This window comes from Micrococcus sp. CS26 (assembly GCF_055522295.1).
The window spans coordinates 56219-112097 of sequence record NZ_JBVFVY010000004.1 but is presented as its reverse complement, the minus strand read 5'-3'; the positions used below and the strand labels follow the sequence as shown (position 1 = coordinate 112097).

Annotated in this window: 54 protein-coding genes and 1 tRNA gene (2 of these 55 cut by a window edge); 11 read left to right on the top strand and 44 right to left on the bottom strand. The window is 72.8% G+C overall.

The features are described from left to right. The 9 genes from ACZ1IK_RS03160 to ACZ1IK_RS03120 all read right to left on the bottom strand — a co-directional run. A protein-coding gene (locus tag ACZ1IK_RS03160; RefSeq protein WP_095353592.1) for a spermidine synthase crosses the window boundary here: on the bottom strand, nucleotides 1–428 show its start. 502 nt of this gene lie to the left of the window's left edge; 428 of the gene's 930 nt are visible here — the first part of the coding sequence; its start codon is at nucleotides 426–428; its stop codon lies off the left edge, out of view. Continuing rightward, nucleotides 425–988 carry a GNAT family N-acetyltransferase gene (locus tag ACZ1IK_RS03155; RefSeq protein WP_095353593.1) on the bottom strand — a complete coding sequence of 188 codons (564 nt, stop codon included), beginning with the start codon at nucleotides 986–988 and terminating at the stop codon, nucleotides 425–427. Before ACZ1IK_RS03155 ends, ACZ1IK_RS03160 begins: the two co-directional genes overlap by 4 nt. Nucleotides 989–1097: 109 nt before the next feature. Then, nucleotides 1098–1475 (bottom strand): thiamine-binding protein, encoded by a 378-nt coding sequence (locus tag ACZ1IK_RS03150; RefSeq protein WP_036383533.1) that lies wholly within the window; start codon nucleotides 1473–1475, stop codon nucleotides 1098–1100. A gap of 31 nt (nucleotides 1476–1506) precedes the next feature. Next, nucleotides 1507–2847 (bottom strand): Nramp family divalent metal transporter, encoded by a 1341-nt coding sequence (locus ACZ1IK_RS03145; protein ID WP_095353594.1) that lies wholly within the window; start codon nucleotides 2845–2847, stop codon nucleotides 1507–1509. 83 nt (nucleotides 2848–2930) lie between these two features. Next, nucleotides 2931–4685 carry a dipeptide ABC transporter ATP-binding protein gene (locus ACZ1IK_RS03140; protein WP_465098316.1) on the bottom strand — a complete coding sequence of 585 codons (1755 nt, stop codon included), beginning with the start codon at nucleotides 4683–4685 and terminating at the stop codon, nucleotides 2931–2933. 2 nt (nucleotides 4686–4687) lie between these two features. Next, nucleotides 4688–5680, bottom strand: coding sequence for an ABC transporter permease (locus ACZ1IK_RS03135; protein ID WP_069941073.1), 993 nt, complete (start codon nucleotides 5678–5680; stop codon nucleotides 4688–4690). Further along, entirely contained in the window at nucleotides 5677–6681 is a 1005-nt protein-coding gene (locus ACZ1IK_RS03130) for an ABC transporter permease (RefSeq protein WP_069941074.1), read from the bottom strand. The genes ACZ1IK_RS03135 and ACZ1IK_RS03130 overlap by 4 nt, the downstream gene beginning before the upstream one ends. 136 nt (nucleotides 6682–6817) lie before the next feature. Further along, nucleotides 6818–8500 (bottom strand): ABC transporter substrate-binding protein, encoded by a 1683-nt coding sequence (locus tag ACZ1IK_RS03125; RefSeq protein ID WP_134377017.1) that lies wholly within the window; start codon nucleotides 8498–8500, stop codon nucleotides 6818–6820. Between the two features lie 154 nt (nucleotides 8501–8654). After that, nucleotides 8655–9578 (bottom strand): glycerophosphodiester phosphodiesterase, encoded by a 924-nt coding sequence (locus ACZ1IK_RS03120; protein WP_041103596.1) that lies wholly within the window; start codon nucleotides 9576–9578, stop codon nucleotides 8655–8657. 100 nt (nucleotides 9579–9678) lie between these two features. Here ACZ1IK_RS03120 and ACZ1IK_RS03115 point away from each other — a divergent pair, with 100 nt between their 5' ends. After that, a complete protein-coding gene (locus ACZ1IK_RS03115) occupies nucleotides 9679–10956 on the top strand; it encodes a DUF445 domain-containing protein (RefSeq protein WP_041103595.1) in 1278 nt (425 codons plus the stop codon). A gap of 128 nt (nucleotides 10957–11084) precedes the next feature. On the opposite strand, the gene ACZ1IK_RS03110 is transcribed toward ACZ1IK_RS03115, so the two are convergent. The 3 genes from ACZ1IK_RS03110 to ACZ1IK_RS03100 form a co-directional block, all read right to left on the bottom strand. Next, nucleotides 11085–11972: a hypothetical protein gene (locus ACZ1IK_RS03110; protein WP_041103594.1), complete on the bottom strand. Its 888-nt coding sequence runs from the start codon at nucleotides 11970–11972 to the stop codon at nucleotides 11085–11087. 33 nt (nucleotides 11973–12005) lie between these two features. Next, on the bottom strand, nucleotides 12006–12731 hold the full coding sequence (locus ACZ1IK_RS03105; protein WP_010079631.1) for an alpha/beta hydrolase: 726 nt from the start codon (nucleotides 12729–12731) through the stop codon (nucleotides 12006–12008). 62 nt (nucleotides 12732–12793) lie between these two features. Next, nucleotides 12794–12866 (bottom strand) — tRNA-Lys (locus ACZ1IK_RS03100). 158 nt (nucleotides 12867–13024) lie between these two features. Here ACZ1IK_RS03100 and ACZ1IK_RS03095 point away from each other — a divergent pair. The 3 genes from ACZ1IK_RS03095 to ACZ1IK_RS03085 all read left to right on the top strand — a co-directional run bounded on the left by ACZ1IK_RS03095 (nucleotide 13025) and on the right by ACZ1IK_RS03085 (nucleotide 15506). Further along, nucleotides 13025–13699, top strand: coding sequence for a hypothetical protein (locus ACZ1IK_RS03095; RefSeq protein ID WP_036339116.1), 675 nt, complete (start codon nucleotides 13025–13027; stop codon nucleotides 13697–13699). A 139-nt stretch (nucleotides 13700–13838) separates the two neighbouring features. Then, the gene (locus tag ACZ1IK_RS03090; RefSeq protein WP_036339118.1) at nucleotides 13839–14465 is read left to right on the top strand and encodes a hypothetical protein; all 627 of its coding nucleotides are present in this window, start codon (nucleotides 13839–13841) and stop codon (nucleotides 14463–14465) included. A gap of 15 nt (nucleotides 14466–14480) precedes the next feature. Further along, a complete protein-coding gene (locus ACZ1IK_RS03085; protein WP_002856097.1) occupies nucleotides 14481–15506 on the top strand; it encodes an inorganic phosphate transporter in 1026 nt (341 codons plus the stop codon). 93 nt (nucleotides 15507–15599) lie between these two features. Here the strand turns inward: ACZ1IK_RS03085 and pstB are convergent, their stop codons facing one another. The 4 genes from pstB to pstS all read right to left on the bottom strand — a co-directional run bounded on the left by pstB (nucleotide 15600) and on the right by pstS (nucleotide 19853). After that, on the bottom strand, nucleotides 15600–16379 hold the full coding sequence (gene pstB, locus ACZ1IK_RS03080; protein WP_036314853.1) for a phosphate ABC transporter ATP-binding protein PstB: 780 nt from the start codon (nucleotides 16377–16379) through the stop codon (nucleotides 15600–15602). Between the two features lie 87 nt (nucleotides 16380–16466). Next, on the bottom strand, nucleotides 16467–17648 hold the full coding sequence (gene pstA, locus ACZ1IK_RS03075) for a phosphate ABC transporter permease PstA (protein ID WP_036314852.1): 1182 nt from the start codon (nucleotides 17646–17648) through the stop codon (nucleotides 16467–16469). A gap of 1 nt (nucleotide 17649) precedes the next feature. After that, the gene (pstC, locus tag ACZ1IK_RS03070; protein ID WP_036314850.1) at nucleotides 17650–18606 is read right to left on the bottom strand and encodes a phosphate ABC transporter permease subunit PstC; all 957 of its coding nucleotides are present in this window, start codon (nucleotides 18604–18606) and stop codon (nucleotides 17650–17652) included. A gap of 134 nt (nucleotides 18607–18740) precedes the next feature. Then, complete coding sequence (gene pstS / locus ACZ1IK_RS03065; RefSeq protein WP_036314847.1) at nucleotides 18741–19853, bottom strand: phosphate ABC transporter substrate-binding protein PstS; 1113 nt, start codon at nucleotides 19851–19853, stop codon at nucleotides 18741–18743. 226 nt (nucleotides 19854–20079) lie between these two features. Here pstS and ACZ1IK_RS03060 point away from each other — a divergent pair, with 226 nt between their 5' ends. Together ACZ1IK_RS03060 and radA are read left to right on the top strand one after the other, a co-directional pair. Then, nucleotides 20080–21249 (top strand): FUSC family protein, encoded by a 1170-nt coding sequence (locus ACZ1IK_RS03060; protein ID WP_465098315.1) that lies wholly within the window; start codon nucleotides 20080–20082, stop codon nucleotides 21247–21249. Between the two features lie 89 nt (nucleotides 21250–21338). Then, nucleotides 21339–22775, top strand: a complete 1437-nt coding sequence (radA, locus tag ACZ1IK_RS03055; RefSeq protein WP_069941089.1) for a DNA repair protein RadA — start codon at nucleotides 21339–21341, stop codon at nucleotides 22773–22775. A gap of 13 nt (nucleotides 22776–22788) precedes the next feature. Here the strand turns inward: radA and ACZ1IK_RS03050 are convergent, their stop codons facing one another. Continuing rightward, a complete protein-coding gene (locus tag ACZ1IK_RS03050; protein WP_069941090.1) occupies nucleotides 22789–23610 on the bottom strand; it encodes a hypothetical protein in 822 nt (273 codons plus the stop codon). Between the two features lie 41 nt (nucleotides 23611–23651). Between ACZ1IK_RS03050 and ACZ1IK_RS03045 the strand changes: the two genes are divergently transcribed. Next, on the top strand, nucleotides 23652–24584 hold the full coding sequence (locus tag ACZ1IK_RS03045; protein ID WP_406017538.1) for an HhH-GPD family protein: 933 nt from the start codon (nucleotides 23652–23654) through the stop codon (nucleotides 24582–24584). A gap of 37 nt (nucleotides 24585–24621) precedes the next feature. On the opposite strand, the gene ACZ1IK_RS03040 is transcribed toward ACZ1IK_RS03045, so the two are convergent. The 7 genes from ACZ1IK_RS03040 to ACZ1IK_RS03010 all read right to left on the bottom strand — a co-directional run bounded on the left by ACZ1IK_RS03040 (nucleotide 24622) and on the right by ACZ1IK_RS03010 (nucleotide 31700). After that, nucleotides 24622–25137 (bottom strand): amino-acid N-acetyltransferase, encoded by a 516-nt coding sequence (locus tag ACZ1IK_RS03040; protein WP_002856080.1) that lies wholly within the window; start codon nucleotides 25135–25137, stop codon nucleotides 24622–24624. A 96-nt stretch (nucleotides 25138–25233) separates the two neighbouring features. Beyond that, nucleotides 25234–25416, bottom strand: a complete 183-nt coding sequence (locus ACZ1IK_RS03035) for an Rv0909 family putative TA system antitoxin (RefSeq protein ID WP_041104640.1) — start codon at nucleotides 25414–25416, stop codon at nucleotides 25234–25236. Nucleotides 25417–25743: 327 nt separating this feature from the next. Further along, a complete protein-coding gene (locus ACZ1IK_RS03030; protein ID WP_041104641.1) occupies nucleotides 25744–28299 on the bottom strand; it encodes an ATP-dependent Clp protease ATP-binding subunit in 2556 nt (851 codons plus the stop codon). Nucleotides 28300–28455: 156 nt separating this feature from the next. Further along, nucleotides 28456–28839 (bottom strand): histone-like nucleoid-structuring protein Lsr2, encoded by a 384-nt coding sequence (locus ACZ1IK_RS03025; protein WP_370446019.1) that lies wholly within the window; start codon nucleotides 28837–28839, stop codon nucleotides 28456–28458. A gap of 83 nt (nucleotides 28840–28922) precedes the next feature. Continuing rightward, the gene (locus tag ACZ1IK_RS03020; protein ID WP_041104642.1) at nucleotides 28923–29162 is read right to left on the bottom strand and encodes a hypothetical protein; all 240 of its coding nucleotides are present in this window, start codon (nucleotides 29160–29162) and stop codon (nucleotides 28923–28925) included. A 1-nt stretch (nucleotide 29163) separates the two neighbouring features. Further along, nucleotides 29164–30678, bottom strand: coding sequence for a lysine--tRNA ligase (gene lysS, locus ACZ1IK_RS03015; protein WP_036384191.1), 1515 nt, complete (start codon nucleotides 30676–30678; stop codon nucleotides 29164–29166). A gap of 32 nt (nucleotides 30679–30710) precedes the next feature. Next, nucleotides 30711–31700: a 2-hydroxyacid dehydrogenase gene (locus ACZ1IK_RS03010; RefSeq protein WP_069941093.1), complete on the bottom strand. Its 990-nt coding sequence runs from the start codon at nucleotides 31698–31700 to the stop codon at nucleotides 30711–30713. Between the two features lie 167 nt (nucleotides 31701–31867). Between ACZ1IK_RS03010 and ACZ1IK_RS03005 the strand changes: the two genes are divergently transcribed. Next, a complete protein-coding gene (locus ACZ1IK_RS03005; protein ID WP_465098314.1) occupies nucleotides 31868–33742 on the top strand; it encodes an MDR family MFS transporter in 1875 nt (624 codons plus the stop codon). Further along, entirely contained in the window at nucleotides 33735–34244 is a 510-nt protein-coding gene (locus ACZ1IK_RS03000) for a MarR family winged helix-turn-helix transcriptional regulator (protein WP_036314817.1), read from the top strand. Before ACZ1IK_RS03005 ends, ACZ1IK_RS03000 begins: the two co-directional genes overlap by 8 nt. Before the next feature lie 39 nt (nucleotides 34245–34283). On the opposite strand, the gene ACZ1IK_RS02995 is transcribed toward ACZ1IK_RS03000, so the two are convergent. The 11 genes from ACZ1IK_RS02995 to ACZ1IK_RS02945 form a co-directional block, all read right to left on the bottom strand. Then, on the bottom strand, nucleotides 34284–36347 hold the full coding sequence (locus ACZ1IK_RS02995; protein WP_095347114.1) for a M13 family metallopeptidase: 2064 nt from the start codon (nucleotides 36345–36347) through the stop codon (nucleotides 34284–34286). Nucleotides 36348–36496: 149 nt separating this feature from the next. Then, on the bottom strand, nucleotides 36497–36979 hold the full coding sequence (locus ACZ1IK_RS02990) for an SRPBCC family protein (RefSeq protein WP_036380856.1): 483 nt from the start codon (nucleotides 36977–36979) through the stop codon (nucleotides 36497–36499). A 47-nt stretch (nucleotides 36980–37026) separates the two neighbouring features. Then, a complete protein-coding gene (locus tag ACZ1IK_RS02985; protein ID WP_217565071.1) occupies nucleotides 37027–37725 on the bottom strand; it encodes a DNA-3-methyladenine glycosylase in 699 nt (232 codons plus the stop codon). Then, nucleotides 37722–38753, bottom strand: coding sequence for a pantoate--beta-alanine ligase (gene panC / locus ACZ1IK_RS02980; protein WP_217565069.1), 1032 nt, complete (start codon nucleotides 38751–38753; stop codon nucleotides 37722–37724). Before panC ends, ACZ1IK_RS02985 begins: the two co-directional genes overlap by 4 nt. Nucleotides 38754–38907: 154 nt before the next feature. Beyond that, a complete protein-coding gene (locus ACZ1IK_RS02975) occupies nucleotides 38908–39606 on the bottom strand; it encodes a DUF3618 domain-containing protein (protein WP_069941095.1) in 699 nt (232 codons plus the stop codon). Beyond that, a complete protein-coding gene (locus ACZ1IK_RS02970; protein ID WP_036314802.1) occupies nucleotides 39603–40070 on the bottom strand; it encodes a phage holin family protein in 468 nt (155 codons plus the stop codon). The genes ACZ1IK_RS02975 and ACZ1IK_RS02970 overlap by 4 nt, the downstream gene beginning before the upstream one ends. Beyond that, complete coding sequence (locus ACZ1IK_RS02965; protein ID WP_217565059.1) at nucleotides 40067–40882, bottom strand: ATP synthase subunit B family protein; 816 nt, start codon at nucleotides 40880–40882, stop codon at nucleotides 40067–40069. Before ACZ1IK_RS02965 ends, ACZ1IK_RS02970 begins: the two co-directional genes overlap by 4 nt. 157 nt (nucleotides 40883–41039) lie before the next feature. Next, complete coding sequence (locus tag ACZ1IK_RS02960) at nucleotides 41040–42266, bottom strand: glycerophosphodiester phosphodiesterase (RefSeq protein ID WP_465098313.1); 1227 nt, start codon at nucleotides 42264–42266, stop codon at nucleotides 41040–41042. A gap of 174 nt (nucleotides 42267–42440) precedes the next feature. Continuing rightward, nucleotides 42441–43838, bottom strand: coding sequence for a GntP family permease (locus ACZ1IK_RS02955; protein WP_256748685.1), 1398 nt, complete (start codon nucleotides 43836–43838; stop codon nucleotides 42441–42443). A gap of 111 nt (nucleotides 43839–43949) precedes the next feature. Further along, nucleotides 43950–45452 (bottom strand): CoA-acylating methylmalonate-semialdehyde dehydrogenase, encoded by a 1503-nt coding sequence (locus ACZ1IK_RS02950; protein ID WP_101965650.1) that lies wholly within the window; start codon nucleotides 45450–45452, stop codon nucleotides 43950–43952. Between the two features lie 31 nt (nucleotides 45453–45483). Then, nucleotides 45484–46389 carry an NAD(P)-dependent oxidoreductase gene (locus ACZ1IK_RS02945; protein ID WP_101965651.1) on the bottom strand — a complete coding sequence of 302 codons (906 nt, stop codon included), beginning with the start codon at nucleotides 46387–46389 and terminating at the stop codon, nucleotides 45484–45486. Between the two features lie 126 nt (nucleotides 46390–46515). Between ACZ1IK_RS02945 and ACZ1IK_RS02940 the strand changes: the two genes are divergently transcribed. Further along, nucleotides 46516–47391 (top strand): LysR family transcriptional regulator, encoded by an 876-nt coding sequence (locus ACZ1IK_RS02940; protein WP_254629237.1) that lies wholly within the window; start codon nucleotides 46516–46518, stop codon nucleotides 47389–47391. Nucleotides 47392–47426: 35 nt separating this feature from the next. On the opposite strand, the gene ACZ1IK_RS02935 is transcribed toward ACZ1IK_RS02940, so the two are convergent. Continuing rightward, nucleotides 47427–49589: an alpha/beta fold hydrolase gene (locus ACZ1IK_RS02935; protein ID WP_101965653.1), complete on the bottom strand. Its 2163-nt coding sequence runs from the start codon at nucleotides 49587–49589 to the stop codon at nucleotides 47427–47429. Nucleotides 49590–49684: 95 nt separating this feature from the next. Then, a complete protein-coding gene (locus tag ACZ1IK_RS02930; RefSeq protein ID WP_101965654.1) occupies nucleotides 49685–50134 on the bottom strand; it encodes a DUF3806 domain-containing protein in 450 nt (149 codons plus the stop codon). Between the two features lie 262 nt (nucleotides 50135–50396). Here ACZ1IK_RS02930 and ACZ1IK_RS02925 point away from each other — a divergent pair, with 262 nt between their 5' ends. Then, on the top strand, nucleotides 50397–50873 hold the full coding sequence (locus ACZ1IK_RS02925) for a low molecular weight protein-tyrosine-phosphatase (RefSeq protein WP_020625299.1): 477 nt from the start codon (nucleotides 50397–50399) through the stop codon (nucleotides 50871–50873). Between the two features lie 158 nt (nucleotides 50874–51031). Here the strand turns inward: ACZ1IK_RS02925 and ACZ1IK_RS02920 are convergent, their stop codons facing one another. The 7 genes in view from ACZ1IK_RS02920 to folP are tightly spaced (each overlapping or abutting the next) and all read right to left on the bottom strand, a layout consistent with a single transcriptional unit that may run on beyond the window. Further along, the gene (locus tag ACZ1IK_RS02920) at nucleotides 51032–51982 is read right to left on the bottom strand and encodes a Rossmann-like and DUF2520 domain-containing protein (protein WP_020625298.1); all 951 of its coding nucleotides are present in this window, start codon (nucleotides 51980–51982) and stop codon (nucleotides 51032–51034) included. Continuing rightward, nucleotides 51979–53658 carry a PH domain-containing protein gene (locus tag ACZ1IK_RS02915; RefSeq protein WP_041104653.1) on the bottom strand — a complete coding sequence of 560 codons (1680 nt, stop codon included), beginning with the start codon at nucleotides 53656–53658 and terminating at the stop codon, nucleotides 51979–51981. Before ACZ1IK_RS02915 ends, ACZ1IK_RS02920 begins: the two co-directional genes overlap by 4 nt. Next, entirely contained in the window at nucleotides 53655–54167 is a 513-nt protein-coding gene (locus ACZ1IK_RS02910; protein ID WP_020625296.1) for a PH domain-containing protein, read from the bottom strand. Before ACZ1IK_RS02910 ends, ACZ1IK_RS02915 begins: the two co-directional genes overlap by 4 nt. Continuing rightward, a complete protein-coding gene (locus ACZ1IK_RS02905) occupies nucleotides 54148–54675 on the bottom strand; it encodes a DUF3180 domain-containing protein (RefSeq protein ID WP_020625295.1) in 528 nt (175 codons plus the stop codon). Before ACZ1IK_RS02905 ends, ACZ1IK_RS02910 begins: the two co-directional genes overlap by 20 nt. After that, nucleotides 54672–55316 (bottom strand): 2-amino-4-hydroxy-6-hydroxymethyldihydropteridine diphosphokinase, encoded by a 645-nt coding sequence (folK, locus tag ACZ1IK_RS02900; RefSeq protein WP_020625294.1) that lies wholly within the window; start codon nucleotides 55314–55316, stop codon nucleotides 54672–54674. The genes ACZ1IK_RS02905 and folK overlap by 4 nt, the downstream gene beginning before the upstream one ends. Further along, on the bottom strand, nucleotides 55313–55693 hold the full coding sequence (folB, locus tag ACZ1IK_RS02895) for a dihydroneopterin aldolase (RefSeq protein ID WP_041104654.1): 381 nt from the start codon (nucleotides 55691–55693) through the stop codon (nucleotides 55313–55315). The genes folK and folB overlap by 4 nt, the downstream gene beginning before the upstream one ends. Then, nucleotides 55690–55879 carry the final stretch of a dihydropteroate synthase gene (gene folP, locus ACZ1IK_RS02890; RefSeq protein ID WP_041104655.1) on the bottom strand. Its footprint extends 725 nt past the window's final position, so 190 of the gene's 915 nt are visible here — the last part of the coding sequence; its start codon lies off the right edge, out of view; its stop codon occupies nucleotides 55690–55692. The genes folB and folP overlap by 4 nt, the downstream gene beginning before the upstream one ends.

The following is a 55879-nucleotide window of genomic DNA, read 5'->3' as shown; positions in this document are numbered from 1 at the left end:
GCCACGCGGATGCGCAGGGCCGGGGCGCGGGGCAGGCCGAAGCGCTCACGCGCGAGGGCGGCCAGGCCGGCGTCGATCTCCACCGCGGTCTGGTGGGAGCCCGGGTACGCGTGGTCCACCCAGCGGGCGAGCGCGCAGCCCGCGCCGCCCAGGTGCAGGGCCCGCAGGGGCGTGGGCTCCGGCCAGTGCGCCCGGACGGCCGCGGCGGCCCAGCGCATGTACTCGAAGGCCATGCGCTCGGGGCGCTCGGGGTCCAGCGGCGAGGACTCGACGCCGTTGACGTAGAGGATGAACGCGCCCGGCTCGAAGGCGTTCTCGCGGATCTCGGCGGTGCCGTGGGTGATCGCGTGGACGCCCGGCTCGATCCCGGCGGGGCCGGCGGCTCCGCCCGCGGCCCGGCCCCGGCGCGCCGACGACCGGCGGCTCACGCCGCACCGCCGTCGTGCGGGAGACGGCGCACCATCAGCTGCTCGTGCAGGCCGGCCCACGGGCCGGTCATCGGCTCCGGCGCCCCCACGGACGCGAAGCCGTGCTTGGCGTAGAACGCGACGGCCCGCGGATTCTCGGCGAGGACGCGCAGCACGGCGGGACGGTCGCCGACGACGGCGTCCAGCAGGCGCGCTCCCAGACCGGTGCCGTACGCCTCGGCCAGGACGTAGAGCACCATGAGCTCCACATCGGGCAGGTCGGCGGGCGATGCGGCCGCGTCGTCCGCGCCCGTCCGGCCCGTCTCCGCCGCCGAGCGACGCGGGCCCGCGAGCGCCACGCCGAGCAGCCGGCCGCCGTCGTCGGCGACCCAGAGGTCTCGGTCCGATCCGATCAGCGCGGTCCACACGGGCACGTCCTCTGGGATCCGGTCCTCGATCGCGTCCAGGTACGCGGACGGCAGGAGCGCGCCGTAGGCCTCCCGCCACGACCGCGCCTTGACGCGCAGCAGCGCCTCGACGTCCCCGGGGGCGGCGGGGCGCACGGTCACAGACTCAGGCACGGGCTGCTCCTCTGGGCCGCCGGCGCGGCGGCCATTTCTCGAACGAAAGCGCCTCGACACGCCGCCGTTTCTCGAACGAAAGCGTCCGGGGGGGCAGCGGGGAGGGGGGTCACCCGGCGTCGCCGTCGCGCGGGGCTGGGGCGGCGCGCCGCCCCTCGTCCTCGGCGAGGGCCGACTCGAGGCGCTCGAGCTTGCCGTCCAGCTCGCCGGTGCGGCCGGGGCGGATGTCCGCCTTCAGCACGAGCGAGACGCGTGTGCCGTACGGGGACACGGCGTCCACGGCGGCGCGCACGACCTCCATCACCTCGTCCCACTCCCCCTCGATCTCGGTGAACATCGAGGAGGTGCGGTGCGGCAGGCCGGAGGCGCGCACCACGGCGACGGCGGCCGCCACCGCCCGGTGCACGGACGCGGTGTCCGCGTCGCCGGGCAGGTGCTCGGCGTCGGCGGGTTGGCCGGAGGGGGCGACGGAGAAGGCGACGATCATGGCACCAGTGTGCCCCGCCCCCGCCGCCGGCTCACCCCCCGAGCACCGGCTGCAGGGCCTTGATCAGCTCGTTCACGCCGATCGCCACGAACACGGCCGCGGTCAGGCCCAACAGGGTGTTGCGGACCCAGCCGTTGCGGAACTGCCGCGGCACGTCCTTCGTGTTGTTGAGGAACAGCAGGGTCACGGCCAGGAACGGCATGAACAGGGCGCCGAGCGTGCCGTAGAGCAGGATCAGGAAGATCGGCCGGTCCAGGAACAGCAGCGCCATGGGCGGCAGGGTCAGCCACAGCAGGAAGAAGCGGCCGGGCTTCGAGGACAGCGACGGCGCGTCGTCCTGGTCCAGCTCCTCGGCGGGCCGGCGGAAGTTCGTCCAGAAGTCCGCGAACATCAGCGAGACGCCGTGCCACACGCCCAGCAGGGAGGAGAAGGACGCGGCGAAGAATCCGATGAGGAACACCGTGGACCACGCCGAGCCGTAGCGCTCGGCCAGCACGTCGCCGACGTCGAGCAGGCCCTTGTCGCCCGAGGAGATCGCCAGCCCCGCCGAGTGCAGCAGCTCCACGCCCATGACCATGGTGGCGATCACGAAGATGCCCGTGAGGATGTACGAGGTCGCATTGTCGAACCGCATGACCTTCAGGTACTTCGGGACGTTCCAGCCCTTCTCGCGCAGCCAGTAGCCGTAGGCCGCGAGCGTGATGGTGCCGCCGACGCCGCCGGCGAGGCCGAGCACGTAGAACATGGCCTGGGGATCGCCGGAGGGCAGGCGCGGCACGAGACCGGCCAGGATCGCGCCCAGGTTCGGAACGGTCAGTGCCGCCGAGAGCAGCACGGTCACGAACATGACGCCGATCAGCACCGTCATGAGCCACTCGATGAGCCGGTACCTGTCCAGCCAGACCAGCCCCAGGCCGATCAGGCCCGAGGCGATCGCGAACACCTTGCTGTCCACCCCGGGGAACAGCGCCGCGAGCGGCAGGGCGGTGGAGGACATCGCCGTCGCCCCGTACACGATGCCCCAGATGAGGATGTACGGGCCGAAGTACCAGGACGTCCAGGCCCCGAGGGTGCGCCAACCCTGGAAGATCGTCTTGCCGGTGGAGAGGTAGTAGCGGCCCACGCCCTCCACGAGCACGATCTTGAAGATCACGCCCAGCACCACGGCCCACAGCAGCATGTAGCCGTAGCGGGAGCCGGCGGTCAGGGTGGCCACCAGGTCCGCCGCGCCCACGCCCGTGGCCGCGGCGACGATGCCCGGGCCGAGGGAGTTCCAGCGCGGGCGGATCGGCGTCTCGTTCAGTTCGGCGTCGGTGAACCCGACGATGTCCGGGTTGTGCACGGGGCGCCCGGGGTCGACGGCGTGGGCCATGGGATGCTCCTGCGATCGGGGATGCGAGTGATGCAGCAAGTATCACGCACGGGGCGACGCCGCTCACATCACTCCGCGGTGCTTCACACGTGCGTCCCGTCCGCCTCCACCGCGATGCCCAGCTCGTTGCCCGGGATCGAGGCGAGCAGGCGGCGGGTGTACGGGTGCCGGGGGTTGGTGAAGACCTCCTCCGAGCTGGCCGCCTCCACCACCTCGCCGTCCTTCATGACGCACACGTAGTCGGAGATGAGCCGCACCACCGCCAGGTCGTGCGAGATGAACAGGTAGCTCAGCCCCAGCTCGTCCTGCAGGCGGCGCAGCAGCGTGAGGATCTGGTCCTGCACGAGCACGTCCAGCGCGGAGACCGGCTCGTCGCACACGATCAGCTCGGGGTTCAGCGCGAGCGCCCGGGCGATCGCCACGCGCTGGCGCTGTCCACCCGAGAGCTCGGCCGGGTACCGGCGGTGGAAGTGGGAGGGCAGGGCCACCTGGTCCATGAGCTCGAGCACGCGCGCCCGCCGCTGCGTGGCGTTGCCCCGCCGGTACGTCTGCAGCGGCTCCTCGATGATCCGGCCCACCGTGAACGAGGGGTTGAGCGAGGAGAAGGGGTCCTGGAACACGGCCTGCACGCGCTGCCGGAAGTCCTTGAGCCCCTCCCCCTTCAGCGCCAGCACATCCCTGCCCTCGAAGGTGATCTCGCCCGAGGTCGGCTCGATCAGCTTGAGCAGCATGCGCGCCGTCGTCGTCTTGCCGGAGCCGGACTCGCCGACGATCGAGACGGTCTTGCCGCGCGGGATCTTCAGGGAGACGTCCTTCACGGCGATGAAGTCCTCGTGCCCGCGCACGGGATAGACCTTGGTGAGGTCGCGGATCTCCACCAGCGGGGTGAGGTCCTGCTTCGCCAGGGCCACCGTGGTCAGGGCCGCCGTGTCGTCCTCGGCCAGTGCGACGGGCGCGGGATCGAAGGCCTCGGGCAGCAGGCGGGCCGCCGCCACCGACGGCGCGGCCGCCACGAGCGAGCGGGTGTAGGCGTGCTGCGGGTCCTCGAGGATGGCCCGCGCGTCGCCCGACTCCACCACGCGTCCGCGGTGCATCACCACGAGCTGCTGCGCGCGCTCGGCGGCGAGGCCGAGGTCATGGGTGATCAGCAGCACGGAGCTGCCGAGCTCGCGGGTCATCTCCTCGATCTGGTCCAGGATCACCTGCTGCACCGTCACGTCCAGGGCGGAGGTCGGCTCGTCCGCGATCAGCAGCTGCGGCCGGCACGCCAGGCCGATGGCGATCAGCACGCGCTGGCGCAGGCCGCCCGAGAGCTCGTGCGGGTACTGCTTGGCCCGCCGCGCCGGCTCGGGGATGCCGGCGCGCTCCATCACCTCGACGACGGCGGCCCCCACGTCCTTCTTCGTCGCCATGCCGTGGGTCAGCAGGGTCTCCCCGATCTGCTGACCCACCCGGGTCACGGGGTTGAGGTTGGACATCGGGTCCTGCGGCACCAGCCCGATCCGGCGGCCACGGATGCGGCGCATCCGCGACTCGGGCAGGCCCACGAGCTCCTCGCCCGCGAAGCGGACGGAGCCCGCCGTGACCCGGCCGTTGCCGGGCAGCAGGCCGATCGCGGCCATCGCGGTGGTGGACTTGCCCGAGCCGGACTCGCCCACGATCGCCAGCGTGCCGCCGGCCGGGAGCGTGAGGGACGCGCCCTCCACGGCCTGCACGGTGCCCTGCTGGGTGGTGAACTCCACATCCAGGTCGCGGATCTCCAGCAGCGGGGCGCCGGCCGCGGGGACCGCGGGTGTCGTGCCGGGGCCGGGCGCGCCGTCGTCGTGCTTGGGGTCCATGGTCAGCGCCTCCGGGAGGTCGGGTCGAGGGCCTCGCGCAGGGACTCGCCCAGCAGGGTGAAGCCGAGCGCGGTGATGGCGATGCACAGGCCGGGCAGGAACGCGAGCCACGGGTTGATGCCCAGCTCGGCCTGCGCGTAGGTGAGCATGCGGCCCCACTCGGCGGTCTCGGGGCGGCCGCCGCCGAGGCCCAGGAAGGACAGGGCGGCCGCGTCGATCACGGCCGTGGCCAGGGTGAGCGTGGCCTGCACGATCACGGGGCCCAGCGAGTTCGGCAGCACGTGGGACATCGTGATCCGTCCGCGCGAGAGGCCGAGGGTCTGCGCCGCGAGCACGTAGTCCGACCCCTTCTGCGTGAGCATCGAGGACCGCAGCAGTCGCGCGAACACGGGCACCTGCGCCACCCCGATCGCGATCATCACCGCGAACGGGGTCTGCCCGAGGATCGCCGCGATGGACACCGCCAGCAGCAGGTTCGGCACCGAGAGCAGGATGTCCACGACGCGCATCACCACGGAGTCCACCCAGCCGCCGAACGTGCCGGCCAGCAGGCCGAGCAGCATGCCGCCGGCCAGGCCGAACGCCGTCGAGATGACGCCGATGAGCAGCGAGGCCTGCGCGCCCCAGATCAGCTTGGAGAGCACGTCCCCGCCGAAGCGGTCCAGGCCCAGCGGGTAGCCGGCCACCTCGCCGGGGCCGGGCACGTGGGTGGGGCGGATCTCGCGCATGCCGGGTGTGGCCGTGCCCGCGTACGGGGCCAGCACCGGGGCGAGGACGGCCACGAGCACGAAGAGCAGCACGATCACGGCGCCGGCGATCGCCGCCGGGTTGCGGCGCAGCCGCTGGAACGCGGCGCCCCACACGGAGGTGCCGCGGGTGTCCGCGGCGGCCTCGGTGGTCGCCTGGGTGGCCCCGGCCTCGACGGGCGCCAGCGCGTGCTCGACGGCGTGCTCGGTGGGTCCGCCGCCGGGGCTGGGGGGCAGGTTCACGCTCATGAGACACGCACCCTCGGGTCGATGAGGCCGTAGGAGACGTCCACGACCAGGTTGATCAGCGAGTAGAGCAGGGCGATGAAGATGATGAAGCCCTGCAGCACCGGGAAGTCGAGCTGGAAGATCGCCTGCGCGAGGAACCGGCCGATCCCGTTGAACGCGAACACCGTCTCGGTGAGCACCGCCCCGGAGATCAGCAGGCCCAGCTGCAGGCCGAGCGTGGTGCTCACCGGCAGCAGGGCGTTGCGCATGATGAACCGGTTTCGGATCAGGCGCGGGGCCAGGCCCTTGGCGCGGGCCGTGCGCACGAAGTCCGCGTCCTGCACGTCCAGCACGGAGGCACGGGTGATGCGCGCGATGATCGCCAGCGGGATGGTGCCCAGCGCGATGCCGGGCAGCACCAGGTGGGTCAGCGCGTTCAGGGCCGCGTCCCACTCCGCGGTGATGATGCCGTCCCACACGTAGAAGTTCGTGTAGTGGGTGGCGTCGATCCGCGGGTCCTGCCGGCCGTCCGTGGGCAGCCAGCCCAGCTTCACCGCGAACACCCACTTGAGGATGAACGCCAGGAAGAACACGGGCACCACCACGCCGACCAGGGACAGCACGACGGCGACGTCGTCCTGCCACCGGCCCACATGGCGGGCCGCCCAGTAGCCGAGCGGGATGCCGATGGCCACCGCGAACACGATCGCGAAGACCGAGAGCTCCAGCGTGGCCGGGAAGCGGTCCGCGAACTCCTCGACCACGGACCGGTTCGTCATGGTCGAGGTGCCGAAGTCGCCGCGCAGCAGCCGCCCCATGTAGGTGAGGTACTGCTCGAGCAGGGGCTTGTCGAAGCCGTACGCCGCGTTCACGCGGGCCACGGCCTCGGGGGTGGCGCGGTCGCCGAGCAGGGCGGTGGCGGGGCCGCCGGGCAGGCTGCGGACCCACACGAACAGCAGGACGGACAGTCCGAACAGGGTGGGGATCAGCAGCAGCAGGCGCTTGCCGATGAGTCTGAGCACGAGGGGCCTCCATGCCGGCGCGGGGGCCGGGCCGGTCGGTGCGAGGGACGGGCGGTGGCGGGCGGGCCGGCGACGACGGCGCCGGGGCGCGGCGCCGTCGTCGCCGGTGGGGCGGGTCGTCCCCGGCCCGCCGGGCTCACTCGGTCAGGTCGATCTCGTTGAAGACCTCGTCGTTGACCGGGCTCGCCGGGTAGGAGGCCACGCGCTTGTCGAAGGCCAGCGACGGGGCCGGGTGGGCGAGCGGGACCGCCGGGACGATCTCGGAGATCTGCTCGTTGATCTCCTGGTACTTCGGCGTCTGCTCCTCGAGCGTCGGGATCTGGCGGGCCTCCTCGAGGGCGGAGAACAGCTCCTCGTCGGTGAAGCCGAACTCGGGCTTCTCCTGGCCGAAGAACACGCCCACGAAGTTGTCCGTGTCGTTGTAGTCACCGGTCCAGCCGAGCAGGTGGATGCCGTGGTCCGAGGTGCCCTGCACCTGGTCGAGGTAGTCCGGGCTCCACTTGGCCGGCTTCGCGTTCACCGTGATGCCCACCTCGGCCAGCTGGCTCGAGAGGTTGGAGAACGCCTGCTCGGGGGTCGGCATGTACGGGCGCGAGACGCCGGTGGGGTAGTTGAAGTCGATCGTGAAGCCGTCCGGGTAGCCGGCCTCGGCGAGCAGCGCCTTGGCCTTGGCGGGGTCGTGCTCGTACGTGGTGACGTCCTCGCTGTACCCGTTCACGGACTTCGGGATGAACTGGGTGGCGGGCTCCGTGCCCTCGGGGAGGGTCTGCGCGATGAGGGCGTCCTTGTCGATCGCGTGGGCGATCGCCTGGCGCACCCTGACGTCCTGGAGCTCCTCCTTCTCCTGGTTCAGGCCCAGGTAGAGGATGGTGAACGGGTCGCGGGCCACCACGTTGAAGCCGGCCTCGGACAGCGCCGCGGTGTCCGCGGGGGCCACGAGGTCGTAGCCGTCGATGTCCCCGGCCTCGAGCGCCTGACGGCGGGCCACCGGGTCGTCGATCACGCGGAAGGTGATGTCCGTGACCTCGCCGCCCTCGCCCCAGTAGTCCTCGTTGGCGGTGAGCTTGACGTCCTCGCCCACGCTCCAGGACTCGAACTTGTAGGGGCCGGTGCCGGTGGGGTGTGCCCGGGCGTACTCGGACATCTGGGGCGACTCGGCGGTGCCGCCGACCTCGTCCGCCTTGTACTCCTCGAGCGCCTTCGGCGACTGCATGGCGAAGGCCGGCAGGGACAGGGAGGAGATGAAGCCCGCGAACGGCTGCGCCAGCGTGATCTTCACCTCGTGCTCGCCGGTGGCCTCGCACTCCTTGTAGACGGCGTCCTCGGGCTTGTCCGCGAAGCCGCGGAACAGCTTGCCGTAGTAGTACGAGAGGGTCTCCGACTGCTGGATGCCCGTGAAGTTGTACCAGCGGTCGAAGTTGGCGCACACGGCCTCCCCGTTGAACGGCTCGCCGTCGTGGAAGGTCACGCCCTCCTTCAGCTGGAACGTGTGGGTCAGGCCGTCCTCCGAGGACTCCCAGGACTCGGCCAGCAGCGGCGCGGGGTCCGCGGTGCCCGGCTTCGTGCCCACGAGGCCCTCGAAGATCTGACGGGAGACCCGGAACGTCTCGCCATCGCTCGCGAACGCCGGATCGAGGCTCTTGGGGTCGGAGGAGGCGGCGAAGATGAACGAGCCGTCCACTTGGGCGGCGTCGCCCCCGCCCGAGCCGCCGGAGCCGCCGCCGTCGCGCTGGCTCTGGGCGCAGCCGGTGACGAGCAGGGCGCCGGCCGCGGTGAGCGCGGCGGCGGACAGGAGTCGGTGACGCAGACGGGTGGCCATGGGGGCTCCTCCGGGAGAGGTCTCAGCCGAGACGCGGGTGCGAGGGGACCGCGCCGTCGGGTGTGACCTCGGGCACGCTCCTGGACGTGACTATAGCCACAAGCGCGGGCGGGGACGCAACGCAGGCCGCGTCTGCGCGTGCGGCACGGCGCCCTCAGGCCCCGGTGGGCACCCGCTCCCGACGCGCGGCGGCCCGCTCGCGGACCCAGCGCAGCACGTCCTCCGGACGGTTGGTGGTGAGCTCCTGCACTCCCTGGGCGAGGAGGAACTCGGCGTCCTCGCGCTCGTCGACGGTCCACACCCGCAGGCGTCGCCCCGCCGCCAGCCACGCCTTCACGTCCGCCAGGTGCTCCCGCACGTAGGCCACGGAGGGCCCCGCCAGCCCGGCTCGGCCGCGCCAGACGAGCGCCTCGGACCCCGCCAGCGACTGACGCGCCGCCGCACGCACCGCCGCCCGGCTCAGCGGCCCCCGCGCGAGCCGGGTCGGCAGCTCCGTCGGCATGAGGTCCATCAGGGGGCAGAGGGGGTCCGTGCCGGCCAGCGGAGCCACGTGGCGCAGCGCGTCCGGATGGAAGCTCATGAGGGACACCTGCACCTGACCCACCCGGCCGGTCTCCGGGTCCCAGCCGGCCCGCAGCAGCTCCCGCAGCACCCGCTCCTCGAGCTCATGCCCGAACGGGGAGGGATGCTTGAGCTCCACGGCCAGACGCAGCGGCCGGTCCGCGGCCGTCGCGATCGCCAGGAGGTCGGCCAGGGTGAGCACCTGCTCCCCCGCGCCGCCGTACGCGGCGGGCGGCGCCGTCGTCGTGGCGGGCTCGGCCCCCGGACGCCGGGCGTGCCACGAGACGACGTCGAGACCGCGCAGACGATCCAGCGTGTGGTCCGCGACGGCGCCGCGCCCGTCCGAGGTGCGGTCCACGGTGGGGTCGTGCCAGCAGACGACCTCGCGGTCCCGCGTGAGCTGGACATCGCATTCGAGACCGTCCGCGCCCACGGCGAGGGCGTGGAGCATGGCGGCGCGGGTGTGCTCGGGGAAGGCGGCGGAGGCGCCGCGGTGGGCGATCACGAGGGCGGGCACGCCGCCAGGCTAGGGAGCGCGTGTGCCGGCCACGTCACCGCAGGGTGCCCGGCTGGTTAACTGGTGGGGACCATTCGGTGCGCGCGATCAGGAGCCTTCCGTGTCCCTCTCCCCCGACCCCGCCCAGCAGCTGCTCAGCGCCGGCGCCCTCGAACGCGCGGCGGGCCTGCGGCGCATGAAGGCCGTCGCCCTGGGGCTGCTCATCCTGCTGGCCGTGGTGTTCGTGGTCGCGTTCCCGTTGCAGGACACCCACCCGGTGTGGGGCTACGTGCGCGCCGCCGCGGAGGGCGGCATGGTCGGCGCGCTGGCGGACTGGTTCGCGGTCACGGCGCTGTTCCGCCACCCGATGGGGGTGCCCGTGCCGCATACCGCCCTGATCCCGCGGAAGAAGGACCAGCTCGGCGCCGCGCTGACCGAGTTCGTGCAGGAGAACTTCCTGGACTCGGAGGTCGCCCACGAGAAGGTCGACGGATTGAAGGTGGCCGAGGCCGCCGGCGGCTGGCTGCGCCGTGAGGAGAACGCGGCCCGCACCGCCCGGGAGATCGCGACGGCGGCCCGGGGCGCCATGGCCGCGGCTGACGACGACGCCGTCCAGGAGCTGCTGCGCCAGCTGATGGAACGCCACATGGTGGCCCCGGACTGGTCCCCCACGCTCGCGGGCGTGCTGGAGGACGTGGTGGCCGGCCGGCACCACGAGCGCGTGGTGGACCTCGTGGTCGCCCACACCGGGGACTGGGTGGCCGCCCACCCCGAGCTGTTCGTCGAGACGGTGCGCCGCCGCTCCCCCGAGTGGAGCCCGGACCTCGTGGACCGCCTCCTCGCCGAGCGACTGCACGCCGAGACCCTCAAATACCTCGCCGGCATCCGCCGCGACCGGCAGCACGAGGCCCGCCGCGCCGTCGACGACTGGCTCGACCGCCTCGCCGACGAGATGCGGAACGAGCCGGCCACCCGCGCCTCGGTGGAACGGTTCAAGCGGAACCTGTTCGCGGACGAACGGCTGCGCGCGTGGGCCGGGCGGGCCTGGGTCTCCCTGCGGGACTCGCTCCTGGATGCGCTCGAGGACCCGTCCTCCGACCTGCATCGCGCGCTCGTGGCCGCCCTGCGCGACCTCGGCGCCCGCCTGCAGGAGGACCCCGAGCTGCGCGACCGCGTGGACGGCCACGCCCGCCGCGCCGCGGCGTATGCGCTGAGCTCCTACGGCCCGGCGCTCACCGGGGTGATCGAGGAGACGGTCGCCCGCTGGGACGGCGAGCAGACCGCGCGCACCCTCGAGCTGTTCGTGGGCAAGGACCTGCAGTTCATCCGCATCAACGGCTCGATCGTCGGCGCGCTCGCGGGCCTGGCGATCCACGGGGTGGCCACGCTGTTCCTCTGAGCCGCCGCCCCTACCCCGCACTTTCGAACGTGAAATGGGGCGAATGGGCGCTTTCGAGCGTGAGATAGGCCCTCTCTCACGTTCGAAAGCGCGGGGGCGGGGGCGACGGACGCGCGGGGGCGGGGCCGTCAGGCGGCGGGCTTGCCCTTCTTCTGCCTGTCGTCCTTCTCGTCCTTGCCGCCGGGCAGGGCGCGACGGATCGCACCGAAGACGCCGCCGTCGTCCTTGGTGCCATCGGCGCGCCCCTGTGCGGCGCCCTCGCGGATCTCGCCGGGGATCACCATCGGCAGGGGGCCGAAGAGCTCCGCGGCGTTCTCCATCACGGCCTTGCCCATGGCGCGGTTGCCCACGCCGCCGATCACGGCGCCCACGCCGAACGGCACGGCGCGGCCCACGAAGCCGGCACCCTGCCGCAGGCGCATCTTGCGCATGAACGTCCTCTTGAGGCGATCCACCACGAACGCGCTGATGCCGGTGCCCGATGCGGTGCCCGCGAGCGCGTTGAGGCTGGACTGCGGGTCGTAGGGACGGCCGGCCTTGGCGGCGGCCTCGCGGAGCAGCTCCTTGGCGTCGTCGCCGAGCATGAGGCCCATGACGAGGGCCTGGGCGCGCTGCGGGTCCTGCGTGGTGATGCCGTGCAGCTCGGCGAGGGACTGCGCGTAGAGGGCGGTGGCCTCCATGAAGCCGGCGACCGCGGCACCGGACAGGCCGAGCGCGGCCACGGTGCCGATGCCCGGGACGATCGCGGTGCCGCCCACGGCGGCACCGGCCCCCGTGACGGTGGTCAGGTACTGCTGCCCGAGCCGCTCGGCGAGACGCTCCGGGCTCTCCCCCGGGTGCTTCGCCGCCATGCGCTGGATGTTCTTCAGGACCAGGGGGCGCTGGACCGCCAACACCGTGGAGAGGGCCTTCTCGAAGCCCTCCGTGGGCTCGCCGTTCTCATCGAGTGCCGACTTCAGCCCGAAGTCCTTCACCTTCCCGGACGCGTACCGGCCGATCGTCGAGTTCTTTGCCATGCGCGCCACAGTATCGGCGCGCGACCCCCGCGGTCAGGACCCGGGCGTCGCCGCGCGCAGGGAGTGCTCGAGGAAGATGCGCACGTCACGGACCTCGTCGGGGCCGGTCCCGTGCAGGATCCCGGGGTAGGTGCGCACGGTCAGGCGGGTGTGCTCCTCGGCCCACGCGCGGGTGTGGGCGACGGCGTCCGGATGGATCACGGGATCCTCGGCGTCCCGGCCCCAGAAGAACGGGCGCGGGCCCGGTCCCTCGGCCGGGGAGTCGAGCATGGCCAGCAGCTCGTTGTCGACGGCGAAGCCGCTCAGGCCCACACCGCAGGTGAACGCCTCGGGGCGCAGACGCAGGACCGTCGTCGCCATGGCCATGCCCTGGGAGAAGCCGAGCACCGAGACCGTGCGGAAGCCGGCCGCCACGACCTCCTCGGCGGAGAGCACGTCGAACACGCGGTGGGCGGCGGCGAGCACCTGGGCGAAGTCGGACTGCAGCAGCAGGTCGAGCAGGAACCAGCCGTGCGCGCCGGGGTCGCCCGGGCCCTCGGAGGCCGTCTCGTCGATCTCGAAGCCGCCGCGCACCGCCAGGCCGGTGCACCGCTCCGGGAGCATCGGGAAGTGGCGGCGCGCCGCGCGGACCTCGTTGGAGCCGTAGCCGTGGAACACGAGCACCAGGTCCGTGCCCGCGCGCTCCGCCGGCGGGCGCGACCACACCACGCTGTGGCCGGAACTGATCGTCTCGGTGACTGGTGTGGGCGTGGGGCTCATGGCTCCATCCTAGGGAGAGGCCCCTGACCGGGCGTCATGCCTGGTCAGGGGCCGCTTTCCGGTGGGCCCTGCGGGGATCGAACCCGCGACCGGCGGATTAAAAGTCCGATGCTCTGCCAGCTGAGCTAAAGGCCCCCACCCGCGGCCGACGACGACGGCGTGCGGCCGACGACGGCGACCCTCGCGGGTGCCCTCCGATGGTAGCCCAGGCGTCCGGGGCACTACCGTGGACGGGGCCGCCGCCGCCGGCGACCACGTCCCCACCCCGATGCGCCCTCGAAGGGAGCCCGCCCATGGCACGTCACCGCCTGCCCGCCGGCCGCGGCGCGAGCTCGAGCGCCTCGGGCGTGCTGCGCCCGCACCGGCCCCGCCTCTCGGAGCCGCAGGAGCTCACGCACTTCGCCGGCGGCGAAGACCCGCAGGAAGTGGCCGCGGCGGCCTCGCGCCTGGCCCACGCCCTCGTGGCCGGCGGCCGCGCGGAGGAGGACCCGGCCGTCGTCGAGCGGCTGGTCGGGCTGGTCCACGAGCTCGGCGTCGAGACGCTCGCGGAGCTGTGGGCGGACGCCCCGCCCGTCTCGCTCGCCGGCGCCCTGTGGCGCCTGTACGTGCTCCAGGAGGCGACGGCCCGCGACGGCGAACGCTGGGCCGCCTGGTACCGCGCCGGGCACGCCGCCTACGCCTCGCGCGTCGTGGCGGGCGCCGTCGAGCCGCCGGGGCCGGCCGAGCTGCGCCGCCTCACGGACACGATCCTCACGGGCGCCTACCGCTCCGAGATCGACGTCGCGTTCGAGCGCGCCGCGGCCTACGCCCGCGTCGTGGCCCTGGGCCAGGTCGAGCACGCCGAGGGCTCCGAGGCCGCCGCCCCGGACCGCGCCGCCGCCCTCACCCGCCGGGCCGCGCGCCTGGTCAGCACCGCCGACGCCCTGGAGGCGGCGGGTCGAGCGTTTCGGGACGGATCGCTAGACTGAAGGGGACGGCGCCGGGCCGCTGGTAACCCCGGGCTCCAACACACAGCCGCTGCGAGCGGCCTTCCGCCGAGAGGCGTTCCCGGTCCGGCGTCGTCGTCGACCCCTTCGCCACCCGTCGACGAGAGAGCGACCGCTGCCCATGTCCCCCCGCATGCCCTGGCTCGTCACGCGCGACACCCCGGCGCTGCGCCACATGGCAGACCTCGCCGAGGCCCTGCACCGGGCGGTGCACCTGGTGGCCCAGGTCGCAGGGACCCGCGGACCCGAGGCGGACCGTGCCGCCCGTGAGCTCGAGGAGCTCGACTCGTCCTCGAGCGCCACCCTCATGGCCTTCCTCACCGCGCTGCGCAGCGCCTACGTGACTCCGCTGCCTCGTCAGGACCTCTACCGGCTGGCCAGCGGCGTGCACGCGACCACCCGGCGCGTCGTGTCGGCGGGCGTGCTGATCCAACGGGCCGACCTGGAGGAGCTGCCGACGCACGCCCTCGACATCCTGGAGACCGTGGGCCGGCAGGCCGAGCTGCTCGCCCGCGGCGCCGCCGAGGTGCGCGACCTCGACGCCCTGGAGGCCACGTGGATGCAGCTGCTGCGCGCCTCCCGCCGCGCGGAGCGGGTCATGGTCGAGTGGCTCGCCGACCTCGGCATGGACCTGCTGCAGCGCGACTACAACCGCCAGCGCGAGGTCGCCTGGGCGCTGCACGCGGCGCTCGAGGCCCTCTCCCGCGTGAACATGGACCTGGGCATGGTGCTCGTCCGTGAGTCCTGAGCCGGTGGAGGCGCCGTGACCGCGGGGCTCGCCGTCGTCCTCGTGCTGCTGTGCGCCGTCGGCGCGCTGATGGGGTTCCGCGACGCCCCCAACGCCGCGGCGCTGCCTGTCCGGTACCGGGCGCTGACACCGCGCGGGGCCCTCCTCCTGACCGGAGCGGTCAACACCGTGGGCGCGCTGCTGGGCATCGGGCTCATCACGCTGAGCGTGCACTACTTCACCTCGCCCGCGGTGCGCAGCGAGATCGGCCCCCTGGCCGTGGGCGTGTCCTGCGTGGTGACCCTCGTGTGGGGTCTGCTGCTGTGGTGGCGGCGCCTGCCCGGCTCCAGCACGCACGCGCTGATCTCCGCGCTGGCGGGCAGCCACCTCGCCGTGCGCCTGAGTCTGGACATCGACGTCGCCCTCACCATCTTCGACCTCGTCCGCGCCGAGGTGCTGCTCAGCCTGCTGCTCTCGCCCCTGATCGCGTGGGCGCTCGCCCGCCTGCTCACCGCCCCCGCCATGCGGCTCGCCACCCGGGGCACCACGGTCAACGTCCAGCACCGGGCCCGCGTCGCGTTGGGCATCTCCGCCAGCGCCATGGCCATGGGCCACGGCCTGCAGGCCGGTCAGCGCATGGGGGTGCTGTGGGCCGCCGTGCTGGTGGGGTCCGGGTCCGTCCTGGCGCCGGACGCCCTGACGGCCGAGTTCGTGGGGGGCGCGTTCCTGTTCGCCCTCGCGGTCGGGCTCGGCACGCTGGGCGGCGCCTGGCGGATCGCCTGGACCCTCACCGAGCGTCTCGTGCGCCTCGACCCCCTGCGGGCGTCCGTGGCCGCCGTCATCCCCGCGGGCCTGCTGTTCGTCGGATCCCTGGTGTTCCACCTGCCCCTGTCCTCCACCCACACGGCGACGGCGGCCATCGTGGGCGCCGGCCAGACGCAGACCTACGCGTCCGTGCGCTGGCCCACCGTGCTGCGCGTGGTCGGCTGGTGGGTGCTCACGCCGGTGGCCTGCGCCCTTCTCGGCCTCCTCGGCACGCTGGCCCTCGTCCCGCTGGCCTGAGGCCGCGCCCGACGACGGCGGCCCGGCCCCGCAGACGCCGCGACCCCGCCCGGCGTGCGGCCGGACGGGGTCGGGGACGGAGCGCGGGGCGGCTCAGCCGAAGCGGCCGGAGACGTAGTCCTCGGTCTGCTGGCTCGAGGGGTTGTTGAAGATGACGTTGGTGTCGTCGTACTCGATCAGCTTGCCGGGCTTGCCGACGCCCTGGATGTTGAAGAACGCGGTCTTGTCCGCCACGCGCGCGGCCTGCTGCATGTTGTGCGTGACGATGATGACCGTGTACTCCTCCTTGAGCTCGTTGATCAGGTCCTCGACGGCGAGGGTGGAGATCGGGTCGAGCGCGGAGCAGGGCTCGTCCATGAGGATCACGTCGGGCTGCACCGCGATGGAGCGGGCGATGCACAGACGCTGCTGCTGACCGCCGGAGAGGCCGGAGCCGGGCTTGTCGAGGCGGTCCTTGACCTCGTTCCACAGGTTGGCGCCGCGCAGGGACTTCTCCACGAGCTCGTCCGCACGGGACTTGTTCAGGCGGGTGCCGTTGAGCTTGTAGCCGGCCAGCACGTTGTCCCGGATGGACATCGTGGGGAACGGGTTCGGGCGCTGGAAGACCATGCCGATCTGGGAACGGACGCGGACCGGGTCCACACCGGGCCCGTAGATGTCCTCGCCGTCGAGCAGGAGCTGGCCGTCCACGGTGGCGCCGGGGAGCACCTCGTGCATGCGGTTGATGGTGCGCAGGAAGGTGGTCTTGCCGCAGCCGGAGGGGCCGATGAAGGCGGTGACGGAGCGGGGGGCGATGTCGATGTTGACGCCCTCGACGGCCTTGAACTTGCCGTAGAAGACATCGACGTCGATGGCCTGGATGCGCTTGGACATGAGTGGTTCTGTTCCTTCGTGGAAGTCTCTGGGGGGGGTGCGACGGGGTCGGGGCCGGCCGCCCGGGGGATTCCGGGCGGCCGGGCCTCACCGGCCCTGCTTGGGGGCGAACGCCTTGGCGATGAACCGTGCCGCCAGGTTGAGCAGCATGACGATGGTCACGAGCAGCAGGGCGGCTGCCCAGGCGCGGGCGGTCGAGGGGTCCGCCGCCGTGGGTGAGGTCGGGGCGACCAGCTGGCGGTAGATGTACACCGGCAGCGCGGTCATCCAGTTGTCGAACGGGTTCCAGTTGATGCTGGTGGCGAAGCCGGCCGTCACGAGGATCGGCGCGGTCTCGCCCGCCACGCGGGCGATGGCCAGGGTGACGCCGGAGGCGATGCCGGAGATCGCGGTGGGCAGGACCACCTTGGCGATGGTCTGCCACTTGCGCACGCCGAGGGCGTAGGCGCCCTCGCGCAGCTCGTTGGGCACCACACGGAGCATCTCCTCCGTGGATCGCACGACCACGGGGATCATGAGCACGGAGAGAGCGATCGCGGCCGTGAGACCCATCTGCACGGACTGCAGTGCGGTGGACTTGCTGCCGGTGACCAGGGTCAGGACCCACGTGATCGCGGCGTAGGCGAAGAGGCCGGCCACGATCGAAGGGATGCCGGTCATGACGTCCACGAAGAACACGATGGCCCGGGAGAACCAGCCGCCGCGGCTGTACTCCACCAGGTAGATGGACGTGAGCATGCCGATCGGCACGGAGATCAGGGTCGCGATGATCGTGATCACGACGGTGCCGATCAGGGCGTGGCCGAAACCGCCCGCGAGCCCGCCGGCGGGCTTGCCGTCCTCCACCCACGCCGAGTCGTCGATGCCGGTGATGCCCTTCATGTCGTACGCCATGATCTGCGGGTTGGCGATCAGGGTCGGCAGACCGGCGGAGAGGACCGACCACAGCACGGAGACCAGCGGCACCAGGGCCACGAGGAACGCCAGCCACACGAGGTTGCGACACAGGCCGTCTGCGGCGCGGCGCCGGTTCTCCATCACGCGGGTGGCCACGTAGAGCCCCGCGATGTAGAGGATGGCGGCGATGATCACGAAACCGACCACGTTGAAGGCGCCGCTGAGCAGCACGGTCAGGCCGGCGGCGACGACGGCCGCGGCAGCTGCGACGGCCATCCAGGTCCAGCCGGGCTTCTGACCCTCGGTCAGGGAATGACGCCGCGGCGTCACGCTGTCCTCGGTGGCCCGGGGAGAAGTCGAGACAGTGCTCATGTCAGTTGGCTCCCGAGAATTCCTTGTGCTTGCTCACGATCGCGCGGGCGATCATGTTCACCACGAGGGTGATGATGAAGAGCATGAGACCGGCAGCGATCAGCTCGTGCAGGCGCATGTTGAACGCCTCGGGGAAGTTGAGCGCGATCTCCGACGGGATCGTCTGGTTCCTGCCGGACTCCACGAGCGACCAGGAGAAGACGCCGCCGGAGAGCACCATGGTGACCGCCATGGTCTCGCCGAGCGCGCGGCCGAGGCCGAGCATGATCGAGGAGACGATGCCGGCCCGGGCGAACGGGAACACGGTCATCTTGATCATCTCCCAGCGCGTGGCGCCGAGGCCGAGCGCGGCCTCCTCGTGGAGCTTCGGGGTCTGGGTGAAGATCTCACGGCAGAGCGCGGTGATGATCGGCAGGACCATCACGGCCAGCACGACGCCCGAGGTCAGCAGGGTACGGCCCGTGGTGGTGGCCGAGCCGCCGAAGAACGGGATGAAGCCCAGGTTCTCGTTGAGCCAGCCGTAGATCGGCACCATCAGCGGAGCGAGCGTCAGCCAGCCCCACACGCCGTAGACCACGGAGGGGATCGCGGCCAGCAGATCGATCACGAAGCCCACCGACTGCGCGATGCGCGGGGGCGCATAGTGCGAGATGAACAGGGCGACACCGATCGCGACCGGGGTGGCGATGAGCAGAGCGATGATCGACACCATCACGGTGCCGGCCATGAGCGGCCACACGTACTGGAAGAAGGAGTCCGCAGACACGAGCTCCGCGCCCGGCTGCAGGGCAGGCCATGCCTCCGTCAGGAGGAAGACCGCCACGAAGGCGAGCACGAGCAGGATCAGGACGGCGGCCGCCAGGGCCCCGCCGGAGAGGAGCTTGTCTCCGGCGGCTCCGCGGCGGGGGCCGCGCAGGCTGGACGGCTTCGGTGCCGCTTCGTTGGTGGTTGAGGACACAGTGCCTTCCCTCGGATCGACGTGCATGGTGATGGACGGGCCGCGACGAACGAGCGCCCTGACGCGGCTTCAGCCGCCGGGCCCGTGGGGCCCGGCGGCCGAAGCGACGGTGGGTCAGCCGACAAGAAGCGACATCAGCCCTTGACCGAGATGGCCTCGATGCGCTCCATGGCCTTCTTGCGGGTGTCCTCGGAGATCGGGGCGTTGCCCGCGGACTTCTCGGCGGTCTTCTGACCGTCCTCGGACACGACGTACTCGGCGAAGGTCTTGACCTGGTCCACGGTCTCCTGCGACTCGTACTGGTTGCAGTAGATGTGGTAGGAGACCAGCACGACGGGGTACACGCCGGACTCGTCGGTGGCGCGGTCGAGCTCGATCGAGCCGTCCTCCTTGGCCTCGGACTTCTCGACGGTGGCGGCCGCGGCCTCGGCGGAGTACTTCACGTACTCCTCGCCGACCTTCACGGACACGGTGCCCAGCTCGCCCACGGCGGAGGCGTCGGCGTAGGTGATGGCGCCCTCGGTCTGGGAGGCCAGGCCCACGACACCCTTGGTGCCCTGGGCGGACTCGGCGGTGATGTCGGACGGCCAGGTCTCGACCTCGTCGTAGGACCAGGCATCGCCGGCGGCCTCGGTGAGGTAGGCGGTGAAGTTCTCGGTGGTGCCCGAGTCGTCGGAGCGGTGCACGACGGTGATCGGGGTGTCGGGCAGCTCGACGCCCTCGTTCTGCGCGGCGATGGCCTCGTCGTTCCAGTTCTTGATCTCGCCGGAGAACACCTTGGCGATGGTCTCGGCGTCCATCTTGACCTCATCGACGCCCGGCAGGTTGTAGGCCACGGCGATCGGGGAGATGTAGGCCGGCACGTGGAACGCACCCTCGTCGCCGCAGTTCTCCTTGGCGGACTCAGCCTCCTCCTCCTTGAGGGCGGCGTCGGAGCCGGCGAAGGAGGTGGCACCGGCGAGGAACTTCTCACGACCGGCACCGGAGCCGTCCGGGGAGTACTGCACGGTCAGGTTCGGAGCGATCTCGGTGACACCCTGGGTCCAGGCGGTCATGGCCGCCTCCTGCGAGGAGGCGCCGGCGCCGACCAGGTTGCCCTGGACCTCGGAGGTGGTGCCCTGCTCGCCGCTGGCGGAGCCGGAGGCATCGGAGCCGCCGTTGCCGCTGTCCGCGGAGGAGCAGGCGGTCAGGGCGATGGCGGCCACGGACAGGAGGGCGGCGGAGCGGCCGAAGCGGTGAGCCTTCACGAAGAGCCTCTTTCAATCGGATGACGACGGTGAGGGCAGAGCGTCCGGCTGGCCCGGTTCTGCACCGCACCCGACCGTACGGTCCAGAGGTGAATCGAGTGCTCGGCCGGGGTGAACAGATGGTGAACGGGAGCGGCATTCGCAGGAATGATCTGTGCCGTGGACCACAATGCTTGGTTGAGCCTCGCACGGCGAGGGCTCCCCGGCGTCGGACTAGGCTGGCCGCATGACGGACCGCTTCGCCACCGCCACGGGCACGGTGCCGATGGTCGACCCCCAGACCCGCGGGGAACGTCTCGGCCGCTTCCTGCGTCGGCGCGCCCGTGCGGGCTGGTCCCGCGTCCGCTCCTCCGTGGGCCAGGCCGCCCTCGTCGCTGTCTGCGCGGTGGGCGCCTACTGGTTCGCGGAGGCCGTCCTGGGCCACCAGCAGCCCCTGTTCGCCTCCACCGCCCTGCTGATCGCCCTCGGCTTCCAACGGGAGCCGAAGCTGCGCAAGGTGGCCGAGGTCGCCGTCGGCTGCACCGTCGGCATCCTGATCGGGGACCTGCTCATGGTCGGGCTCGGCCGCGGCCTGTGGCAGGCCTCGGTGGTCCTGTTCGTGTCCGTGATGGTGGCCCGGTTCCTGGACTCCGGCGCCACATTCACGATGCAGATGTCCCTGCAGTCCGTCCTCGTGGTCCTCCTGCCCACCGGCACGGGAGGGCCGTTCGTCCGCAGCCAGGACGCGATCGTGGGCGGCGTCCTGGCCCTGCTCGTCACGTTCCTCTCGCCCCAGGACGTGCGCCGTCCCGCGGTGCGTCAGCTGGGTGGACTCTACGACTCGATCGCCACGGTGCTGCGCGACCTCTCCCGGGCCCTGCGGGAGGACGACTCCCGCACCGCCTGGATGGCGCTGGTGGCCAGCCGCGGCATGCACACCACGCTGGAGGCGCTGCGCAAGGAGCTGCGCGTCACGCATGAGCAGACCGTGTTCAACCCGCTGCACCGCTCCTCGCGCTCCTTCGTGGAGGACGCGGTGAACGCGGCGGACCGCTCGGATCTGGCGGTGCGCTCCCTGCGGATCGTGGCCCGGCGGGTGGTCTCGGCCCTGGACGAGGGCGTGCTCGACGACGACGTCCGCGAGCGCCTGGCCGCCTGGTTCGACGACGCCGCGGACGCCGTCGAGATCCTGCACCGCTCCCTCGTGGAGCCGCAGGCCGAGGGCCGCCATCGCTCGCTGTCCGTGGCGCGGGACGCCCTGGGGGCGTCCGCGTCCGCGCTGGACCCGCACCAGCTGGGCGGCGGGTCCGTGCACGGCGAGGCGCTCGTGATGCTGCTGCGGCCCATGATGGTGGACCTCATCGAGGCCACGGGCGCCGAGCACGACGAGGCGCGCGGCTACCTGCCCCGCGTCTGAGCCCGACGGCGGCGCACGGCCCCGGCGGCCGACGTCGGACCGCGCGCGGTGCCGGCTAACGCGTCCGCCTCGGCTCCTAGAGTGGGCGCATGGCCACCAAGACCGCCCCGAAGCGTGCCCCCGGATACCGCTGCACCGAGTGCGGCTGGACCACCGTGAAGTGGGTCGGCCGCTGCGGGGAGTGCCAGTCGTGGGGCACGGTCGAGGAGATCGGGCTGACGTCGACCACCGGTCGCACGCGCGCGGCCACGGTCGCGGAGGTCGCGCCGCGCATCGCGGACGTGGACGCCACGCTGGCCTCGTTCCGCTCCACGGGGGTGCGTGAGCTGGACCGCGTGCTCGGCGGCGGCCTCGTGCCGGGCGCGGTGATCCTGCTGGCCGGCGAGCCGGGCATCGGCAAGTCCACGCTGCTGTTGGACGTGGCCGCCCAGACGGCGCGCGGCGCGGGCGGCGGCGGTCCGCGCTCGGTGCTGTACCTGACGGGCGAGGAGTCGGCGGCGCAGGTGCGCTCCCGCGCAGACCGGATCGGGGCGATCGCGGACACCCTGCGTCTGACGGCGGAGACGGACCTGGGCCGGGCACTGGGGCAGATCGAGCGGACGGACCCGGAGCTGGTGATCGTGGACTCCGTGCAGACCCTGCAGTCCACCGAGGTGGACGGGATCGCCGGGGGCGTCAGCCAGGTGCGCGAGGTGGCGGCCAGCCTCATCCGCACGGCCAAGGAGAAGGGGATCACCACGGTCCTGGTGGGCCACGTGACGAAGGACGGGACCATCGCCGGCCCGCGGCTGCTCGAGCACCTCGTGGACGTGGTCTGCCAGTTCGAGGGGGACCGCCACTCACGGCTGCGCCTGGTGCGTGCGGTGAAGAACCGCTTCGGGCCCACGGACGAGGTCGGCTGCTTCGACCTGCGGGAGGACGGCATCGAGTCCCTGGACGACCCCTCCGGTCTGTTCCTCTCGGGCGTCTCGGAGCCGGTCGAGGGCACGTGCGTGACGGTGACGCTCGAGGGCCGGCGCCCGCTCGTGGCCGAGGTGCAGTCCCTGCTCACCCCGTCCGCCGGCGGCAGCCCGCGCCGCACCGTCTCCGGCGTGGACGCGGCGCGCGTGAACATGCTCCTGGCCGTGCTCCAGCGCCGGGCCCGTTTCGCCCTCGCCCAGGACGACTGCTACGTGGCCACCGTGGGCGGCGTGCGACTCTCGGAGCCCGCCTCGGACCTGGCCGTGGCCGTCGCCGTGGCCTCGGCGAAGCTCTCGGCCCCCGTCCCGCAGGGGATGATCGCCGTCGGTGAGCTCGGGCTGGCCGGGGAGGTGCGCCCCGTGCCCGGCATCGGGCGACGGGTGCGCGAGGCCGCCCGCCTGGGCTTCACCCGCGCCCTGGTCCCCCGCTCCCCCGAGCCGCTCGGGGACGTCCCCGCGGGCTTCACGGTGGCGGAGGTCGGCTCGATCGGCGAGGCCCTCGCCACGATCCCCACGTGGACCGGCGGCGGCCCGGCCGCGCATCCGGAGGCCGGCCCCGGCCGCTGACGGCGCGGCCGGCTCAGCGGGACGATGACGGCGACGGGTCGGTGGTCGAGGCCGACGCCGGGTCGGAGGCGGACCCCGACGGGGAGGCGCTGCCGCTCGAGGAGGGGGTGGCCGAGGAGGGGGTGGCCGAGGAGGGGGCGGCCGAGGAGCTGCTGTCCTGGGCCCCCGGGGCGAGCTCCTCGAGGATCTTCAGCGCGACGGGGCGGGAGGTGACGTCGCCGAGGCTGACCGTCAGCAGATGGGGCCCGGGCTCCGCGAGAGCGCCGAGGCGGCCGCAGTCCTGGCTCGAGGCGCGGCCGGACCAGCGGTACACGGCGGTGAGCTCCTCGTGCGGGTACAGCACCCGCTGGGCCTCCGCGGGGTCCGCCTGGCAGATGCGGGTGGAGAAGACGTCGTCGCCCTCGGCCGTGCGGATCGTGAACTCCTGCCGGGCCGTGCCCACATCCGTGCGGCACGGGGTCGAGGAGAGGTTCGTGATGCCCAGGCGCAGCTCGGCCTCCTCGCCCCGCTGGTACTCGGACCGGTCCGCGGAGGCGGCGATCCGCAGATCCGAGGGCTGGCACTCGGCGGCGTCCTCGAGGGCCACGGTAGGCGAGGCGGAACTGGACTCGGCGTCCGTGGCCGGGGCGGGCGACGGGGAGTGCACCGGCGTCGGGGCGGCGGAGGGGTCGGCGTCCTCGGAGGAGAAGGCGCCGATCCCGGCTCGGACGAGCGCCACGACGGCCCACCCCACCAGGAGCAGGAGCACGAGGGCGAGCAGGGCGGCCACGAGCCGCCGGCGGCGGTAGACGGCGGGGGACGGCTTCGACCCGGGGGAAGTCGGACGAGACGGCATGCGATCCAGGGTAGGCGGCGGCGCACCCTACAGTGGACGCCATGCCCGCGCCCGCCCCCCTCGTCCCGCCCACGGTGGACGTGCCGCACCTGCACGACGCGATGCTGGGCTGGTTCGCCGTCCACGCCCGGGACCTGCCCTGGCGCAGCCCGGACTGCTCCCCGTGGGGCGTGCTCGTCTCGGAGATCATGCTCCAGCAGACCCCGGTCGTGCGGGTGCTGCCCCGCTGGCGGGAGTGGCTGGAGCGCTGGCCCACCCCCGCGGACCTGGCCGCCGCCCCCACCGCAGACGTGCTCACGGCCTGGGACCGACTCGGCTACCCGCGCCGGGCCCTGTGCCTCCAGGAGGCCGCCCGGGCCGTCGTCGGGCGCCACGACGGCCGGGTGCCGGCCGACCCCGCCGCCCTGCGCGCCCTGCCCGGCATCGGCGAGTACACGGCCGCGGCGGTCGCGAGCTTCGCGTTCGGCGTCCCCGAGACCGTCGTGGACACCAACGTGCGCCGGGTGATCGCGCGCGCGGTCGCGGGTGAGGCCCTGCCCGGCAGGTCGCTGACCCGCGCCGAGATGCGCCGCGCCCAGGCCCTCATGCCCGAGGACCCCGCCCGCGCCAACGCGTGGAACGCGGCCGTCATGGAACTCGGGGCCCTCGTCTGCACCGCCCGCTCCCCCGCCTGCGACCGCTGCCCGCTGGCGGAGACGTGCGCGTGGGTCGCAGCGGGCTCCCCGCCGCCGGTGGAGGTGCCGCGCGGCCAGGCCTGGGCCGGCACGGACCGTCAGGTGCGCGGGGCCGTGATGGCCGCCGTCCGCGAGCACGGGCGCGTGGCCGAGGCGGAGGTGCCCGCCGTCGTCGTGGCCGGGGGGCGGCTCGGGTCGCACCGCCCCGACGACGCGCAGTGGGCGCGGTGCGTCGCCGGGCTCGTGTCGGACGGGCTGCTGGCCCGGGACGACGACGGCGGCCTCACCTTCCCGGCCTGACCTCGCCGGGGCCTGGGGCGGCCCGCGGTGCGGCGGCTCAGAGGCGGCGGATCATCCGCGTGTTGCCGAGCGTGTTCGGCTTGACCCGGGCGAGGTCCAGGAACTCGGCGACGCCCTCGTCCGTGGAGCGCAGCAGTTCCGCGTAGACCTCCGGGTCCACGGCGGACTGGTCCGCCATCACCTCGAAACCGTGCCGGCGGAAGAACTCGACCTCGAAGGTCAGGCAGAAGACCCGCTCGACGCCCACGGCCCGCGCACGGTCCAGCAGCTCCTCGATGATCAGGTGCCCGACGCCGGTCCCCCGGTGGGCCTCCGAGACGGCGAGGGTGCGGACCTCGGCGATGTCCTGCCACATCACGTGGAGGGCGCCGAAGCCGGCCAGGGTCCCGTCCGCCTCCTCGGCGACCACGAACTCCTGGATGGCCTCGTAGTAGGCCACCGCCTCCTTCTGGAGCAGCACGCGCTCCCGCGCCAGCGGCTCCACGAGCGCCTGGATGACCGGGACGTCCTGGGTCCGCGCCGAGCGGAGGGTGAGGGGGCGGTCGGCAGGCATGGGGTCCAGTCTAGGCACGGACATCCCGACCCCGGACAGACGGGAGCCCCCGTCCCGGCGGACCGGGCGGGGGCTCCCGCGGCGTCGACGGCAGGCTCAGGCCTGCTGCTCGCCCTCGTCCCCGGACAGGAACTTCTCCTGCGCGCCGTCGACACCCTTGTTCACGGTGTCGCCGTGCTCGCCGAGCTTGTCGCCGTGCTGCTCCTGAGCGTTGTCCACGGCCTCGTCGATCTTGTCCGAGTGCTGGTTTGCGAGGTTGTTCAGGTCACCGATACCCATGGGCGGCCTCCTTCTTCTCGGGGCTGCCCCGCAGCCGTCCCGGCGAGCGCCGGGTCGAAGCGGAGACAGGACCACCGTCGAGCGGTCACAGACCACAGTGGCACCGATCCCGCCGCGAGGGAACCCCTCTCGTGCCTCCGGAGAGGCGGGCCGGTTCAGCGGTCCTTCGCGAGGCCGTCCTTGATGCCGGCGGCGGTGTCGCGGACCTCGGCCCCGGCGTCCCCGCGGGGGCACGACGACGGCCCGCCGCCTCCTCCCCGAGGGGGAGGGGCGACGGGCCGTGGCCACCGGACGCGCGGTCCGGCGTCGTGGGTCAGACCCCGCAGGTCACACGGAGCGGTCGGCGTCCACCGGATCGCCGGCACCGGACTCGAGCTCGGCCAGGTCCGCACCCTCCAGGGCCTCCCGGCCGCCGGAGAACGCGAACGTCAGCTCGGCGCCCTCCCCCTCGCCCGTGGCGTCCACGGTGATGAGGGAGCCGGCCGGGATCTCGCCGAAGAGGATCTTCTCCGAGAGCTGGTCCTCCACCATCTGCTGGATGGTGCGGCGCAGCGGGCGGGCGCCCATGGCCGGATCGTAGCCGCGGTCCGCGAGCAGATCCTTGGCGGACTGGGTGAGCTCGATGGACAGGTCCTGCTCCGCCAGGCGCTTGCCGAGGCGGGAGACGAACAGGTCCACGATCTCCACGATCTCGTGCTTCTGCAGCTGCGGGAACACGATCACGTCGTCCACACGGTTGAGGAACTCGGGGCGGAAGTGCTGGCGCAGCTCCTCCTTGACCTTGCCCTTCATCCGCTCGTACCCGGTGGTGGTGTCCGTGGCCGACTGGAAGCCGGTCATGACGCCCTTGGAGATGTCCCGGGTGCCGAGGTTCGTGGTCATGATGATCACGGTGTTCTTGAAGTCCACCACACGGCCCTGCGAGTCGGTCAGGCGACCGTCCTCGAGGATCTGCAGCAGGGAGTTGAACAGGTCCTGATGGGCCTTCTCCACCTCGTCGAACAGCACCACGGAGAACGGACGGCGGCGGACCTTCTCGGTGAGCTGGCCGCCCTCCTCGTAGCCCACGTAGCCGGGAGGGGCGCCGAACAGACGCGAGACGGTGTGCTTCTCCTGGAACTCGGACATGTCCAGCGTGATGAGCGCGTCCTCGTCCCCGAAGAGGAACTCCGCGAGGGACTTGGCCAGCTCCGTCTTGCCGACGCCGGTGGGGCCGGCGAAGATGAACGACCCCGAGGGGCGGTTCGGGTCCTTCAGGCCCGCGCGGGTGCGGCGGATGGCGCGGGACAGGGACTTGATGGCCTCGTCCTGGCCGATCACGCGGCGGTGGAGCTCGTCCTCCATGTTGCGCAGGCGGTCCGTCTCCTCCTCGGTGAGCTTGAACACCGGGATGCCGGTGGACTTGGAGAGCACCTCGGCGATGAGGTCCTCGTCCACCGTGGCGACGTCGGCGTCCGCGCCGGTGCGCCACGCCTGCTCCTTCTCGCGGCGCTCGTCCCCGAGCTGCTGCTCCTGGTCCCGCAGGCGGGCGGCGCCCTCGAAGTCCTGGCCGTCGATGGCGGCCTCCTTCTGGGTGCGCACCTCCGCGATCCGGGACTCGTAGGCCTTGATCTCCGGCGGCACGGTCATGCGACGGATGCGCAGACGCGCGCCGGCCTCGTCGATCAGGTCGATGGCCTTGTCCGGCAGGTGCCGGTCGGAGACGTAGCGGTCCGCCAGGCCGGCGGCGGCCTTGAGCGCGCCGTCGGTGATGGAGACCTTGTGGTGCGCCTCGTAGCGGTCCCGCAGGCCGCGCAGGATCTCCGTGGCGTCCTCGACGGACGGCTCGGCGACCTGGATCGGCTGGAAGCGGCGCTCGAGCGCGGCGTCCTTCTCGATGTGCTTGCGGTACTCGTCCAGCGTGGTGGCGCCGATGGTCTGCAGCTCACCGCGGGCCAGCATCGGCTTGAGGATGCTGGCGGCGTCGATCGCGCCCTCGGCCGCACCCGCCCCGACGAGGGTGTGGATCTCGTCGATGAACAGGATGATGTCCCCGCGCGTGCGGATCTCCTTGAGCACCTTCTTCAGGCGCTCCTCGAAGTCGCCGCGGTAGCGGGAGCCGGCCACGAGGGAGCCGAGGTCCAGCGAGTAGAGCTGCTTGTCCCTGAGCGTCTCCGGGACGTCGCCGCGGTCGATCGCCTGGGCCAGGCCCTCGACGACGGCGGTCTTGCCGACGCCGGGCTCGCCGATGAGCACGGGGTTGTTCTTGGTGCGGCGGGAGAGCACCTGCATGACGCGCTCCATCTCACCCGCACGCCCGATGACGGGATCCAGCTTGCCGTCGTGCGCGGCCGCGGTGAGGTTGCGTCCGAACTGGTCCAGCACCACGGAGCCGGCGTTCTGGCCGGCCTCGCCGCCCTGGCCCACCCCGGCACCCGCGGTCTCCTTGCCACCCTGGGCGCCGCCCTGGTAGCCGGAGAGCAGCTGGATGACCGTCTGACGGACGCGGTTCAGGTCCGCGCCGAGCTGCACGAGGACCTGGGCGGCCACGCCCTCGCCCTCGCGGATCAGGCCGAGCAGGATGTGCTCGGTGCCGATGTAGTTGTGGCCGAGCTGCAGCGCCTCGCGCAGGGACAGCTCGAGCACCTTCTTGGCGCGCGGCGTGAAGGGGATGTGGCCGGGCGGGTTCTGCTGACCCTGGCCGATGTCCTCCTGCACCTTCTCTCGCACGGCGCCCAGGGAGATGTCCATGGACTCCAGTGCCTTGGCTGCGACGCCCTCACCCTCGTGGATCAGACCGAGCAGGATGTGCTCGGTGCCGATGTAGCTGTGGTTGAGCATGCGCGCCTCTTCCTGGGCGAGCACGACCACCCGCCGGGCGCGGTCGGTGAATCTCTCGAACATGGGCACACTCCTTGCGTACGGTCGTGGTCGACACTACGCACCCGGACCGCGTGCCGCGCGGCTGTTCGCCAGCGGGAGAAGCGGCCCGGCCGTCCTCGGGAGGGGCCGGAACGAGGCCCGGGGACGCCGATTCCTCGACGCACCCGGGCGGGACGCTCACTTGCGCTTCGCGTTGCGGTAGGCCTCCACCACGTCGCGGTGCAGGCGACCGCGGCTCGAGACCTCGTAGCCGTTCTCGGCCGCCCACTTGCGGATCTGGGCGGCCTCGACCTTGGGCGACGGCGGCGCCACGGCGCGGCCCTTCTTCATGTAGGGCTTCAGGAACTCACGGAGTTCCGCAGCGTGCTCCTTCGACAGGTCGATCTCGTAATTGCGACCGTCCAATGCAAAGTTCACGGTCTCATCTGCAGGCGAACTGTCAAGATCATCCACGAGGACCACTTCTACCTTCTGTGCCAACGGTGATTCCCACTTTCTTCTCTCGTGCGCGTGTCCCTGGGTTCCGGTCTTCGCTCTCGGGGTTCTTTCCCGCGTGCTCACGATTCCGGCCGTGCACTTGTGGTGATTCAAGAATACCGCAACGAAGCCGGGCAGAAGGATTCTTCAACGCCGGGGAAGGAATCTCACCGGGCGCGGTCCTCCGGATCAGCCCCCGGCCCTCCCTCGGCTCGGCGTCGGGCCGCCCACTCACGGGCCTCGGCCTCCTCGCGGGCCGCCCGCGCGTCCGCGCCCGAGAGCCGGCGGGCCTGACTCTCGCGCTCACCCGTGTCCGAACGCAGCAGGGAGCGCATCACCAGCCAGAAGATGAGCCCGAGGCCGATCGAGGGGGCGAGGACGGAGAAGTAGTCCCAGAAGGCGGCCATGTCAGGCCTCCGGCTTGAGCAGCGGGAAGAGGATGGTCTCGCGGATGCCGGCGTCCGTGAACAGCATCACCAGGCGGTCGATGCCCAGGCCGATGCCGCCCATGGGCGGGGCGCCGTACTCGAGGGCGCGCAGGAAGTCCTCGTCCAGCTGCATCGCCTCGTCGTCGCCGGCGGCCGCCATCGCCGACTGGGCGGTCAGGCGCTCGCGCTGGATGACGGGGTCGATCAGCTCGGAGAACGCGGTGCCGCGCTCCATGCCGCCGATGATCAGGTCCCAGGCCTCGATGACCCGGTCGTCCGAGCGGTGCGGGCGCGCGAGCGGCTGGGCGGCCGGCGGGTAGTCGTACACGAACGTGGGGTTCATCAGGGTGGGCTCCACGATCTCGCCGAACAGCTCGATCACGAGCTTCTCCGCGTCCCACGCGGGGTCCACCTTGACCTCGTGCTCCGCGGCGATCGCCCGCAGCGTTTCGGCGTCCGTCTCCGGGGTGATCTCGCGGCCCACGGCCTCGGACAGCCCCGGGTACACGGCGACCCAGGCCCACTCGCCGTCGAGGTCGATGACGCCCTTCGCGGTCTCGAGCCGACGCCCGGCGCCCACCGCGTCCGCGGCGTTGAGGATGATCTCCTGCATGCGCTCGGCCATGACGTGCATGTCCGCCCACGCCTCATAGGACTCGAGGGTGGTGAACTCGGGCGAGTGGGTCGAGTCCACGCCCTCGTTGCGGAACACGCGGCCGATCTCGAACACGCGGTCGATGCCGCCGACGACGGCGCGCTTGAGGTACAGCTCGGTGGCGATGCGCAGGGTCATCGGCTGGTCGAACGCGTTGAGGTGCGTCTCGAAGGGACGTGCGAGGGCGCCGCCGTGGACCAGCTGGAGCATCGGGGTCTCCACCTCCACGTAGCCGTGGCCCTCGAGGGTGCGCCGCACCGCCGAGGTGACCTTGGCCCGGGTGTAGACCATGCGGCGGGCCTCCTCGCGCACGATCAGGTCCGCGTAGCGCTGGCGGACGCGGGTCTCCTCGTTCAGGTCCGCGTGCAGCACGGGCAGGGGGCGCAGCGCCTTGGAGGCCATCTCCCACGCCGAGGCCATGATGGACAGCTCGCCGCGGCGCGAGACGATCACCTCGCCGGTGACGGAGAGGAAGTCGCCCAGGTCCACGACCTTCTTCCACTCGGCCAGGGACTCCTCACCGACGGCGGCCAGGGACACCATGACCTGGAGGCGGACGGCCTCCCCGTCCGCGCCGGACTCCTGCAGGGTGGCGAAGCAGAGCTTGCCGGTGTTGCGGAGGAAGACGACGCGCCCGGTCACCGACACGGTCTCGCCCGAGGTCCAGTCGGGCTCGTGGCCGTCGAACCGCTCACGCACCTCGGCCAGCGCGTGGGTGCGCGGCACCTGCACGGGGTAGGCCTCGCGGCCCGAGGCGAGCAGCTGCTCACGCTTGGCGGCGCGGACGGCCTGCTGATCGTGGTGGTCGACGGCGGCGGAGGCGGAGTTCTGGGTGGTCACGGTCCCCGAGTCTACCGACGGCGCCCCGCCGGTCAGCCGCGCACCTCGGGGTTGACGAGGGCCGGGGCCTCCGCGCCCGTGGCCATGGCGATCGCGTTGCGCGCGGCCAGCTCGGCCATCGCGGCGCGGGTGTCCCGGGTGGCGGAGCCCAGATGCGGCAGGAGCATCACGTTCTCCAGCTCGGCCAGGCCCGGGGCGAGGGCGGGCTCGTCCTCGTAGACGTCCAGACCGGCGCCGAAGAGCCGCCCCTCGCGCAGGGCGGTGACGAGGGCCGCCTCGTCCACCACGGGCCCCCGGGCCGTGTTGACGAGGACGGCGTCGTCCTTCATCTTCGCGATCACGTCCGCATCCACGAGGTGATGGGTGTCGTCCGTCAGGGGCACGTGGAGGGACAGGACGTCCGCGACCTCGACGAGCTCCTCCCAGCGGACCTGACGGACGCGGCCGGCGAGGTCGCCGAGCTCCGCGGCCGCGACCTCCCGGTGCGCGGGCGGCCGCGGCGCGAACACGACCTCCATGCCGAAGGCGAGCGCACGCTCGGCCACCGCCTTGCCGATCCGCCCGAAACCGGCCAGGCCCAGGGTCGCGCCACGCACGTCCCGGCCCACGAGCAGGTCCGGCGCCCAGCCGTGGAAGCGTCCCTCGCGCACCATCCGCTCACCCTCGGGGGCACGGCGGGTCACCCCGAGGATCAGGAGCATCGCGATGTCCGCGGTGGCGTCCGTGAGCACGTCCGGGGTGTTGCCGACGGCGATCCCCCGCCGCGTCGCGGCGGCCACGTCCACGTTGTTGTAGCCGACCGCGTAGTTGGCGATGCCCCTGATCCGCGCGTCGGCGAGCACGTCGGCGGTGAACTTCTGGTCCAGGGCCGCGACGACGACGTCGTAGTCCCCCGAGGCCACCAGCCGCGCGAGCGCGGCGTCCCCTCCGACGTCGGCGCCGTCCACCACCTCTCCGGCCTCGCGCAGCATTCCGAGCCCGGGCTCAGGGAGGCGGGTCATGAGCAGGAAACGGGGGGTCACGGCGGGCCTCACTCTCGGATCGGGGCGGGGAGGACGCGGCGTCGTCCGGCGTGACCAGGCTAACCGCGGACGGCGGGTGCGGCCCGGGCCGACGCCCCTTATGATTGACTCTCGTCAATCATTGACTTATGTCAATCACCGCGCCGCCCCTCCCGCCGAAGGACCCCATGACCCCAACCTCCCCCGCCCCCGAGGCCGTCGCGCCGGCCGGCGCCCCCTCGCTCGAGCGCGCCGCCGCCGACGCCGCGCGCCACCGCTCCGTGCTCCAGGCCCTGACCGGCCTCCTGCTGGGCATGTTCGTCTCGATGATCGCCAACACGGTGGTCTCGACCTCGATGCCGGTGATCATCCACGACATCGGCGGCGACCAGACCGCCTACACCTGGGTCATCACCTCGGCCCTGCTCGCCACGGCCATCGCCACCCCGATCTGGGGCAAGCTGGCCGACCTCGTCAACCGCAAGGTCCTCTTCCAGGTCGCCCTGGCGATCTTCGTCGCCGCCTCCGCGGCGGCCGGGTTCACCCACGATCCGACCTTCCTGATCGTCTGCCGCACCGTGCAGGGCCTGGGCGGCGGCGGCCTCGTCGCGCTCAGCCAGGTGATCATGGCGGACATCATCAGCCCGCGTGAGCGCGGCCGCTACATGGGCCTGTTCGGCGCCGTGATGGCCGTGGCCACGGTGGGCGGCCCGCTCGCCGGCGGCGTGATCACCGACCTGTGGGGCTGGCGCTGGAACTTCTTCGTGGCGGTGCCCTTCGCCGTCGTCGCCCTGGTGATGGTGCAGCGCACCCTCCACCTCCCGCACCGCGAGCGCCAGAAGGTGTCCATCGACTACCTCGGCATCGTGTTCCTGACCGCGGCCACCGCGCTGCTGCTGATCTGGGTCACCAGCGCCGGTCGCGACTTCGACTGGGCCAGCACCACCACCGCGTGGATGCTCGGCGGCGCCGCCGTCGCCACCGTCCTGTTCGTCGTGACCGAGCTGCGCGTCGCCGAGCCGCTCATCCCGCTCACCCTCTTCCGCGACCGCACCTTCACCCTCGCGACGATCGCCTCGATCGCCACGGGCCTGGCCATGTTCGGCTCCTCCGTCTACCTGGCCCAGTACATGCAGCTGGCCCGCGGCGCGACGCCGACCCAGGCCGGCCTCATGACCATCCCGATGATCCTCGGCCTGCTCGTGTCCTCCACGGTGATCGGCGGCCTCATCACCCGCACCGGCGTGTGGAAGCGCTGGCTCGTGATCGGCGCCGTCCTGCTGATCGCCGGCACCGCCCTGCTCGGCACCCTGCACTACGACACCTCCTTCTGGCTGGTGTCCCTCTACATGTTCCTGCTCGGCGCCGGCGTCGGCATGACCATGCAGAACCTCGTGCTCGTGGTGCAGAACACCACCGACCCGCGGCAGATGGGCGTCGCCAGCTCCGGCGTCACCTTCTTCCGCACCCTGGGCGGCAGCATCGGTGTCGCCGTGATGGGCGCCGTGGTCTCCAACGTGGTCCCGGACCGCATCGAGGAGCGCCGCGCGGACCTCGCCGCGGCCCTGCGCAGCCTGGGCCCGGACGCCGCCGAGTGGTCCGAGAGCCTGCAGTCCAGCACCCTGCCACGCGTGGCAGAGATGCCCGACTCGCTGCGGGTGATCTTCGAGGACGTCTACGCGCAGGGCATCGCCCTCGCCTTCCTCGTGGCCGTGCCCCTCGCGATCGTCGCGCTGATCGCGATCCTGTTCCTGCCGAACATCCCGCTGGGTCGCATGACCACCTCCGAGCGCCTCCACGCCACCCGCGCCGACCTGGCCACCCACGCCACGGCCGAGGCCATGCAGACGCTGCCCGCGACCGGTCCGATCCCCGTGGTGACCGCGGCGCAGGGGCAGCATCCCGCCGAGGACCCGGAGGAGTCCCGGGCGGTGGCGGCCGAGCGCCCGGCGACGGCGTCGCCGGTGGCCGGCCGGCCCGTCGTCCCCGCGGCGCTGGCCGTGGCGGGGACGGCCCTGCTGGCGGCCGTCGTCACCGCGCTGGTCCGGGCCCGCCGTGGCTGACGGCGCCCCGGACCCGGGCAGAGGCGGCGACGACGCGGGCTTCGAGGCCGCCGTCCAGGGGCTCGAGCAGGCGTTCTCGCGTCTGGTCCTGCAGCACCGCCAGGTGATGGTCCGCTACGCGGCGGCCCTCAGCCCGGCCCTGTCCGTCGGGGCGATGAAGGCGTTCATGATGCTGGCCAACGAGGGGACCATGACGCCCTCGGCCGTGGCCGAGGGCCTGCTGGTGGACCGCGCCCAGGTCTCCCGCATGGTCCGCGACCTCGAGGCCGCCGGGCTGATCACCCGAGAGCCGGACCCGCGGGACCGCCGCTCCGCCCTCCTGAGCGCCAGCCCCGAGGGGCTCGCCCGCCTCGACGCGGTGCGCGGCGGCCCGGCGGGTCGCGGGCTGCGCGACGACCTGGCGCGCTGGGACCGCGAGGACATCCGGACGCTGACGCGCCTGCTGGACCGGCTGGCCGCCGAGCGTCAGACCCGGATGCAGGACCCCGCCGAGTCCGAGTGAGCCGCCGGCCGGACCCGCGGGCCCGGCCGGCGGGCGGGATCACCAGATGGTGACGCGCTCCTCCGGGGCCAGCCACATGGGATCCCCCTCGCGCGTGCCGAACGCCTCGTGGAAGGCGTCGATGTTCTTGACCACCTGGTTGCAGCGGAACTCGTTGGGCGAGTGCGGGTCCGAGGCGATGCGGGTGACCATGGCCTCCGGTCGCGTGAGCTGACGCCACACGGTGGCCCAGGCGGTGAAGAACTCGCGGTCCCCCGCCGCGGCGTCGAGGGAGGCGCCGTCGCCCTCGTCCCGCCAGATCTCCAAGGCGCGGTGGGCGATGCCCAGGCCGCCGAGGTCGCCGATGTTCTCCCCCAGGGTGAACTCGCCGTTGACGCGGTGGTCCGGGGCCTCGGCCGGGGAGAGCGCGTTGTACTGGGCCACCAGCCGGGAGGTGCGCTCGGTGAACGCCGCGCGGTCCTCCTCGGTCCACCAGTCCTCGAGCCGACCGGCGCCGTCGTACCGCGAGCCCTGGTCGTCGAAGCCGTGGCCGATCTCGTGGCCGATCACGGCGCCGATCGCCCCCAGGTTCGCGGCCATCGAGGCCTCGGGGTCGAAGAACGGGGGCTGCAGGATGGCGGCCGGGAAGACGATCGCGTTCTCGAGCGGGGAGTAGTACGCGTTCACCGTCTGCGGCGTGATGTGCCACTCCTCCGGGTCCGGCCCGTCCGCGATCTTGCGCAGGTCCCGCTCCCACTCGAGCTCCGAGGAGGAGCGGGCGTTGCCCAGCAGGTCGCCGGCGTGGACCTCGAGGGCGGAGTAGTCCAGCCACTTCGAGGGGTAGCCCACCATGGGGCGGAACATCGCCAGCTTCTCGAGCGCCCGCTGACGGGTCTCCTCGCCCATCCACTCGAGCTCCTCGATGGACCGGCGATAGGCCTCCTGGAGCAGGCCCACGAGCTCGTCCATCGCGGCCACGTGGCCCTGCGGGAAATGGCGGGCCACGTAGAGCTGCGCCACGTCCTCGCCGGCCGCCCCGTTGACGAACGCGACCGCGCGCTTCCAGCGGGGGCGGACCTCCTCGGTGCCGGCCAGGCGGCGGCCGTAGAAGGAGAAGTTCTCCTGCACGAACGCGTCCGGCAGGAAGCCGGCGAAGGAGCGCAGCACCTGCAGGATCAGCCAGTGACGCCAGTCCTCGAGGTCGGCGGCCTCGGGTCCCTCGAGCAGCCCCTGCACACCGGAGAGGAAGTCCGGCTGCCACACCACGACCTCCGCGGCGCGCTCGCCGGCGGCGTCCACGCCCTCGAGCCACGCGTCGGCCAGGGGGAAGAGCTCCGTCAGCCGGTCGTGGGTCATGGGGTTGTAGCGGGCCACGGCGTCCCGGCTGCGGACCAGGTCCCAGTGCAGGGCGGCGATGCGCTTCTCCAGCTCCACCACCCGGACGCCCAGCGCGGCGGCCTCGTCCCGGTCCGCGCCGATCCCGGCCAGCGCCAGCAGACGGCCGGTGTGCTCGGTGTACTGCTCGAGGATCTCGGCGTAGGCCTCGTCCCGGTAGTAGGACTCGTCCGGCAGGCCCAGGCCGCCCTGGAGCAGGTGCAGGAGCATGCGGTCCGGGTTCCCGGCGTCGTTGAGGGCGCCGGTGTTGATGAGGCCGGAGACGCCCTGGCGCTGCAGTCGCCCGGACAGGGCGAGCAGCTCCGCGGGGGTGGACACGGTGGCCACCGCCGCCAGGTCCGAGGCGATCGGCTCGAGGCCGCGGGCCTCCACGGTCTCGTCGTCCATGAACGAGGCGTACAGCGCGGCGATCCGGCGCTTGAGCTCCGGATGCTCCGTGCCCTCCGCGTCCTCCTCGTCCAGCGGGGCGAGCGGGACGTCCCGGTGCGCGCCGGCCGCGGCCGTGGCCTGCACGCGCGCCTGGGCGGGATCGAAGCCCGTGCCGACCTCGCGCACGGCGTCCTCGCACAGGTGCCGGACGGCGAGCTCGGCCGCGTCCCGCAGCTCGAGGAACGCGCCGTAGGCGCCCTGGTCCGCGGGGATCTCGTGGGTGTCCAGCCACCCGGCGTTGACGTGGCGGTACAGGTCCTCGCGCGGCGACGGGACTTCGGGCTCGGCGGTGGCGGTCACGGCGGATCCTCCTGGACGTGGGGGTGGACGGTCTCGCACGGCACTCTAGCCGTGACACCGGACACGACGACGGGCACCGCACCCTGGCCGGGTGCGTGCCCGTCGTCGAGGGGACGGCCGGCCCGGAGGCCGCCGTCGGGAGGCGGGGGTCAGCCGACCTCGGCGGCCAGCTTCGCGAGCGACTCCTCCATCTGCTCCTCGGACACCATCGGGAAGAGGTTCTTCGCCAGCAGCTCCGGGTCGGTCACGGCGGTCCAGTCGTAGGTGAGGGACACGACCGTGCTGCCGGAGCCGTTGTCCTCGAGCCGGTAGACCCACTGCCAACCCTTGGGCTCGGTGCCGGCGGGGGCGGTCTTCCAGCCGACCAGCTTGTTCGGGTCGTAGGCGACCACGTGATTGTCGGTCTGGTAGTCGCCACCCATGTGCTCCGCGTGCATGTTCATGGTGAACACGTCGCCGACCTTCTGGATGCGCTGGGTCTTGTCGTCGGACTGCACCATGCCCGAGCCGTCGAACTTCGCGTGGTTCGCGGGCAGGGTCAGGAAGTCGAACACGTCCTTGGCGGACGCGTCGATGGTCCGGGTGACGGTCTGCTGGGTCTCGCCGTGGGCGGTCTTGTTCATCTCGGTCATGGGATCAACCTAGGCACGGGGCCGGGGCGGTCGACAAGGTCTGGGGCTCAGTCCGGCACGTTGCGCCCACGCCGGAACGCGGACACGCTGCGGTGGCCGGCCACGCTGAACCGCCACGGGAAGCGCACGGAGCCGCCCTCCCCCGAGACGCCGACGCGCGGGCCCGTCACGACCTCGATCGGCGGCTCGGCCGGATCGCGGGGCGCGGGCGGGGCCAGGAGGAAGCGGGCGGGCGCGGCCGGCGCGGCGAGGCGGGCCGGGGTGCCGCCGTCGTCGGCCACCTCCGGCAACGCGGCGACGATCTCCACGGGCGCGTGGCCCATCTCCAGGGTGATGCCGAGGCCCTGGCCGAGGTTCCCCGGGCCGGAGAGCAGCTTGAGGCCGGTGTCCCGGCCACGGCGGGCCACCGCGAGGTCCCCTCCCGCGAGCACCTCGGCCGCACGCAGCAGCACACCGCCGGCCTCCCCCTCGGGGTGGCCCACCAGGTTCAGGCAGCGGTGGATGCCATAGTTCAGGTACACATACGTACGCCGCGGCGGCCCGAACAGCGCGGCATTGCGCTCGGTGCGACCGCGGAACGAGTGGGCGCCGGGGTCCGCGCCCGCGTTCCCGTACGCCTCGGTCTCGGTCAGCCGCACGGTGACGGCGCCGTCCGGGGCGACGACGGTCAGCCGGCACCCCAGCAGCGTCGCGGCGAGCGCGGGCGAGGGGCCGTCGAAGGCGGCGGCGAGACGCTCCGGGGTCACGGCAGCGGCCCCGCGGCGGGCAGCACCATGGTGTCGATCAACCGGACGGGCGGCACGTGCGCGGCCACGAGGGCGAGGGCCTCGCGGCGCAGCGGCTGGCACAGCAGCTCCGGACCGAGCTCGGCGAAGGTGTCCCGGTCCACCACCACGAGGTGGTCCAGCTCGACGCCCGGCTCGTCCTCGACCATCCGGCGAGCGGCCTGGACGTCGACGGGCTCACCGGCCGCCGCGGCGTCGGCCAGGGAGCGCAGGGCGCGGCTGAGGACGAGCGCGTGCTCCAGGCCCGCGGCGTCCAGGCGGGTGTTGCGGCTGGAGAGCGCGAGGCCCTCGGGCGAGCGGACGATGGGTACGGCGCGGACGTCGACGTCGATGTCCAGGTCCGTGGCCAGGCGGCGCAGGACGGTGAGCTGCTGCGCGTCCTTCTGGCCGAAGTAGCTGCGCAGGGCCGGCACCGCCGGGCGCACGATGTTCCACAGCTTCGCCACGACGGTGGCCACGCCGTCGAAGTGGCCCGGGCGGGAGGCGCCCTCGAGGACCTCCCCCATGCGGCCGGCGGAGACGGTGACGATCGGCGCGTCCGGGTAGCCCGGGTACATCTCCTGCACGTCCGGGGCGAACACGACGTCGGCGCCCGCCGCCGCCAGCAGGTCCAGGTCCGCGTCCAGGGTGCGCGGATAGTGCTCCAGGTCGGCCGGATCGCCGAACTGGAGCGGGTTCACGAAGATGCTGACCGCGACGACGTCGTTCTCGGCGCGGGCCCGCCGCACCAGGGCCGCGTGGCCGCCGTGGAGGGCGCCCATCGTGGGGATCAGGCCGACGGTGACGGGCTCGGCGTCGCCGTCGTCCGTGGCGTGGGCGACGAGCTCACGGAGAGCGGAGCGCATCTCGGCGACGGTCCGGGCCAGACGCGGGCGCGCGGAGACGCCGTCGGCCTCGGCCGTCACGGGAGCGGGGAGGGCGTCCTCGAGGGTCAGGCCGGTGCCGGCGGGGACGGGGCGCTGGTCGGGGACGCGGTCGAGAGGGGTCACCCTCCGAGTCTAGGCACGGGGCCTCGGGGAGGACTTCCGCCTCACCACGCGCATCTGGTCCAAGGCCTGAGCCGCGGGCCGGATTCGGCCCCGCCACGCGCGACGCCGGCCGGTCCCGTCAACGGGACCGGCCGGCGTCGTGCTCGAGTCGGGCTCAGGCGTCCTTCGCGGTGTCCTTCACCTGGCGGGCGGCGTCCTGGGACTCCGCCTTGAGGCCCTGCGCCGTGTCCGTGCCCTGCTCCTTGAGGTGGGAAGCGGCCTCGGCGGCCGACTCCTTCACGCTCCCGGCGGCCTCGCGGGCGGCGGGCTCGAGGTCCTCGCGCAGCTGCTGGGCGGCCTGCTTGGCCTCGTCCACCAGCGGGGCGGCCTGGTCCTTGAGGCCCTCCGCGGCGCGCTGCTCCGCGCGTGAGGCGGGGATCAGCGAGCTGAGCAGCAGGCCGGCACCGAAGGCGATCAGCCCGGCGGCCAACGGGTTGCCCGCGGTGCGGCCGCGCAGCTGAGCCGGGGCCTGGTGCAGGGCGTGCTGGGCGTCGTCGGCCCACTCGGACACCCGGTCGCCGGCGTCGCCCAGGCGGTCCTGGGCCTGGCCGGCCGCGTCGTACGCGGAGGCCCGGGCGTCGTCGATCACCCCGTGGGCGCGATCGCCCAGCGAGGGCTCGTGGCGGTGCTGCTCCGGGGAGCCCATGATGTTCTCCTTCGCGTGGATGAAGCCGTCCTTGATGCGGTTGGTCTGCCGGGACACGGCCTTCGTGGGGCTCACCTTCTCGGCGAGGGCGTCCACGTCCTGGCCGAGCTCGCGGCGCGTACGCTCGATGTCGGCGCGGATCTCATCGGGGTTGTTGCTCGTGGTCATCGCGTCTCCTTCGCGGGGTTCAGGGTCTCGGGGATCTCCTGAAGCGTCTCCTGGGTCTGCGGCAGACCCTTGATCTTCTCGATGTCCTTCTTGCCCTGCACGGCCAGCACGGCCGCCACGACGCCCCACAGCACGGCCACGATCAGCGCGGCCCAGCCGATCGGCAGGAACACGTCGAGCAGGTGCATCAGGGCGAGGGACAGGAACATCAGCAGGAAGAAGCCGCCGACGGCGGCGCCGGCCAGCAGCCCCGCCCCCTTGCCGGCCTTCTTCGCGGACTCGGTGGCCTCGGCCTTGGCCAGGGCGATCTCCTGGCTGACCAGCGTCGACAGCTTGGCCGACAGGCTCTGGAACATCTCGCCGAGGCTCTCGTGCTCGGCGCGGAACTCCGCCTGCGTGGGCGGCGGGGTGTGCGCGCCGGAGTGCGGCGTCGCGTCGCGGAACGGTTCGTGGGCGGTGCTCATGCGTCACCCCCGGGCCGGGTCTGGTCGAACGGCCGCTCGGCGGTCAGGCCCTGCTGGACCGGCGCCTGCGTGCCGTACGGGGTGTCCCCGACGCCGGCCGCGCGGCGGGGCCCGGCGCCGTCCGTGACGCGGCCATCGGCCTGGGAGAGCGAATCGCTCGAGTAGGCCGGGGCCTGCGAGTCCAGGTGGTGCGGGGTCACGTCGGCGTGCACCGCGTCCGGACGGGTCTCGCGACGGCGCGGCGCGGTGGAGGCGGCGGAGCCGGGCTGGGCGGCGTCGCGGATGCCGCGCGTCAGTCGACCGGCCACCAGCCCGGCGCCCAGGGCGAGGGCCAGGAACGTGCCCGGGCGGCGAGCGGCGAAGCCGCGCACGTCCTGCAGCAGGTCCTGCGGGGAAGCGGTCTCCAGGCGCTGGGTCAGGGCCTCGGCACGGTCCGCCACCGAGGCGACGCCCTGGCGCACCAGGTCGGTCTGCGGCTGCTCACCGGAGACCACGCGGTGCAGGTCGTCGGTGTAGCTGCGCACCTGGCCCGCGAGCCGCTCCTGCTGGGTCTGCACCTGCGCGCCGACCTGCTCCTGGGCGGAGCCGACCAGCGACTGCACCTGGTCAGCGGCCTCGTCCTTCACCTGGCCGGCCTCGTGCTTGGCGGTGGCCGCGAGGTCCTGGGCCTTGTCCTTGGCGTCGTGGGCCACGGCCTTCGCCTGGCCCTGGGCCTCGCCCGCGGCCTGCTGGGCCTTGTCCTTCGCCTGGTCCTTGGCGTCACGGCCCTCGGCTGAGGAGCCGTGGGCGTTCTTCGGCGTGTTCGTCGTCATGCTGTGCCTTCCTTCGTCCGGGTCGGCGGCCCTCATGGCCGGCCCTTCTGGCCGTCCACGTCACCGGGCCCACCGGTCTTGAGCGCCAAGGTAAGCACCGCCGGGACCGTGCCGGAAGACCTCGGGTCCGCCGGGATCGTCTCCGGTCAGGACGGGGTCAGCGCGCCTTCAGGCCCCGCTGGGCGGTCTTGCCGACGCCCCGGCCCGGGTGCTCCTTCTTGCCCTGCATCCAGGTGTCCACGGCCTGCACGCCGAGGTCGGGGTGGTCGGTGAAGAAGCCGTCGATGCCGGCGTCGAGGAACGGCTGGATCATGCCGACCATGTCGCCCCGCGCGTTCGGGTCCGTGGAGGAGCGGAACTCCGTGTAGAGGAACTGGTTCTCGGCGCGGAAGGTGTACGGCACCACCTCAAGGCCCGCGCGGTGGGCGAGGGAGACGAACGCGGTCTCCTCGCCCATCGAGCCGTCCTTCTCCTTGGTGATGATCTGCGCGAAGGCCGGGCCGAGCGTGTCGACGCCGGCCGCGCGGACCTCGCGCATGCCCGCGGCGGTCTCGTAGAAGTCGTAGTCGCGGAGTTCGTCGCCGGCGGCCACGGAGTCATAGGGTGCGCCGGTGACGCTGGAGAGGAACACCGTCTCGGCCTTGAGGCCGAGGTTCTCGTTGAGATCGCGCAGGTTGGCGAGCTCGAAGGACTGCACGGTGGCGGGGGCGTTGCGCTTGTTCAGGCCGTGCTCGTCGAGCAGCTCGACGACGCGCTCCTCCATGGACAGGCCGATGGAGTCGAAGTAGGTGGGGTGCTTGATCTCGGGGATGACGCCGATCTCGCGGCCGTACCGGGCAGAGAGGCGCTCCCGCAGCTCGAGCACCTCCTCGAAGGTGGGCACCTGGTACCGGCCGTCGTAGGACGCGGACTCGGGGCGGACCTGCGGCAGGCGCTCCTTGGCGCGCAGGGTCTTGAGCTCGGCGAGGGTGAAGTCCTCGGTGAACCAGCCGGTGAGGGCCACGCCGTCGACGACCTTGGTGGTCCTGCGGTCCGCGAACTCGGGTCGCTGGGCGACGTCCGTGGTGCCGTCGATCAGGTTCTCGTGGCGGACCACGAGCACGCCGTCCTTGGTGGAGACCAGGTCCGGCTCGATCACGTCCGCACCCTGGGCGGCGGCCAGCTCGTAGGCGGCCAGGGTGTGCTCGGGGCGGTAGCCGGAGGCGCCACGGTGGCCCACGACCTCGGGGCGCGCCACGGGCTTGCCCGTGACGGACTGCGCGGCGGCCGGGGCCGTCGGTGCGGCGGGGGCGGCGACGGCCGGGGCGGCCAGCGGGGCGCTGACGGCGACGGCGGCGGCGAGGGCCACGAGGCCTCGGGCGGCGTGACGACGGACGGAGGTCATGGGACGGTCCTTTCCGGGAGGGGGATGACCGCTCCAGTGGGCCAGATCCGGGTGTCGGCCGGGTGGCCCCCCTCCGGCCACAGACGGCCCGTCCGGTGAACAGCCGGTGACGGTTCCAGGCGCGGCACGGTCACGCAGCGCCGCGCCCGGCCGCGAGGACAGATCGGATCGGCGTCAGCCGACGGCGAGTGCCCCAAGGACGATCACAGCGACGGCCAGTACAGGGATCACGAGTGTGATCATCGCCACGTCCTTGTACGACTCGCGGTGCGTCATGCCACACACGAGGAGCAGAGTGATCACGGCCCCGTTGTGGGGCATCGAGTCGAGACCTCCGGATGCCATCGCGGTGACTCGGTGGAGCAACTCGAGGCTGTAGCCCTGCTCGACCGCCAGAGACCGGAGGTCCTCGCCGATGGCGTTCAACGCGATCGTCATGCCGCCCGAGGCCGAGCCCGTGATGCCGGCGATGACCGAAGTGGAGATCGCCGTCGCCGCCAGGGCGTTCATGCCGGGCGCCAGGATGCCGTTCTTGACGATGGCGAAGGCCGGCAGAGAGGCGATCACCGCTCCGTAGCCCACCTCCGACGCGGTGCTGAAGATGGGCACCAGTGACCGCTGGGCACCCACGATGAAGTTCTCCCAGATCACACGCAGATGGCGGAGGTTGAGCAGGACGATGATCGCCACGGCGGCCAGCAGTGCCGAGAGGACGGCCCAGACCGCAGACCGGCCGGCCAGAGTGGCCCCACCGTACTTCTCCTCCTGGAGATACCCCCAGTCCATGGCCGGGAAGACAACCGTCGTCGCCAGCAGGTTGACCACGAAGACCGCCAGGATCGGCAGGAAGGGCAGCAGCGCGTTCCGTGGCTCGGGAAGGAGCACCTCCCCGGCCTCGGACTCCTTCACCAGAGTGCCGACGGCGGCGTCACCGGTCGGGCCGGCGGCCTTCCCCGCGTTCGCCTCGCCCACGCCCGCTGCCCGCTCCAGGTCGGTCAGGTGGCCGAACCGTTCCCCTGCCGCGACGAGCCGTCCGACCCGGAAGTGCAGCCAAAGCAGGCCGAGGCCGAGCATCAGGACGCTTCCCACCACGCCGACGATCGGCGCGGCAAACGTGCCTGTGCCGAAGAACTGCCCCGGGATGATGTTCTGGATCTGAGGCGTCCCCGGGACGGCCGTCATCGTGAAGGTCAGGATGCCCAGCGCGATCGTGGCGGGGATCATCCGCCGCGGCAGGTCAGCCATCCGGAAGAGTTCCTTCGCGAGGGGGAACATCACGAACACGGCCACGAACACACTCACGCCGCCATACGTCAGGATGGCGGCGGTGAACACCGTCGCCAGGATGGCCCGCTGAGGGCGCAGCCACCGGGTGATGACCTGGGCGACGGCGCGGGCGTACCCGGTGATCGACATCAGCCGTCCGAAGATCGCTCCGGTCACGAAGATCGGGAAGTAGCTGGTGATGAACTTGCCCAGCGCGGGCATGAAGATGTCCGTGTATGTCGCCAGGAACGGCGCCCCCGAGAAGACCATCGCCACGGCGGCGCACACCGGGGCCGCGATGACCACCGAGGTCCCCCGGTAGGCCATGGTGATGAGGAGGAGCAAGGAGAGGATGATGCCCAGGAATCCGATGATCATGGAGTGTTCATCTCACGAGGTTGTCAGTGAGCCGACGGCTCAGTGGGAGGGGAACCCGAGGTCGACTTGGGACTCGCTGGCCTCGGGCCAACGAGAGGAGACGACCTTTCGCCGGGTGTAGAAGTTGAACCCCTCGGGGCCGTACATGTGCGTGTCCCCGAACAGCGAGTCCTTCCAGCCTCCGAAACTGAACGAGCCCACCGGGACGGGGATCGGGATGTTCACCCCGACCATGCCGACTTCGATGTCGTACTCGAACGAGCGCACGGTCTTCCCATCGCGGGTGAACACCGACGTGCCGTTCGCGAACCGGTTCTCGTTGATCAGGTCGACCGCGTCCTCATACGTGTCCACGCGCACGATCGCCAGCACGGGGCCGAAGATCTCGTCGTCGTAGACCTTCATGCCCGGCCGGACATGGTCGACGATGCTGGGCCCAATGAAGAAGCCCTCGGTCGGCACGTCGTGGGTCCTCCCGTCCAGCACGAGCGTTCCACCCTCCTGCGCGGCGCCGTCCACATAGGACGTGACCCGCTCCAGCGCGTCGCGGGTGATGAGCGGGCCCATCTCGGCTTCGGGCTGGTCGCCCGGACGGACGACGAGTGCCCGGGCCAGTTCCGTGACCCGGTCGACGAACTGGTCGGCGATGTCGCCCACCACCACCGCCACCGAGATCGCCATGCAGCGCTCGCCGGCAGAACCGAAGGCGGCCGAGACAGCCGCGGCGGCCGCGCTCTCGAGGTCGGCGTCCGGCATGACGACCATGTGGTTCTTGGCCCCGCCCAAAGCCTGAACGCGCTTCCCCTCGTTCGCGGCCGTCGTGTAGATGTGATGGGCCACCGGCGTCGAACCCACAAAGGAGACAGCCTTGACCTGCGGGTGGCTGAGGAGCGCGTCCACCGCCTCCTTGTCGCCGTGGACGACATTCAGGATGCCCTCGGGCAGGCCCGCCTCCAGAAAGACCTCAGCCAGCCAGTTGGCGGCTGAAGGGTCGCGCTCGCTCGGCTTGAGGACGACGGCGTTGCCGGCAGCGATCGCCGTGGTGAACATCCAGAGCGGCACCATGGCAGGGAAGTTGAAGGGCGTGATGCACGCAACCACCCCCACCGGCTGCCGGATCTGCTTGACGTCGACACCGTCGGCCACCTGCTCGGCGAACTCCCCCTTCATGTGGTGCAGGAGCCCGGCGCAGAACTCGACGTTCTCCATCCCCCGCGCGATCTCGCCGAGTGCGTCGGAGTGGACCTTGCCGTGTTCTCTCGTGATGATCCGAGCCAGCTCGTCCTTCCGCGCGTCGATGATTTCCCGGGCCCGAAACATGATCTTCGAACGCTTCACCAACCCGACGCGCCGCCACTCCCGCTGTGCGCGCACCGCGTCCCGCACGGCTTCGTCGACCCGAGACGCCGGCGCCTGGACGAGCTCAGCGATCTGCTGGCCCGTCGCCGGGTTGTAAACGGGGGTGGTGCGGTCGCCGCCCCGAGCCTTCCCCCCGATGAAGTGTTCGATGACGGTGGTCTTTCCTGCGGACATGGTGGTCATGCTCAGCTCCTGCGTGTATGCGTGGAATCGTTCAGATCTCGGCCTGGCTCTTGCCAGGCGTCACGTACTTCACGACGAGGGTGCAGTCCTTGTCACCCAGGCCTTCGTCACGCAGCCGGTGCAGTTGCTCTTGGGCGAGAGACGCCGCCTCGAGGTGAAGGCCAGCGGCCTTTCCCGCATCCACCGCCAAGGTGACGTCCTTGATGGCCAGGTCCGCTCGGAAGCTGGCCTCGAAGTTGTTGTTGGCGGCGGCACTCGGAACGACCCCCGCGACGGGATACCACGTCTGCTGCGACCAGGACATGCCGGATGAGGCCGTCGTGATCTCCCAAAAGGTCTTCGGGTCCAGTCCCAGGTGTTTCGCGAGCTGGGACCCTTCGGACGCCGCCATCTGCGTGATGAACAGCATCATGTTGTTGGCGATTTTGGCGGCGATGCCCGCCGTCGGCCCGCCCGCGGCGAACGCCTTGCCCGACATCGGCTTCACGTGCTCCAGGGCTTCGGCGACATCGGCCTCGCTTCCGCCGATCATGAACGCGAGGGTCGCGGCAGCGGCCCCGGACGTGCCCCCGCTCACCGGGGCATCGACGAAGCGCACGCCGTGCTTGGGCGCTTCCTCGTGACACCAGCGGGACGTCTCGATGTCCACGGTGGACGAGTCCATGATGAGCGTCCCCGGACGTGCGTTGCTGAACACCCCGCCGTCCTGGGAGAGCACGTCGCGCACGTGCTGGCCCTTCGGAAGCATCGTCACCACCACGTCGGCGTCGGCAACCGCCTCCGCAATGGAGCCGACGACGTCCACGCCCACCTTCCGCGCGTCCTCCCGCGCCGCGTCACTCAGGTCGTAGCCCCTGACTGGATGGCCGGACGCGACCAGGTTGCCAGCCATGGGTGCACCCATGTTCCCGAGTCCGATCCAAGCGAAACGAGTCATCTCAATCCAGCCTCCTGCGTTGCTGTCCTGTGGTGCAGCTCACACTAAGGGGGGTGCGTGCGGGTATCAATGCATCTTCGAGAGGGGAAATTGCACGGATGATGTGCATTCGTGCATCATCAGCCGATGGAGCGCTGGAAAGCCGTCACCCAGATGGAAGGGCTGGTCACCCTCCTCCTCGTCGTCCGAGAGGGTCGCCTCGATGCAGCCGCGGAGGAACTGCAGGTGAATCGGACGACGGTCACACGCCGCTTGAAGGCGCTCGAGGCGGCCCTGGGCGGCCGGGTCGTCGTCCGGGGTCCTGCAGGGATGGAGGTGACGCCACTGGGCGAAGAAGCGCTCGCTGCCGCGCGCGCGCTCGAAGCCGCCGTGGAGCCTCTGACGGGTCGGCACCGAGGCGACCTCCACGGGGTCATCCGTCTCGGAGTTCCCGAGGCGTTCGCCGTGGCATTCGCGGCGCCGAGCATCGCCGAGCTCCAAACCGCTCATCCCCGCCTGCAGGTCCAGATCCGGACGAACCCGGCGCGGGGCCGCATGTCACACACGGACCTGGACATGGTGGTCACCGTCGGCCACCCCGGGCAGTCCCGTGCCCTGACCCGCTTCCTCCGCGACTACGAACTCCGGCTCTACGCGTCCGAGGACTACGTCCGACGGCACGGTGCTCCACAGGACCTGGCCGACCTGGGCGACCACCCGCTCGTCTACTACGTGGAGACGGAACTGAGCACCGAATCCCTGGACGCCGCGCGCGAATCGCTTCGACACATGCGGACCGGTGCCAGCTCGACCAGTGTCATGGCCCAAGTGGCGGCGACCCGGGCCGGGGCCGGCATCGGGCTGCTGCCCGACTTCTGCGCAGGCGATGACCCCGACCTGGTCCCCATCCTGCCGAACGTCTTCCGCCACCGGATGGAGTACTGGCTCATGGTCACGGTCGAGGCATGGCGCAATCCGACGGTCCGCGCTGTGCACGAGCGCCTAGCCCTGCACCAGGCCTGACGTGCTCCAGCGCCGCGGCGGCCACACCCGGCGGCTCAGCCCGCCGTCGACGACGGCCGCGTCAGTCCCAGCGTCTCCGGGGCCGTCGGGGCGCCGTCGCCGAGGACGTGCTCGCCCAGGAAGCCGAGGACGACCTCGTACCAGACCTTCGCGTGCTGCGGGGCGAGGATCCAGTGGTTCTCGTGCGGGAAGTAGAGGAACCGGTGGTCGGTGGTGCCGTCCGCGGCGGCCGGCCGCCCGGACTTCGCCAGCAGGTCCGACCACAGGCGCAGCCCCTCGCCGATCGGCACGCGGTAGTCCTTGTCGCCGTGGATGACGAGCATCGGAGAGACGATCTCCCCCACGAACCGGTGCGGAGAGTTCTCCTGCTGCATCTGCTCGTCCATCTCGCGGGCCCAGTAGAACGCGGCGTCCGTCGTCGGGCCGAAGCCGTCCAGCGCCCACAGCGAGGCGTGCGTGACCACGCACCGGAACCGATCGGTGTGCCCGGCCACCCAGTTCGCCATGTAGCCGCCGAACGAGCCGCCCATGGCGGCGGTGCGGTCGCCGTCGACGTCCTCACGCGCCACGACGGCGTCCGTGAGCGCCATCAGGTCCGTGTAGGGCGCCTGACCCCAGCGGCCCCAGCCGCGTTCGATGAAGTCCTGGCCGTAGCCCGTGGACAGCGCCGGGTCCGGCAGCAGCACCGCGTAGCCGCGCGCCGCCATGATCCACGGGGTCCAGCGCCAGCTCCACGCGTTCCACGAGCCCAGCGGACCGCCGTGGATCCACAGCAGCAGCGGGTGGCCGCCGGCCGGCGGCTCCCCCTCGGGGAGCACGAGCCAGCCGCGCACGCGCGTGCCGTCCTCGGCGACGGTCTCCACGTCCTCGAGGGTGCCCGGGATCGCGGGGCGCTCCACGGGGTTCGGCAGGCGCCTGGCCTCGCCCGTGGCCAGGTCGATCCGCGCCACCTCCGGCGGGAACAGGTAGGAGGAGCGGACGCCGTAGGCCGTGGCCCCGTCCGGGGAGAGCACGACGTCGGTCCACGCCTCGTCCTCCCGGGTCACCTGCGCGACGGCGCCGGTGGCCACCTCGATGCGGAACACCGGGCGGCGACCCTCGGAGTCCGCGAGCGCGATCACCGCGGAGTCGTCCGGCAGCCACGCGACGACGTCGGCCCACCGGTCCCAGCCGTGGGCCAGGGGCGTGGTCTGGCCCGTGGCCGTGTCCATCACATACAGGCGCGGGTGCACGGCGGAGTGCGGCGTGGAGTCGAGGGTGCGGACGACGACGGCGCGCGTGCCGTCGTGGCTGACGGGACCGACGGAGACGTCCTCGCCGGGGACGTCGTGCAGGACGCGGTGCTCGCCCGTGGCCAGGTCCACGCGCACCACCGTGCCCTCGCGCACGTTGCCGCGGGCCTCGGCGGTGGCGGCCGTGGTGATCAGGAACGAGCCGTCCGGGGCCACCTGCGCGCCGATCCCGAACGCGTGGGAGCGCGGGAAGCCGGAGACGTGGCGCAGGTGGTGCGCGACGTCGTCGGCCTCGGGAGCCAGGCCGGAGGCGGCGGGGCCGGGCTCGGCGACGTCGGCGTCGGTGGCGGGCTCGCCCTGCGGGTCCGGGCCGGGCTCGAGGACGAAGAGCTCGGGGCGGGCGGGGCCGAGGTCGTGGTCCCAGAAGCGGATGGGGTAGCCGGTGTGCAGGATGGCGTCCACGCCGGCGTCCTTGCGGGTCTGCGCGAGGGCCGCGTGCTCGGCCTCGGTGGTCGCGCCGAGCAGCCGGTCCGCCGTGACGACCACGCGGTCCGCTGCGGACGCGCACGTGACCGCGGCGACGCCGCCCGGGCGGGAGAGCACCACGCGCGCCTCGCCGCCCCGGGCCGGCAGGGCCCACAGGGCGCTGCGCTTCTCGGCCTCGGCGTCGGCGGGGTCGGGACGGGCGGAGGTGAAGAAGAGGGTGCCGTCCGCGGCGAACTGCGCGCCGGCCTCGCCCTCGCGGGAGCGGGTCAGGCGGTGGGCGGGGCGCTCGCCCGCGGGGTCGACCTCCCAGAGGGCGGTGGCGTAGCCGGTGCCCTTCGCGTCACGGGTGGCGACGGTGGTCACCAGGCGGGCGCCGTCCGGGCTGAGGGTGAGACCGGCGACGCGCGGCAGGGCGGTGAAGGCGTCGAGGTCGTGGAAGGGGGTGGCGGGGGTGTCCGCGGTGTCCGGGGTGGAGGTCATGCGTTCGTTTCTATCGGCCCGCACGTGATCCGGGCAACACGGAGGGCGGCGGGGTGGTGGCATCGACGGCGGGCCGCCCCGGTGCCCGCCGCGCCTCAGGCGCCGGGCAGCGTGCCGGCGTCGGCCCGCATCTGCTGGAGCTGCTCGCCGAGCCAGTCGACGTACCCGCCCATCCACTCCCCCGTGGCCTGGTCGTTCCAGCTCTGGCCGACCACCGGCTGCGGGAAGACGACGGCGTCCGAGAGGGTGTCCCGCAGCGCGAGGGCGGGCCCCTCCTCATCCGCGACCGTCACCCACTGCATGCCGTGGCGCGCGCCCAGGTGCTCGCCGAGCAGCACCGCGACGACGTCCAGCAGCACCGCCAGCTCCTCGGGGTCCAGCTCCTCGGCCTCGGCCTGCGAGCGGGCCAGCACGGCGTCGTAGTAGGCGGCGACCGCGTCCAGGTCCAGGTGGTCCACGCCCTCCTGCGCGGCGAAGTCGCGACGGACGCGCACCCACTCCCGCTCGGGCTCGGTCAGGGGGCTCATCTCGGGCTGGTCGGTCATGGCCTCCATCCTGCCAGGCGCGTCGGGCGCCGTCGTCGCCGGAACAGACGGTGCCAGCCGCGCTTTCGTTCGGGAAACGGCGGCGTGTCGCAGCGCTTTCGTTCGGGAAACGGCGAGGAACCGGGGGGACACACCGCCGGAGGCCTCCGACCCTCCAGCGGGACCACTCGTGGACGCACCCGATGCCGCCCCGCCGGCGACGAGCCGAGCGTGCGGGCCGTCGTCGTCCGCCGCCCCCGCCCGGACTTGAGACACTGGCCCCATGCGCATCATGACCGTCTGCCTGGGGAACATCTGCCGCTCGCCCGCCGCCGAGGCCGTGCTGAACCGCAAGCTCGCGGAGGCCGGTCTCGACGACGTCGAGGTCACCTCCGCCGGCACGTCCGACGAGCACGTGGGCGCCCGGCCGCATCACCTCACCCGCGAGGTCGGCGGGGAACTGGGCTACGAGTTCCCGACGGTGGGGGTGCAGCTGTCCGCCGACCTCGTGGACGACGCCGACCTGATCCTGGTGATGGACGAGGCCAACCTCGCCGACGCGCGGCGGCTCGCGACCACGGACGAGCAGCGGGACCGGATCCACCTGATGGGCGAGTTCGCGTCGGATGCGGACCGCGCCGGGGTGCGCGAGGTCCCCGATCCGTACGGGTATCCGCGGCCGCAGTTCGAGGAGATGTACCGGCAGATCGAGGACGCGGCAGACGGCGTCGTCGCCGCGATCCGCGACGGGCGCCTCTGACGGACGGGGCGCGGTCCCGGGGTCCCGTCCCAGCGACGCGAACGCCGTCGGAGGCGGCCGTTTCACGAACGAAAACGGCCTGAGACCCGCCGTTTCCCGAACGAAAGCGGCCTGGGACCCGCCGTTTCCCGAACGAAAGCGGGGGCGGCGGGGGTCGGTCAGTCGTCGTGGGGGTCGTCGGAGTCGTCGAGGACCTCTCGCAGCCGCGCCGCCGTGTCCGCGCGCAGGGCGCCGCGGGTCTCGGCGCGGTCGGTCGTCGCGCGGGCGAGGGTCTCCCACACGGCCCGCACGTCCGCCGACAGTCCCCCGGCCTCGAGCTCGCCGAGGGTCTCACGGTGGGTCCGCAGCGTGTCGACGTCGCCGCGGGCCACGGGGCCGGTGAGGGCGCCGTCGCCGTCGGTGAGCGCGTTCTCCAGCGCGGCGGTCATGAGCGAGCGCAGCACCCGCTCCGGGTCGGCCACCCCGATCGTCTCGAGGATCTGACGGGCCTGCGCCGTCAGCGTCACCAGGTGGTTCGACCCGTGGGACAGCGCCAGGTGGTAGGCCGCCCGGTCGGCCTCCTTCACGACCACGGGCTCGCCGCCCATCTCCACCACGAGCGCCTGGGCCACGGGCAGCACCACGGGGTCCGCGGTCACGCCGAACACGCAGTCCTGCAGCCGGGCGACGTCGAGGCTCAGCCCCGTGAACGTCATGGCCGGGTGGATCGCCAGGGGGATCGCCCCGTGCGCGCGCACCGGCTCCATCACCCCCACCCCGTAGCGGCCGGAGGTGTGCACGAGCAGGTGGCCGGTCTGCACGTGGCCCGCGGCGGCCAGGCCGGCCACGAGCTCGCCCAGCGCGTCGTCCGGGACGGCGAAGACGACCATCTCGGAGCGGCGCAGGATCTCGGGGATCTCCAGGACGGGCACGCCCGGCAGGAGCATCTCCGCGCGGTCCCGCGAGGCCTCGGAGACGGCGTGCACGCCCGTGATCGTGTGGCCCGCAGCCCGCAGCGCCGAGCCCAGCACGGCCCCCACTCGACCCGCGCTCACCACGCCGACGCCCAGCCGCCCGGGCCGCTGCGCCGGGTCATGCGGGTCCAGGCTCAGGTCGAGTCCGCCGGTCATCGCTCCTCCTCGCCGCGCACGGCGGGGACGTGCGCCCCGCTCTCCTCCCCGACGACGGCGCCGCCGACGACGCCGGCCCGGGCCAGTTCGCGGCGGCCCACCTCGGTGGCCGCGACCTCGCGCGTGCGCTGCTCGAAGCGGGCCAGCTCCTCGGGGCGCATCCACTGGTCGCGGTCGGCGAGGCGACGCGAGACGGCCGCGTGCCGGGCCTCCCGGGCGTACAGGTCCACGGCCACGTCCTCGTCGAGGTCGCGGACCACGGCGTTCGCCCCCGCGACCCACACGCGCACCGTGGCCAGGCCCAGGCGTCGCTGCACCGGGCCCTGCGCCAGCTCGGCCGCCTGCATGCGCTCGTGCTGGAGGGTCTGCAGCCGGCGGTTCAACCAGCCGCTGCGCACCACCAGCAGGGACCGCGTCGTCGTGAAGCCGGTCCGCCGCCAGGCGAACCAGTTGAACCACCACCTGCCGCGCCGCGGCACGTGCTGGAAGCCGCCCTCCGTGCCGGTGCCGTGCACGCCGAGGTGCATGAGCCCGGCGGGGGTCAGCCCCTGCGCGGCGCGCGGATCGCCGTCCAGGCCCGGGTCCGGGGCCACGACCGTGAGGACGCGGAGCACGTCCTCCCACGGGCCGACGGGCAGCGCGACGTCCCGGGCGCCGTCGGACTCCTGCAGGTACCCGGCCACCGCCATGTTCACCCGATACCAGCCGAAGGGCCGCCAGAACAGGGGCTGGGAGACGGTCACCCCCTGCACCCGCCCCGGCGGGACGGTCTGGTGGGTGGTCTCGGTGAGCCCGTGCCGCAGTCGCAGCCCGTCGGTGGAGCGGCGCACCTGGAAACCCCAGCCGGCGTTCAGCCGGGACCACGCGACGCCGGCCACGGAGAACAGGGCGGGCAGGGCCGCGGCCGCGCCGATCCCGGTCAGGGTCTCCCCCTCGTCCAGCACCGCCTCGGGCAGCAGCGCGACCACGAGGGCGAGGCCGCCCAGCCAGATCAGGGACCCGGCCAGCACCCCCAGCACGCCTCCGGAGAGCAGGACGGAGCCGAGGAGCCGCCCCGCGGGCACCTGCAGCATGAGTTCGCCGGCGTCCGCGGCGTCGGCGTCGGGGAGGCCGGGCTCGGCCGCCCGCTCCGGCGCGGACGCGTCCGCCCCGGCTCCCCCGAGCATCCCCGACGCGCGGTCCAGGATCTCCCGGCGCACCGCTTCGGCCTCGGCGCGGCGCAGGAAGGACAGCTCGAGCGCGGACTCGCCGCCGTCGGCCGCCTCGACCTTCACCGTGGCCAGCCCGAGCAGCCGAGCCACGAGGGGGTGCTGCAGGTCCACCGCCTGGATGCGGTCGTAGCGCATCTGCCGGCGGCTGCGGAAGAGCCAGCCCTGGCGCAGCTCGATCCGGTCCTCCCCGCAGCGGAACCGGGTGAACCACCAGGAGAAGAAGAACACGAGGCTGATCAGCAGGGTGACCCCCAGCAGGATGCCGCCGGCCACGAGCAGGCTGCCGTCGCCGCCGCCCGGGGCGTCCTCCCCGCTGAGCCGGCCCGCCGCGAAGTCCTCCACCGCGTTGCGGCCCGCGAAGAACAGGATCAGCAGCAGGAAGGTCCAGCCCCGCACCCAGGGCGAGGCGGGGTGGACGCGGACCCAGCCGGCGTCGTCGGCGGGGGGCGGGGCGGCCGCGCTCACAGGCCCGCCAGCCGCGCCTGGCCGCGCGCCATGAGGACCTCGCGCAGCTCCTCGGCCCTCTCGCGGGGCACGCCCTCCAGGGTGACGTCCCCGCCCGCGGCGGCGGTCTTCAGGGTGAGGGTCTGCAGCCCGACCCGGCGCAGCAGCGGACCGTCCGACACGTCCACGTACTGCAGGCGGCCGTACGGCACCGCGTGCACGCTGCGGAACAGGATGCCCTCGCGCCACAGGACGTCGTCCTCGCGCTCGGCCCAGCCCATCGCGCGCACGCGCCGCGGGATCAGGATCAGGTCCACGATCCAGGACACGACGACGACGGCCGGCAGCCCCCACGCGACCCACGCGGCCATCCCCGCCCACGGGCCGGTGAGCTTGAGGATCAGCGGCACGGAGAACGCGGCGAGCCAGATCAGGTGGCCGATGGTCGTGGCGATGAGCTTCACCGTCGCCAGCCGCGGCGAGGCCGGCGTGAAGGCCACGCCGCTCAGGTCAATGCCGGGCACGGGCATACCCTCCTTCCGTCTCGGGACGGGCCGGTCGGCCCGGGGACCCATCCTGCCCACGGCCGCCCTCGGGCGCATCCTCCTCAGGCGGGATCCGGCACCACCGTTCGACGATCAGCCCCACCACCAGCAGGACGAGACCGCCGACGGCCTGCAGGGCGGCCTCCCGCACGGTCGGTGCCTCCACGCCGGCCCGCAGCAGCACCTGCACCGCCACCCCGGCGTGCCACCCGCCGAGGGCCGCTCCCGCGAAGCCGGAGGCCTGGCCGAGCACGAGGGTGCGGGCCGCGGCGAGCGGGTCCATCCGCGCGGCGGCGGGCTTCTCCCGGTCGCGGCGCACCCGCCAGCCCAGCGCGAGGCACAGCACGGAGACCGCGGCCACGGTGATCAGGCCGCCGCGGCCCACCACGGGCGCCGGCCAGCCCAGGGACGGCGCGGCGAGCCCGGCCAGCCAGCCGAGCACGGCGGCCACCAGCACCACGAGCAGGGTCCACCCGGAGCGCAGCGCGATCACGTGGCCTCCCTCCCGAGGGCGTCCGGGCGTGCCGGGCGGAGCGGGGCGACGTCGTCGGTGCCGGCCAGCAGCCGGTGCCGCTCGGGCTCCTGACGGCGCACCCCGGGGGCGTCCGCGGCGACGGCGGCGAGGTCGGCGACGGGCGTGCCGGCGAGCGTGGCGTCCGCGTCGAGCCACAGCCACGGCAGCAGCACGAAGGCCCGCTCGGCCGCGCGGGGGTGCGGCAGGGTGAGGTCCGGGTGGTCGCTGCGCACGTCTCCGTAGGCGATCACGTCCACGTCCAGGGTGCGCGCGCCCCAGCGGACCTCACGCCGCCGATGGTGGTCCTGCTCGAGCCGGTGCGCCACCGCGAGCAGCTCCCACGGCGCGAGGTCCGTGCGCAGCGTGACCACCTGGTTGAGGTAGTCGGGCTGGCCCGGCGGCCCGCCCACGGGTGTGGTGACGGCCCGGGGCGAGGCCCGGACGTCCGTGATGTGCGGCAGCGCGGACAGGGCGGCGACGGCGGCGTCGAGCGTCTGCGCGGGCTCGCGCAGGTTGGCGCCGAGGGCCAGCACGGCCGCGACGGGCGCGTCCGGGCGGGCGCCCAGCTCGGGGATGGGCGCGGGGCCCTCGGCCGGGTGCGACCAGTCGACGGTGCTCACGCGAGGTCCTCCCGGGTGCGGTGCACGGTGACGGCGGCGTCCGCGAAGTCGTGCGGGATGGGCGCCTGCGGCTTGTGCACGGTGACCTCGACGGCGGCCACCACGGGCTGCTCGGCGAGGACGGTGCGGGCGATCCGGTCGGCGAGGGTCTCGATCAGGTCCACCGGCTCCCCGGTGACCAGGCGGACCACCGTGTCCGCGACCTCGGCGTAGTTGGCGGTGCGGGCGAGGTCGTCGCCGGCCGCGGCGGGGCCGGCGTCGAGGTGGAGGACGACGTCCGTGACGAACGGCTGCCCGTCCCGGCGCTCGTGGTCGAAGACCCCGTGGTGCCCGACGGCGGACAGTCCGGCCAGGCGGATGCGGTCCCGGGCGCTCACGGCAGCACGTCCTCGGAGACGGGCTCACCCGGGGCGTGGGCCCCGGCCCAGGCCGCGGCGGTGCGGACGGCGTCGGCGCTGGCGCGCACGTCGTGCACGCGCACGCCCCACGCGCCCTGGGCGGCGGCGAGGGCGGAGATGGCCGCGGTGGCGGCGTCGCGCGCGGCGGGCGGGGCCGGGGTGCCG

Coding starts and splice junctions, on each gene's coding strand:
- ACZ1IK_RS03150 (WP_036383533.1), bottom strand. CDS start 1,475: ATGATCGTCGCCTTCTCCGTCGCCCCCTCCGGCCAACCCGCCGACGCC.
- ACZ1IK_RS03145 (WP_095353594.1), bottom strand. CDS start 2,847: ATGGCCCACGCCGTCGACCCCGGGCGCCCCGTGCACAACCCGGACATC.
- ACZ1IK_RS03140 (WP_465098316.1), bottom strand. CDS start 4,685: ATGGACCCCAAGCACGACGACGGCGCGCCCGGCCCCGGCACGACACCC.
- ACZ1IK_RS03135 (WP_069941073.1), bottom strand. CDS start 5,680: ATGAGCGTGAACCTGCCCCCCAGCCCCGGCGGCGGACCCACCGAGCAC.
- ACZ1IK_RS03125 (WP_134377017.1), bottom strand. CDS start 8,500: ATGGCCACCCGTCTGCGTCACCGACTCCTGTCCGCCGCCGCGCTCACC.
- ACZ1IK_RS03110 (WP_041103594.1), bottom strand. CDS start 11,972: ATGGCAAAGAACTCGACGATCGGCCGGTACGCGTCCGGGAAGGTGAAG.
- ACZ1IK_RS03105 (WP_010079631.1), bottom strand. CDS start 12,731: ATGAGCCCCACGCCCACACCAGTCACCGAGACGATCAGTTCCGGCCAC.
- ACZ1IK_RS03095 (WP_036339116.1), top strand. CDS start 13,025: ATGGCACGTCACCGCCTGCCCGCCGGCCGCGGCGCGAGCTCGAGCGCC.
- ACZ1IK_RS03090 (WP_036339118.1), top strand. CDS start 13,839: ATGTCCCCCCGCATGCCCTGGCTCGTCACGCGCGACACCCCGGCGCTG.
- pstB (WP_036314853.1), bottom strand. CDS start 16,379: ATGTCCAAGCGCATCCAGGCCATCGACGTCGATGTCTTCTACGGCAAG.
- pstA (WP_036314852.1), bottom strand. CDS start 17,648: ATGAGCACTGTCTCGACTTCTCCCCGGGCCACCGAGGACAGCGTGACG.
- ACZ1IK_RS03060 (WP_465098315.1), top strand. CDS start 20,080: ATGACGGACCGCTTCGCCACCGCCACGGGCACGGTGCCGATGGTCGAC.
- radA (WP_069941089.1), top strand. CDS start 21,339: ATGGCCACCAAGACCGCCCCGAAGCGTGCCCCCGGATACCGCTGCACC.
- ACZ1IK_RS03050 (WP_069941090.1), bottom strand. CDS start 23,610: ATGCCGTCTCGTCCGACTTCCCCCGGGTCGAAGCCGTCCCCCGCCGTC.
- ACZ1IK_RS03045 (WP_406017538.1), top strand. CDS start 23,652: ATGCCCGCGCCCGCCCCCCTCGTCCCGCCCACGGTGGACGTGCCGCAC.
- ACZ1IK_RS03040 (WP_002856080.1), bottom strand. CDS start 25,137: ATGCCTGCCGACCGCCCCCTCACCCTCCGCTCGGCGCGGACCCAGGAC.
- ACZ1IK_RS03035 (WP_041104640.1), bottom strand. CDS start 25,416: ATGGGTATCGGTGACCTGAACAACCTCGCAAACCAGCACTCGGACAAG.
- ACZ1IK_RS03030 (WP_041104641.1), bottom strand. CDS start 28,299: ATGTTCGAGAGATTCACCGACCGCGCCCGGCGGGTGGTCGTGCTCGCC.
- ACZ1IK_RS03020 (WP_041104642.1), bottom strand. CDS start 29,162: ATGGCCGCCTTCTGGGACTACTTCTCCGTCCTCGCCCCCTCGATCGGC.
- ACZ1IK_RS03005 (WP_465098314.1), top strand. CDS start 31,868: ATGACCCCAACCTCCCCCGCCCCCGAGGCCGTCGCGCCGGCCGGCGCC.
- ACZ1IK_RS02990 (WP_036380856.1), bottom strand. CDS start 36,979: ATGACCGAGATGAACAAGACCGCCCACGGCGAGACCCAGCAGACCGTC.
- ACZ1IK_RS02975 (WP_069941095.1), bottom strand. CDS start 39,606: ATGACCACGAGCAACAACCCCGATGAGATCCGCGCCGACATCGAGCGT.
- ACZ1IK_RS02970 (WP_036314802.1), bottom strand. CDS start 40,070: ATGAGCACCGCCCACGAACCGTTCCGCGACGCGACGCCGCACTCCGGC.
- ACZ1IK_RS02965 (WP_217565059.1), bottom strand. CDS start 40,882: ATGACGACGAACACGCCGAAGAACGCCCACGGCTCCTCAGCCGAGGGC.
- ACZ1IK_RS02960 (WP_465098313.1), bottom strand. CDS start 42,266: ATGACCTCCGTCCGTCGTCACGCCGCCCGAGGCCTCGTGGCCCTCGCC.
- ACZ1IK_RS02950 (WP_101965650.1), bottom strand. CDS start 45,452: ATGACCACCATGTCCGCAGGAAAGACCACCGTCATCGAACACTTCATC.
- ACZ1IK_RS02945 (WP_101965651.1), bottom strand. CDS start 46,389: ATGACTCGTTTCGCTTGGATCGGACTCGGGAACATGGGTGCACCCATG.
- ACZ1IK_RS02940 (WP_254629237.1), top strand. CDS start 46,516: ATGGAGCGCTGGAAAGCCGTCACCCAGATGGAAGGGCTGGTCACCCTC.
- ACZ1IK_RS02935 (WP_101965653.1), bottom strand. CDS start 49,589: ATGACCTCCACCCCGGACACCGCGGACACCCCCGCCACCCCCTTCCAC.
- ACZ1IK_RS02930 (WP_101965654.1), bottom strand. CDS start 50,134: ATGACCGACCAGCCCGAGATGAGCCCCCTGACCGAGCCCGAGCGGGAG.
- ACZ1IK_RS02925 (WP_020625299.1), top strand. CDS start 50,397: ATGCGCATCATGACCGTCTGCCTGGGGAACATCTGCCGCTCGCCCGCC.
- ACZ1IK_RS02920 (WP_020625298.1), bottom strand. CDS start 51,982: ATGACCGGCGGACTCGACCTGAGCCTGGACCCGCATGACCCGGCGCAG.
- ACZ1IK_RS02910 (WP_020625296.1), bottom strand. CDS start 54,167: ATGCCCGTGCCCGGCATTGACCTGAGCGGCGTGGCCTTCACGCCGGCC.